The sequence below is a fragment of the uncultured Parasphingorhabdus sp. genome (genome assembly GCF_963975555.1).
GTDB lineage: Bacteria > Pseudomonadota > Alphaproteobacteria > Sphingomonadales > Sphingomonadaceae > Parasphingorhabdus.
Map to the genome: position 1 here is coordinate 287,591 of NZ_CAXBHH010000002.1, position 57,428 is coordinate 345,018.

At 53.6% G+C, this 57,428-nt stretch carries 53 protein-coding genes, 1 tRNA gene and 2 pseudogenes (2 of these 56 running past the window's edge); 27 read left to right on the plus strand and 29 right to left on the minus strand.

Annotation, left to right across the window (positions count from 1 at the left end; genetic code table 11):
* Positions 1–35 carry the 5' portion of an MFS transporter gene (locus tag AAC060_RS06770; protein WP_339824263.1) on the minus strand. The gene continues 1,300 nt to the left of window position 1, outside the view, so the window shows 35 of its 1,335 coding nt (coding positions 1–35); the start codon lies at positions 33–35; its stop codon lies beyond the left edge, outside the window.
* Between the two features lie 188 nt (positions 36–223).
* On the opposite strand from AAC060_RS06770, the gene AAC060_RS06775 reads away from it, so the two are divergent.
* The 5 genes from AAC060_RS06775 (at position 224) to AAC060_RS06795 (ending at position 6,410) form a co-directional block, all read left to right on the plus strand.
* Positions 224–2,407, plus strand: coding sequence for a TonB-dependent receptor (locus AAC060_RS06775; protein WP_339824264.1), 2,184 nt, complete (start codon positions 224–226; stop codon positions 2,405–2,407).
* 60 nt (positions 2,408–2,467) lie between these two features.
* Entirely contained in the window at positions 2,468–2,938 is a 471-nt protein-coding gene (locus AAC060_RS06780) for a DUF3237 domain-containing protein (protein ID WP_339824265.1), read from the plus strand.
* Positions 2,939–3,551: 613 nt separating this feature from the next.
* Entirely contained in the window at positions 3,552–4,184 is a 633-nt protein-coding gene (locus AAC060_RS06785; protein ID WP_339824266.1) for a hypothetical protein, read from the plus strand.
* Positions 4,185–4,290: 106 nt separating this feature from the next.
* Positions 4,291–5,010, plus strand: coding sequence for a response regulator (locus tag AAC060_RS06790; RefSeq protein WP_339824268.1), 720 nt, complete (start codon positions 4,291–4,293; stop codon positions 5,008–5,010).
* Positions 5,007–6,410: a HAMP domain-containing sensor histidine kinase gene (locus tag AAC060_RS06795; RefSeq protein ID WP_339824270.1), complete on the plus strand. Its 1,404-nt coding sequence runs from the start codon at positions 5,007–5,009 to the stop codon at positions 6,408–6,410. Before AAC060_RS06790 ends, AAC060_RS06795 begins: the two co-directional genes overlap by 4 nt.
* 23 nt (positions 6,411–6,433) lie before the next feature.
* Here AAC060_RS06795 and AAC060_RS06800 read toward each other — a convergent pair whose 3' ends face one another.
* Together AAC060_RS06800 and AAC060_RS06805 are read right to left on the minus strand one after the other, a co-directional pair.
* The gene (locus tag AAC060_RS06800; RefSeq protein WP_339824272.1) at positions 6,434–6,682 is read right to left on the minus strand and encodes a hypothetical protein; all 249 of its coding nucleotides are present in this window, start codon (positions 6,680–6,682) and stop codon (positions 6,434–6,436) included.
* Entirely contained in the window at positions 6,679–8,055 is a 1,377-nt protein-coding gene (locus AAC060_RS06805) for a M28 family peptidase (protein WP_339824273.1), read from the minus strand. Before AAC060_RS06805 ends, AAC060_RS06800 begins: the two co-directional genes overlap by 4 nt.
* Positions 8,056–8,242: 187 nt before the next feature.
* On the opposite strand from AAC060_RS06805, the gene ettA reads away from it, so the two are divergent.
* The gene (gene ettA, locus AAC060_RS06810) at positions 8,243–9,922 is read left to right on the plus strand and encodes an energy-dependent translational throttle protein EttA (RefSeq protein ID WP_339690771.1); all 1,680 of its coding nucleotides are present in this window, start codon (positions 8,243–8,245) and stop codon (positions 9,920–9,922) included.
* On the opposite strand, the gene AAC060_RS06815 is transcribed toward ettA, so the two are convergent.
* The 4 genes from AAC060_RS06815 to AAC060_RS06830 all read right to left on the minus strand — a co-directional run bounded on the left by AAC060_RS06815 (position 9,915) and on the right by AAC060_RS06830 (position 14,181).
* Entirely contained in the window at positions 9,915–10,724 is an 810-nt protein-coding gene (locus tag AAC060_RS06815) for a hypothetical protein (protein ID WP_339824275.1), read from the minus strand. The genes ettA and AAC060_RS06815 overlap by 8 nt on opposite strands.
* Before the next feature lie 22 nt (positions 10,725–10,746).
* The gene (gene putP / locus AAC060_RS06820) at positions 10,747–12,213 is read right to left on the minus strand and encodes a sodium/proline symporter PutP (protein ID WP_339824277.1); all 1,467 of its coding nucleotides are present in this window, start codon (positions 12,211–12,213) and stop codon (positions 10,747–10,749) included.
* Between the two features lie 273 nt (positions 12,214–12,486).
* Positions 12,487–13,248 (minus strand): NYN domain-containing protein, encoded by a 762-nt coding sequence (locus tag AAC060_RS06825; protein ID WP_339824279.1) that lies wholly within the window; start codon positions 13,246–13,248, stop codon positions 12,487–12,489.
* A gap of 291 nt (positions 13,249–13,539) precedes the next feature.
* A complete protein-coding gene (locus AAC060_RS06830; RefSeq protein WP_339824281.1) occupies positions 13,540–14,181 on the minus strand; it encodes a carbonic anhydrase in 642 nt (213 codons plus the stop codon).
* A gap of 64 nt (positions 14,182–14,245) precedes the next feature.
* Between AAC060_RS06830 and lipA the strand changes: the two genes are divergently transcribed.
* Both lipA and AAC060_RS06840 read left to right on the plus strand, forming a co-directional pair.
* Positions 14,246–15,199 (plus strand): lipoyl synthase, encoded by a 954-nt coding sequence (lipA, locus tag AAC060_RS06835; protein WP_339824282.1) that lies wholly within the window; start codon positions 14,246–14,248, stop codon positions 15,197–15,199.
* Positions 15,186–15,671, plus strand: a complete 486-nt coding sequence (locus AAC060_RS06840; protein ID WP_339824284.1) for a type II toxin-antitoxin system RatA family toxin — start codon at positions 15,186–15,188, stop codon at positions 15,669–15,671. The genes lipA and AAC060_RS06840 overlap by 14 nt, the downstream gene beginning before the upstream one ends.
* Here the strand turns inward: AAC060_RS06840 and AAC060_RS06845 are convergent.
* Genes AAC060_RS06845 through AAC060_RS06855 form a run of 3 tightly spaced genes read right to left on the minus strand, consistent with a single transcriptional unit; the run spans position 15,620 to position 17,849 of the window.
* Positions 15,620–16,135, minus strand: a complete 516-nt coding sequence (locus AAC060_RS06845; RefSeq protein ID WP_339824286.1) for a CinA family protein — start codon at positions 16,133–16,135, stop codon at positions 15,620–15,622. The genes AAC060_RS06840 and AAC060_RS06845 overlap by 52 nt on opposite strands.
* 20 nt (positions 16,136–16,155) lie before the next feature.
* On the minus strand, positions 16,156–16,674 hold the full coding sequence (locus tag AAC060_RS06850) for a hypothetical protein (RefSeq protein ID WP_339824287.1): 519 nt from the start codon (positions 16,672–16,674) through the stop codon (positions 16,156–16,158).
* On the minus strand, positions 16,674–17,849 hold the full coding sequence (locus AAC060_RS06855) for a bifunctional 2-C-methyl-D-erythritol 4-phosphate cytidylyltransferase/2-C-methyl-D-erythritol 2,4-cyclodiphosphate synthase (protein ID WP_339824289.1): 1,176 nt from the start codon (positions 17,847–17,849) through the stop codon (positions 16,674–16,676). Before AAC060_RS06855 ends, AAC060_RS06850 begins: the two co-directional genes overlap by 1 nt.
* Positions 17,850–17,941: 92 nt before the next feature.
* Here AAC060_RS06855 and dusB point away from each other — a divergent pair, with 92 nt between their 5' ends.
* The 7 genes from dusB (at position 17,942) to hflX (ending at position 27,148) form a co-directional block, all read left to right on the plus strand.
* The gene (gene dusB, locus AAC060_RS06860) at positions 17,942–18,937 is read left to right on the plus strand and encodes a tRNA dihydrouridine synthase DusB (RefSeq protein WP_339824290.1); all 996 of its coding nucleotides are present in this window, start codon (positions 17,942–17,944) and stop codon (positions 18,935–18,937) included.
* Complete coding sequence (locus tag AAC060_RS06865; RefSeq protein WP_339824291.1) at positions 18,937–20,010, plus strand: ATP-binding protein; 1,074 nt, start codon at positions 18,937–18,939, stop codon at positions 20,008–20,010. The genes dusB and AAC060_RS06865 overlap by 1 nt, the downstream gene beginning before the upstream one ends.
* Before the next feature lie 14 nt (positions 20,011–20,024).
* Entirely contained in the window at positions 20,025–21,440 is a 1,416-nt protein-coding gene (locus AAC060_RS06870) for a sigma 54-interacting transcriptional regulator (RefSeq protein WP_339824293.1), read from the plus strand.
* A gap of 180 nt (positions 21,441–21,620) precedes the next feature.
* Complete coding sequence (locus tag AAC060_RS06875; protein ID WP_339824294.1) at positions 21,621–23,834, plus strand: ATP-binding protein; 2,214 nt, start codon at positions 21,621–21,623, stop codon at positions 23,832–23,834.
* Positions 23,835–23,843: 9 nt separating this feature from the next.
* A complete protein-coding gene (locus AAC060_RS06880; protein ID WP_339824295.1) occupies positions 23,844–25,226 on the plus strand; it encodes a sigma-54 dependent transcriptional regulator in 1,383 nt (460 codons plus the stop codon).
* 132 nt (positions 25,227–25,358) lie between these two features.
* Positions 25,359–25,853 carry an RNA chaperone Hfq gene (hfq, locus tag AAC060_RS06885; RefSeq protein ID WP_339824296.1) on the plus strand — a complete coding sequence of 165 codons (495 nt, stop codon included), beginning with the start codon at positions 25,359–25,361 and terminating at the stop codon, positions 25,851–25,853.
* A complete protein-coding gene (hflX, locus tag AAC060_RS06890; RefSeq protein WP_339824298.1) occupies positions 25,850–27,148 on the plus strand; it encodes a GTPase HflX in 1,299 nt (432 codons plus the stop codon). Before hfq ends, hflX begins: the two co-directional genes overlap by 4 nt.
* A gap of 4 nt (positions 27,149–27,152) precedes the next feature.
* Here hflX and mazG read toward each other — a convergent pair whose 3' ends face one another.
* The 11 genes and pseudogenes from mazG to AAC060_RS06945 all read right to left on the minus strand — a co-directional run bounded on the left by mazG (position 27,153) and on the right by AAC060_RS06945 (position 36,535).
* On the minus strand, positions 27,153–27,896 hold the full coding sequence (gene mazG, locus AAC060_RS06895; RefSeq protein ID WP_339824299.1) for a nucleoside triphosphate pyrophosphohydrolase: 744 nt from the start codon (positions 27,894–27,896) through the stop codon (positions 27,153–27,155).
* Between the two features lie 60 nt (positions 27,897–27,956).
* Entirely contained in the window at positions 27,957–28,577 is a 621-nt protein-coding gene (locus AAC060_RS06900) for a TIGR02281 family clan AA aspartic protease (protein ID WP_339824300.1), read from the minus strand.
* A 3-nt stretch (positions 28,578–28,580) separates the two neighbouring features.
* Complete coding sequence (locus tag AAC060_RS06905) at positions 28,581–29,351, minus strand: MBL fold metallo-hydrolase (protein ID WP_339824301.1); 771 nt, start codon at positions 29,349–29,351, stop codon at positions 28,581–28,583.
* A 2-nt stretch (positions 29,352–29,353) separates the two neighbouring features.
* Entirely contained in the window at positions 29,354–30,130 is a 777-nt protein-coding gene (locus AAC060_RS06910) for a TatD family hydrolase (protein WP_339824302.1), read from the minus strand.
* Position 30,131: 1 nt separating this feature from the next.
* A complete protein-coding gene (metG, locus tag AAC060_RS06915; protein WP_339824303.1) occupies positions 30,132–31,685 on the minus strand; it encodes a methionine--tRNA ligase in 1,554 nt (517 codons plus the stop codon).
* A gap of 48 nt (positions 31,686–31,733) precedes the next feature.
* Positions 31,734–32,168, minus strand: coding sequence for a hypothetical protein (locus tag AAC060_RS06920; RefSeq protein ID WP_339824749.1), 435 nt, complete (start codon positions 32,166–32,168; stop codon positions 31,734–31,736).
* A 72-nt stretch (positions 32,169–32,240) separates the two neighbouring features.
* Positions 32,241–32,750 (minus strand): annotated as a pseudogene (locus tag AAC060_RS06925) (DNA polymerase III subunit delta'); the annotation flags it as partial.
* A gap of 4 nt (positions 32,751–32,754) precedes the next feature.
* Positions 32,755–33,390 carry a dTMP kinase gene (gene tmk, locus AAC060_RS06930; protein WP_339824305.1) on the minus strand — a complete coding sequence of 212 codons (636 nt, stop codon included), beginning with the start codon at positions 33,388–33,390 and terminating at the stop codon, positions 32,755–32,757.
* Entirely contained in the window at positions 33,387–34,529 is a 1,143-nt protein-coding gene (locus AAC060_RS06935; protein ID WP_339824307.1) for a D-alanyl-D-alanine carboxypeptidase family protein, read from the minus strand. The genes tmk and AAC060_RS06935 overlap by 4 nt, the downstream gene beginning before the upstream one ends.
* Before the next feature lie 40 nt (positions 34,530–34,569).
* Positions 34,570–35,577: a septal ring lytic transglycosylase RlpA family protein gene (locus AAC060_RS06940; protein ID WP_339824309.1), complete on the minus strand. Its 1,008-nt coding sequence runs from the start codon at positions 35,575–35,577 to the stop codon at positions 34,570–34,572.
* Positions 35,561–36,535: a lytic murein transglycosylase gene (locus AAC060_RS06945; protein ID WP_339824736.1), complete on the minus strand. Its 975-nt coding sequence runs from the start codon at positions 36,533–36,535 to the stop codon at positions 35,561–35,563. Before AAC060_RS06945 ends, AAC060_RS06940 begins: the two co-directional genes overlap by 17 nt.
* A 267-nt stretch (positions 36,536–36,802) precedes the next feature.
* On the opposite strand from AAC060_RS06945, the gene AAC060_RS06950 reads away from it, so the two are divergent.
* From AAC060_RS06950 to AAC060_RS06980, 7 genes are all read left to right on the plus strand, one after another.
* A tRNA-Ser gene (locus AAC060_RS06950) sits at positions 36,803–36,892 on the plus strand.
* A gap of 181 nt (positions 36,893–37,073) precedes the next feature.
* Positions 37,074–38,264: an integrase arm-type DNA-binding domain-containing protein gene (locus AAC060_RS06955; protein ID WP_339824310.1), complete on the plus strand. Its 1,191-nt coding sequence runs from the start codon at positions 37,074–37,076 to the stop codon at positions 38,262–38,264.
* Positions 38,265–38,565: 301 nt separating this feature from the next.
* The gene (locus tag AAC060_RS06960; protein ID WP_339824311.1) at positions 38,566–38,793 is read left to right on the plus strand and encodes an AlpA family phage regulatory protein; all 228 of its coding nucleotides are present in this window, start codon (positions 38,566–38,568) and stop codon (positions 38,791–38,793) included.
* A 4-nt stretch (positions 38,794–38,797) separates the two neighbouring features.
* On the plus strand, positions 38,798–40,258 hold the full coding sequence (locus AAC060_RS06965; protein ID WP_339824313.1) for a hypothetical protein: 1,461 nt from the start codon (positions 38,798–38,800) through the stop codon (positions 40,256–40,258).
* A 277-nt stretch (positions 40,259–40,535) separates the two neighbouring features.
* Entirely contained in the window at positions 40,536–41,294 is a 759-nt protein-coding gene (locus AAC060_RS06970; protein ID WP_339824314.1) for a hypothetical protein, read from the plus strand.
* 61 nt (positions 41,295–41,355) lie between these two features.
* Complete coding sequence (locus AAC060_RS06975; RefSeq protein WP_339824316.1) at positions 41,356–41,658, plus strand: hypothetical protein; 303 nt, start codon at positions 41,356–41,358, stop codon at positions 41,656–41,658.
* Positions 41,651–41,977 (plus strand): hypothetical protein, encoded by a 327-nt coding sequence (locus tag AAC060_RS06980; RefSeq protein WP_339824318.1) that lies wholly within the window; start codon positions 41,651–41,653, stop codon positions 41,975–41,977. Before AAC060_RS06975 ends, AAC060_RS06980 begins: the two co-directional genes overlap by 8 nt.
* 343 nt (positions 41,978–42,320) lie before the next feature.
* On the opposite strand, the gene AAC060_RS06985 is transcribed toward AAC060_RS06980, so the two are convergent.
* Positions 42,321–42,581 (minus strand): hypothetical protein, encoded by a 261-nt coding sequence (locus tag AAC060_RS06985; protein WP_339824319.1) that lies wholly within the window; start codon positions 42,579–42,581, stop codon positions 42,321–42,323.
* A complete protein-coding gene (locus AAC060_RS06990; protein ID WP_339824320.1) occupies positions 42,581–42,772 on the minus strand; it encodes a DUF2158 domain-containing protein in 192 nt (63 codons plus the stop codon). Before AAC060_RS06990 ends, AAC060_RS06985 begins: the two co-directional genes overlap by 1 nt.
* Positions 42,773–43,676: 904 nt before the next feature.
* Between AAC060_RS06990 and AAC060_RS06995 the strand changes: the two genes are divergently transcribed.
* The 3 genes from AAC060_RS06995 (at position 43,677) to AAC060_RS07005 (ending at position 47,822) form a co-directional block, all read left to right on the plus strand.
* Positions 43,677–45,329: a DNA repair ATPase gene (locus AAC060_RS06995; protein WP_339824322.1), complete on the plus strand. Its 1,653-nt coding sequence runs from the start codon at positions 43,677–43,679 to the stop codon at positions 45,327–45,329.
* Between the two features lie 409 nt (positions 45,330–45,738).
* Positions 45,739–46,575 (plus strand): HAD-IIB family hydrolase, encoded by an 837-nt coding sequence (locus AAC060_RS07000; protein ID WP_339824738.1) that lies wholly within the window; start codon positions 45,739–45,741, stop codon positions 46,573–46,575.
* A 32-nt stretch (positions 46,576–46,607) separates the two neighbouring features.
* On the plus strand, positions 46,608–47,822 hold the full coding sequence (locus AAC060_RS07005) for a hypothetical protein (RefSeq protein ID WP_339824324.1): 1,215 nt from the start codon (positions 46,608–46,610) through the stop codon (positions 47,820–47,822).
* On the opposite strand, the gene AAC060_RS07010 is transcribed toward AAC060_RS07005, so the two are convergent.
* A complete protein-coding gene (locus AAC060_RS07010; RefSeq protein WP_339824326.1) occupies positions 47,819–49,597 on the minus strand; it encodes a sugar phosphorylase in 1,779 nt (592 codons plus the stop codon). The genes AAC060_RS07005 and AAC060_RS07010 overlap by 4 nt on opposite strands.
* Between AAC060_RS07010 and AAC060_RS07015 the strand changes: the two genes are divergently transcribed.
* Positions 49,562–50,935 (plus strand): glycerate kinase, encoded by a 1,374-nt coding sequence (locus AAC060_RS07015; protein WP_339824328.1) that lies wholly within the window; start codon positions 49,562–49,564, stop codon positions 50,933–50,935. The two genes, AAC060_RS07010 and AAC060_RS07015, sit on opposite strands and share 36 nt — an antisense overlap.
* A gap of 349 nt (positions 50,936–51,284) precedes the next feature.
* On the opposite strand, the gene AAC060_RS07020 is transcribed toward AAC060_RS07015, so the two are convergent.
* The 5 genes from AAC060_RS07020 to AAC060_RS07040 are packed head-to-tail and all read right to left on the minus strand — an operon-like array spanning position 51,285 to position 56,818.
* On the minus strand, positions 51,285–52,682 hold the full coding sequence (locus AAC060_RS07020; protein WP_339824330.1) for an efflux transporter outer membrane subunit: 1,398 nt from the start codon (positions 52,680–52,682) through the stop codon (positions 51,285–51,287).
* A gap of 4 nt (positions 52,683–52,686) precedes the next feature.
* Entirely contained in the window at positions 52,687–53,838 is a 1,152-nt protein-coding gene (locus AAC060_RS07025) for an HlyD family secretion protein (protein WP_339824332.1), read from the minus strand.
* Positions 53,835–55,520, minus strand: coding sequence for an MFS transporter (locus tag AAC060_RS07030; protein WP_339824334.1), 1,686 nt, complete (start codon positions 55,518–55,520; stop codon positions 53,835–53,837). The genes AAC060_RS07025 and AAC060_RS07030 overlap by 4 nt, the downstream gene beginning before the upstream one ends.
* 4 nt (positions 55,521–55,524) lie before the next feature.
* Positions 55,525–56,121 (minus strand): SDR family oxidoreductase, encoded by a 597-nt coding sequence (locus AAC060_RS07035; protein ID WP_339824336.1) that lies wholly within the window; start codon positions 56,119–56,121, stop codon positions 55,525–55,527.
* A gap of 22 nt (positions 56,122–56,143) precedes the next feature.
* Positions 56,144–56,818 (minus strand): type 1 glutamine amidotransferase domain-containing protein, encoded by a 675-nt coding sequence (locus AAC060_RS07040; RefSeq protein ID WP_339824337.1) that lies wholly within the window; start codon positions 56,816–56,818, stop codon positions 56,144–56,146.
* Between the two features lie 220 nt (positions 56,819–57,038).
* Here AAC060_RS07040 and AAC060_RS07045 point away from each other — a divergent pair.
* Positions 57,039–57,428 (plus strand): annotated as a pseudogene (locus tag AAC060_RS07045) (alpha/beta hydrolase) (its annotated part continues 26 nt past the right edge of the window); the annotation flags it as partial.

Below are 57,428 nucleotides of genomic sequence, written 5' to 3' on the forward strand. Positions count from 1 at the left end.
TATGCTGGTCGCGGCCAAGGCGGATTTGTGTCCATTCCGGAAACATGTTCGCTGTCAGGGTGACTCACCATAATGCTCTCCCAAGCTTCAATTTGTTTTGGCCCCTTGCACAGCGCAAAAAGCTATTCTATAAAAAGCTTCCTTAGAGAACTAAGTATAAACAGTAACATCAGTCAAGCGTGTTCAAGCGCATCGGTTACGAACTTGCATTTGGGAGAGTGAAATGTTGAAGCAGGGATTGAGTCGAGTTGCATCTTTAATGGCCGGGGGAGCATTGCTGGCAGGTCCATATGTTGCGGCGGCACAGGAAATAGACGGGCACTATGGCGAAATCATTGTGACGGCCCAGCGTCAGGAACAAAAACTTCAGGATGTCCCTGTGTCGGTGACCGCATTTAGTAGCGAACAGCTACGTGACGGCAATGTCGAAACGGTGCAGGATATTGCGGCCCGGACACCGGGATTGAGTGTCAGTGCCGTTGATCCGATAAATACCAATTTTGCGATGCGCGGAATAGGTAGCGCCCCGGGAATTAGTCAGAATGCAGGCGGCGATCCTTCTGTCGTGGTATTTGTGGATGGTGTGTATGCAGGACGTGGCGGCACGCCGGATCTGGACGCGCTCGATCTTGAGAGGGTGGAGGTACTGCGGGGTCCCCAGGGGACCTTATTCGGTAAGAACGCTATTGGCGGCCTCGTCCAATTCATTAGCCGAAAACCGTCCGATGACCCGTCGTTCGCTTTTGAAGCGACTTTGGGGAACTATGACAAGTTTGGTGCATCTGCGCGCGGTAATATGCCGATTACGGATAAGATATTTATTTCCACTGGTCTCGCGGTGAAACGCCGCAACGGATATGAATTCAACGAAACAACCGGAAATGATGTCAACAATCAACAGCTCATTACCGGACGGGTCGCGTTGCGCTTGCTGCCCACCGACACGCTCGACATCATTCTGCGTGCCGATGTGTCAGATCAGGACCAGAAGGGCAATCCGCGGCATAATAACTGCGATACCAGCTTCAACGGTGGTGTCCACTGCATTGGCATCAACCCTGATCCGCGCGTGGTGAATGCCTATACTGACGGTAAAATCAAACGAACCGTTCAGTCCTATTCAGCGGAGATAAGCCTAGACCTGCCGTTTGGCACGCTCACCTCGCTGACCGCCCTGCGCAAAGTTGACTTAGAATTCGAAACAGCCTTTTTCAGCAATCCCGTCAATCCACCTAACCAGATTGAATCGACGGATTTTGGACAGGAAGATAACAGTCAGTTCAGCCAAGAGTTGCGTCTCTCTTTCGAAGCGTTCAACGGTCGACTTACCGGTCAGACGGGCCTCTATTATTTGAAGGAGGACAATGAGCGTGTGCAGGGACAGATTCAGCAGTTCCCCAGTCCTGCTATTTCTGGGGTCGGCCGTTATCCACAATCGGTGAATGCGCGCAGCATTGCAGTATTCGGACAGCTTGATTTTGAAGTAGTCCCGTCGCTCACCTTTACTGCCGGCGGACGAATGACTTGGGAACGCAAAAGCGGCCGTTTCGCCGGATTCAAGGTTGATGACGGTCCAGGAATTCCACCACCGCTCGGTTCGGCCGCGGGCTACGATGTGACGGGCAAAGAGGATTGGAAAGCTTTCACACCGCGCGTTGCGCTTAACTGGAAAACCACTGATGATATACTGCTCTACGCATCGGCCGCACGAGGTTATAAGAGTGGCGGTTTCCAAGGACTCTCAGGCACTGCCGCAGGCGCCTCGGCTCCTTATGATCCTGAATTTGCTTGGGGTTATGAGTTGGGGGCGAAAACGGAATGGTTTGACAGAGCATTGCGTTTGAACGTTTCGCTGTTCCAGACCGACTATTCGGATTTGCAGATTTCGCAACTCGTTCCTCTGTGCTGTGTGGTTGTCAGCAACGCTGCCAAAGCCCGGATTCGGGGCGCGGAGGCCGAGTTTGTGATCCGCCCAGTCCGAGGGCTGCAAATCGACGGAAGCTATGCCTACCTCGATGCAAAATTTACAGAATATGCTATTCCGGGCCAGAATTATACCGGCAACGAACTGCCTCGGTCGCCAAAGAACAAATTCAACATTGGCGGTCATTATGAAGTTCCGATTGGAGACTTGTCGGCCAAACTCCGGGTCGATTATAGCTGGGTGGACGACGCATTTTTCGAAGCCTCGAACATCCCACAACAGCTCTGGCCCAGCCATGACAATCTGGATGCACGGCTATCTATTGCCGGTGCGAACAACGAGTGGGAGCTGGCAATATGGGGCAAGAATCTGACCGATGAACTGGTGCCTACATATGTTACCTATTTCGGTCCATTCCGCCAGATACTGACACCATATGCGCCGCCACGCACATACGGCATGACGCTGGCATTCAAAATATAGCGGAAACGCGGCGGGGTCGATTTTCCCGCCGCGTCGTTCTTTTTAAGCGAAGGATTGAAGATGCTTGAACCCGAATTTCGTTATCTATGCTCCTATCGGGCCACTTTTACCGAGCCACAACAGCAGATTGGGAAAGCGCATTTTGGTCGTAGGATGATCGCCGCATTGACCGGGGGAGAAGTCGAAGGCGAGCGAATCCACGGTCGCGTGATGCCCGGCGGCGGTGACTGGGCTACCATAGATGAAAATGATACATTGCGGCTTGATGCCCGGGTGACGATAGAAACGCAGGATGGTGCGTTGATCTATGTTTCTTATCGGGGTGTGCTGCGGCCATTATCGGTTGCCCATAAACATGCACGAAATGGCGGGCCACAAAATGACGTAGAGCAAAGCGAAATCTACTTCCGGACCGCACCTATTTTTGAAACAGGTGATGAACGCTATTCTTGGTTGAATGACATTGTTGCGGTCGGTTTGGGGGCTTCAGTTGGTGGTGCAGTTCAATACAACATATTTGAGCTCCTGTAGGGAGTTTGAGCCGAAAACTACTGAACAGAGACAACAAGGTCTGATGCCAGTTGAAGTGAGCCGCTATCAGCTATGACAAGAATGGACTGCGACAGGTTGGTAAACGCATCATATAAACGCGCACCGATCGCTGTGAGCACCGCAATAGATTGGTGCGGGAGCTTCATTTAAGGGCCTAAATCTCCGTTAAACCCGCGTTTTACCGGGCTTGCAAAATATTGGTTCGCTGAAGTCGAAGCCCGTTATCCGCTCGCGCTTTTGATAGCAAAATATCCAAAAGCAGATCGGCTTTAGACCTCTCCGCATAAGAACCATGCTGTAGCGAGGATTGCGATCCATGGTGGACCTAGATTGATAGCCACAAGCCAGCGATGTGATCTGGCAGTTCTGCGTTCGAAAGCTGAAAAAGGTTGAATGCTGCGCCGGGTTATCAAAGATTTCAGGCACGTTCCTCCGTTAATATTGCACTCGCGTGAACCGCGCGCGCTTTCTGTTACAAATTGCGACAATTTTCTGCCGTTTTGACAAAGTTCCGCGACAACTGGTCGCTAGAACAGCATTCATGGCGGAACGATAAGACCGGGACGCACAACTGGAAGATAAGGAAAATATTATGAAAAAAGCAATTTTGATTTCGAGCGCCACGGCATTGTTGATGGTTGGCGGCATTGCCGTCGCCGCTCCCGGTGAACGGGGAATGCGTGCCGACAGCAATGGCGACGGTGTTATCAGTCGTGCTGAGCTGACCAAATCGCTGGAAGCCCGCTTTACCAAGATGGATGTCAATGGCGACGGTCAGCTTTCGAAAGAAGATCGTGATGCAAAACGTGCAGATCGTTCGGCCAAGCGCGGTGAGCAATTTGCCAAGGCAGATGCCAATGGCGATGGTGAATTGAGCCAGACCGAAATGGAAGCGGCTCGTGCCGAGCGCAAAGCCAGCAAATTTGCTCGCGCCGACAAGGACGGCAATGGCAAGTTGAGCCAGGAAGAGGCTCAGGCAATGAAAGGCAAGCGCGGCGGTAAAGGCATGCGCGGCAAAGGCCACAAGCGCGGCGGTAACGGTATGGCGATGATGCGCGATGCGGACACCAATGGTGATCAGAAGATCAGCAAAGCCGAATTTACGACAGCGGCACTGACCCGCTTTGACAAGGCAGATGCCAATAGTGACGGCAAGCTGACCAAGGAAGAGCGTCAGGCTGCTCACAAGGCCCACAAGGGTGAACGGAATAAAAGAGGCGGTTAATCCCTGAACCACTCTTTTCGCGAACGGATCGTCAGCCATCTCCCCCTCTCCCCCAAATTGGCTGGCGGTCCGTTTCTTTTTATTGATCCTGTGATAGGGCGACTGGATGACGAACAAGACTCACATATTACTGGTCGATGACGAAGCAACGCTACGCGAGCCGTTAGCGGAATATCTCATCAAGCAGGGCTATAAGGTCCAGCAGGCAAGCGACGCCAGCGTCGCCAGATCCCTACTCAACGCCTATGATTTCGACATAATTTTGCTCGACATCATGATGCCCGGCGAAGACGGCCTCAGCCTGTGCCGCTTTGTCACCGACAAGACCAACATCCCCGTCATCTTCATCAGCGCCAAAACCGAGGAAACCGAGCGGATCATCGGGCTCGAACTGGGCGCGGATGATTATATCACCAAGCCGTTCAGCCCGCGGGAACTTGTCGCGCGGATCAAGGTCGTGTTGCGGCGCACTGAAAAAGGTGGTGCCAGGCAGATTGAAACCACGGGTGCGGCCTATCAATTTTCTGGCTGGACCCTCAAATGTGACAAGCGCAGTCTGATCGATGCAGAAGGCGTGAATGTATCCCTGTCTACCGGGGAATATCAGATGTTGCTGGCGCTGGTGTCGCGCGCCGGAAAAGTGCTGAACCGCGACCAGCTGCTCGACATTACGCAGGGCCGCGAGGCCCATGCTTTCGATCGCGCCGTCGACAACCAGATCAGCCGGTTGCGCCGGAAAATCGAGACGGATCCGAAAAACCCCGAAATCATCAAGACTGTCTGGGGCGGCGGCTATATGCTGGCGGGCGAGGTAAAATCACTGTGAAGCGTCTTTGGCCCAGTAGTCTGGTCGGCCAGCTTCTGCTTGTCGTCGCGCTGATGCTTTTTCTGGCGCAGGGCATAAACAGCTTCCTGCTCTATCGAGGCGCGGAAAACCAGAATCTGGTCGAGGCCTCTACCGCTGCAGTGGCCCGCATTGCTTATGGTCTGGATCGCCAGGCCGTGGACCGTTCTGATTTGCGGGATGTCCCGAAACGCAGTCGGCGCTGGGGCCGGCTCAAAACCGGATCTGAGAGCGCCGTCACCGAAGATATGGGCCGCCTGCCGGAACTCGAAACGCGAGCTGGCCAGGCCTTTACCAATATGGGCATCACCTTTTCCGATATCCGGGCGACTTTCACACGTCATCTGACCACAGATATGTCGGGATATCTGATCGGTGCCAATAAGGGCGATTGGCGTAACAGTCCGATCAACCGGTCGATGGGCGGCGATTCACCCCCCTCGGAAACCAGGGGTTTCGTTATAATTTCGTTACAGGATGCAGATGGACAATGGATCAGCATTGCCTCTGCTGTCCGTGAACGCACGCCTCTATTGATCCGGACCTTGTTGCTCCAGACCGTTACCATCTACCTTCTGATGCTGATTCCGCTAATCCTTCTAGGGCGCTATATATCGAGACCGCTGAAGTCGCTCACCGCAAGGGCCCATTCGTTCCAGCCCGGTGAAACCAGCGATCTGGCAGAAGAGGGACCACCCGACATGCGGGAACTGATCCGGGCCTTCAACGACATGAGCGGCCGGGTCTCCAGTATGATCAACGAAAAAGACGTCATGCTCGGCGCCATTGGCCATGATTTGCGCACGCCGCTGGCGGCTCTGCGTGTACGGGTTGAGAGTGTCGAAGATGATGTAGATCGCGAGCGGATGATCGCCGGCATCGAGGATATCGACCATACACTCGATGACATATTGTCGCTCGCCCGTGTCGGTCGCTCGAGCGAGGAATCGGATCCGGTCGACATTCGCTCGCTGATCGAAACCATTGTCGATGAATTCACCGATCTCGGTCACAATGTCCGCTATCAACGCGGCGAAAAGCAGATTGCTGCTGTCCGCGAGACTCTGGTGCGGCGGGCGCTGAGAAATCTGATCGGCAATGCCATTCTCTATGGCAAGACTGCGGATATATCTGTGGAAAAGTCTGGCGATAAGCTGATGATATATGTCGATGACGATGGACCGGGCATTCCCGAGAAAACGATCGATTCGATGTTCGAGCCGTTCTCACGCGGCGATGCGTCGCGAAACCGGGCAACCGGCGGCTCCGGCCTAGGGCTGACGCTTGCCCGCGCTATTGCCCGGGACCATGGCGGTGATATCATCTTGAAGAATCGTGAAAACGGCGGATTACGGGCTACTTTGATGCTGCCGATCGGTTGACCGCAACACCCGGATATCAGGCGCTAGTTTTTTGTCACTTCCGCCTTTGGCGCTGTTGCCGGACCGGCAATGCCGTCGGCAGCCAGTTCGGCATCAATATCCTCTGCCATTGCCTTGACGGCTTCGTCGGCTGCTTCTTCCAGAGATTGGGCGTCCTGCTCGATCTGCTTTTCCATTTCGGCGATCGCGTCGTCACCTTTTTCCTCAACCGGTGTCTCGGCACAGGCAGAAAGCAATAGCGCGGACGCCGTCAGAAGAGCGCGGATTCTCATTGTTTTGCCGGCAGGGTCAAGTCCGCGTCGCTATTGGCGATGATCGAAAGCACCGTACTCCACGCCGCGACATTCTGGCGCAATTGTTCCGGATCGATCTTGTCGAGCGTATCATCCGGCGTGTGGTGCAGATCGAAATAGCGTGTGCCGTCCTGCTGCAGATCGATGACCGCGAGATTATTATTGGCGATGATTGACTGCACATCCGCTCCGCCACTGGCTTTTTGCTGTCCGCGTCCGATGCCGAGCGGTTGCAGCGCTGTTGCCACCTTGTCAGCCAGCGCAGAAGCGCCTTCCGGCAGGTTGAATTCCACTCGCCAGATCCGGTCGGCGCCAAAGTCCGATTCCATCGCCAGCGCATGATTGTCGCCTTTATGCGCCTCACCATAAGCTTTGCCGCCCCAGAGGCCGACTTCCTCGGCTCCGGCCCAAAGTAGCCGGATCGTGCGCTTGGCCTGGCCCGCTGCCATGATCTGTTTCGCGGCGGCGGTGGTAATGGCGCAGCCCGAAGCATCGTCAATCGCGCCGGTGCCGAGGTCCCAGCTGTCGAGATGACAGGCGATAACGATCATGCCGAGCGACGGATCGCTGCCGGGGAGTTCTGCAATCACATTGCCGGACTCCTGCTGCCCGATATTCTGCGGGGTCAGCACCAGCTTCAGTTTCACCGCTTTGCCGCGAGCGAACATTCTTTCGAGATTTTCCGCATCGGGAATGGACAGCGCACCTGCGGGTATCGGCGTGACGCCCGCTTCGAAATTGGTGTTACCCGTGTGCGGGTTGCGATGATGATCGGTTCCGGCCGAGCGGATGACGATCGCTGCTGCACCCTTCTTGGCGGCGATATTGGGACCGACAAAGCGCGCTGGGCCGAAAGCACCATAGCTGGACCCGTCCTGGGTCGGCTTCATCTTGTGGCTGACAAAGGCGATCTTGCCCTTCAGGCTGCCATCCGGCGCGGCGATCAGATCTGCCAGAGTCGGAAAATAAACAACCTCTGCAGTCAGTCCCTTGTCGCCGGTACTGCCGCTATTGCCGAGCGCGGTGATCGCGAGTGCCTGCGGGAACGGGCTGACGACCGCCGCGGTTTCCTTGCCCCTTATCCAGGTCGGCATCATATAGGATTCGCTGCGAACATTGCTGAACCCCAAGGCTTTCAGCTTGGCGACCGCCCAAATGCGCGCTCTTGCTTCGGCTTCTGTGCCAGCCTGTCGTGGCCCGATTTCGGTGGTCAGACCCTCGACTATGTCCCAGGCGACATCATCCTGCAGAGCCTTGGCCTGCAGCGCGACCGGATCGTGATTATCGGCCAGAGCGGTGGTGGACAAAAAAAGCGCGGACGCGCCAGCGAGCAGGGTGGTTATTTTTCTCATGGACGCTGATTAACCCGCCTTTTATGCTTTGCCAATGGTCTCTTGCGGGGGAGGGGCGGAATAGCTACATAAGCCCTGAAAATAACCTGTCATCCGGGCGAAAGCCGGGATCTCCAACAACCGAGCGCCAAGCCGCCTGAGATTTCAGCATCTGCTGGGATGACGCGCAACTTTGAAAGCGAATATAATGGCCGTCCAATATAGCTATGTCATGAAAGGTCTGACCAAGACTTTCCCGGGAGCCCCCAAGCCGGTGCTCGACAATATCCATCTGCAATTCCTGCCCGGCACGAAAATCGCCATCATCGGTAAGAATGGCGCGGGTAAGTCGACGCTGATGAAGATCATGGCTGGCCAGGATGACGAGTTTCAGGGTGAAGCCTGGGCAGGCGAGGGCATCCGCGTCGGCTATCTGGCGCAGGAACCGCAACTGGACGACAGCAAGACGGTCAAGGAAAATGTCATGGACGGCGTCCGCGAAGTTGCGGATCTGGTCGCGCGCTTCAACGAAATTTCCAACATCATGGGCGATCCGCCGGAAGACGTCGATTTTGATGCGCTGATGGAAGAAATGGGCGAGCTTCAGGAAAAAATCGACGCGGTTGATGGCTGGACCCTCGACAACCAGCTGGAAATCGCGATGGAAGCGCTTCGTTGCCCTCCCGGCGACAGCCCGGTAACCGATCTATCCGGCGGTGAGAAACGCCGCGTCGCGCTTTGCCGCCTGCTGCTCGACAAGCCGGAAATCCTGATGCTCGATGAGCCTACCAACCATCTCGATGCCGAAAGCGTCGCCTGGCTTGAAAAGCATCTGATCGACTATGCCGGCAACGTCATTCTCGTAACCCATGACCGCTATTTCCTCGACAATGTCGTGAACTGGGTGCTGGAAATCGACCGCGGCAAGGGCCTTCCGTTCGAAGGCAATTATTCCAACTGGCTCGAAGCGAAATCCAAACGGATGGCGCAGGAAGACCGCGAGGACAAGAGCCGCCAGAAAGCGATCGACAACGAACTGCAATGGATGCGGCAGAGCCCCAAGGCGCGCCAGACCAAGTCCAAGGCCCGTATCAAGTCGTTCGACGATCTGGTCGCTTCGCAGGAAAACCGCGTAGTCGGCAAGGCACAGATCCTCATCCAGACGCCCGAGCGTCTCGGTTCCAAGGTGATCGAAGCCAAGGGCCTGACCAAGGCTTATGGCGACAAGCTGCTCTTCGAAAATCTTGAATTCTCGCTGCCACCAGGCGGCATTGTCGGCATCATCGGCGCCAACGGCGCGGGTAAGACGACCCTGTTCCGGATCATCACCGGTCAGGAAACACCCGACAGCGGTACGCTCGAACTCGGCGAAACGGTGAAGCTCGGCTATGTCGACCAGAGCCGCGACACGCTCGATGCGTCGAAAAATATCTGGGAAGAAATTTCCGGCGGCCACGACTTTTTCACCTTCGGCAAGAATGAAGTCCAGACCCGTGCCTATGTCGGCGCGTTCAACTTCAAGGGCGTCGACCAGCAGAAGAAAGTCGGCCAGCTATCCGGCGGTGAACGCAACCGTGTCCATCTTGCCAAGATGCTGAAAGAAGGCGGCAACGTGCTGCTGCTCGATGAGCCAACCAACGATCTCGACGTCGAAACGTTGCGCGCCCTCGAAGACGCGCTGGAAACCTTCGCCGGCTGCGCCGTGGTCATCTCGCATGACCGCTTCTTCCTCGATCGCCTCGCGACCCATATCCTGGCGTTCGAAGGTGACAGCCATGTGGAATGGTTTGAAGGGAATTTCGAGAGCTATGAAGAAGACAAGCGGCGTCGTCTGGGTGATGCTGCGGATCGGCCGACACGGGTGGCTTATAAGAAATTGACTAGGTGATGAGTTTGCTGAACGGCAAAGCTTCAATTATTGCGTCTTTAAGAACTTTGGTAGCTATCAGAGCAGAAGGAAGTCGATGGAGTTTTTCCGGTGATAGCGAGAAATGTAAGTATGGATCCGTTTTTTCGTTACCGTGAGCAAACATCGCTAGTTCTGGTTTTAGCGTAAAAGCAGAAGAATATACTTTTTCCGCGATATCCTTATACGTCACCATTGAATTTAAAGCTGGAAACTCCTCAAGGCTTTGTACTTTAGGTATCATCGAATGGGCGCAATAAGAAGCATACAAAGACAAATATGCAGATGGAAGCTCCAAGGATTTCTCGCGTAAACCTTCAGAATTTGAAAGAATATAATCAAGGTTACGGTTCTTCTGGTTTGTCCAGATATGAGAGGCATTGCCTCCATTTTTTGAGTTGAAATGAACGCTACCGGTTTCGTTTTCAACATAGCCTTCTGCTAGTGCTTTTTGAGCCGCAGAATTTACCAAGGTTACAGCTTTCTGGATATCAAAATCCCATTCAATTGCTACTTCTTTCGCCGCTCCCAGGCCTATGTTGATGAACGTAATTCTGGCAAAATTCTCTCTTTTCGATTCACTGCTTAATGACGAACATTTCCAATGGATGTTGTTTTGGGCTGACCAAGCTTCGTAGACGGCTGTCGCGAAGACCAATTCTGGTCGATATGAGGCCTCCCTTTGTTTAGCAATCTGTCGGACCGTCAGAAATGTAGCCATCGCCACCAGCAAGCTAAGGAGACAGGCCAAAAGTGCTATTATTTGATCAGTAGGTAGTGCCATCAGGAAATACCTATCACCTAACTCAACTAAATCTAGCCTTCTTGATCAAACTAACCCCGACAATAGCCGCCATCGCAGCAGCAAACCCCGGAATGATCTCGTAAACCCCGGGACCGCCCAGGAATTCCTTGTTCCAGCCCATCGCGATCCACAGGATCACCACGCCGGCACCAATCACCAGTCCGGACACCGCCCCAGCGCCGGTCATCCGCTTCCAGGTCAGCGACAGCAGGATCAACGGTCCGAACGCGGCGCCAAAACCGGCCCAGGCGTTGCTGACCAGTCCCAGTACCTTGCTGTCCGGGTCACGCGCGATATAGATCGCGACCAGCGCGACCAAGGCCACGGCAAGCCGTCCGACATTGACGGTTTCCCGTTCGCTGGCGTTCTTCCGCAGGAACAGGCGGTAGAAATCCTCGGTCAGCGAACTGGACGACACCAGCAATTGCGAGCTGATCGTGCTCATGATCGCGGCGAGCAGAGCGGCGAGCAGGAAGCCGGTGATCAACGGGTGGAATAATGTGTTGGCCAGCAAGATGAAGATGGTTTCGGGATCATCGAGCACCAGCCCGTTCATCTCGACATAGGCGCGTCCGGTGATGCCGACGCCGATGGCGCCGAGCAATGCCACGCCCATCCAGCTCATGCCGATGGTGCGCGCCTTGGCGACGTCGGCGACCGAACGGATGGCCATGAAGCGGACGATGATATGCGGCTGCCCGAAATAGCCGAGGCCCCAGGTTACGGCGGAGAGAAATCCGATGAAGGACAAGCCGGCCGTCAGGCTGAGAAAATCGGGATCAATCGTGTAGAGCTGCGCCGTAACCGCGCTGATCCCGCCATCATTGGTCAGGACCACTATCGGCATCAGCACCAGTGCAACGACCATGATACAGCCCTGAACGAAATCGGTCAGGCTGACAGCCAGAAAACCGCCGATCATCGTATAGGCGAGCACGACGCCGGCGGTCAGCCAGATGCCGGTCATATAGTCGCTCATGCCAGTGTTGCCGAACAGGCCAGCAAAGCTGGTTTCGAACAATTTGCCGCCACCGACGAGGCCGGCTGCGGTATAGACGGCGAAGAACAGTACGATGATGATTGCCGAGATTACCCGCAAAGCCAGTGCTTTGTCGGGGAAACGGTTGGCTAAAAATTCGGGGATGGTGAGGGCGTTGCCGAGTCTTTCGGTCTGTTCGCGTAGCCGTGGCGCGACAACGATCCAGTTGAACAGAGCGCCGGCGAACAGCCCAATGCCGATCCACACCTCGACCAGACCCGCTGCATAAAGCGCGCCGGGCAGGCCCAGCAGGAGCCAGCCCGACATATCGGAAGCTCCGGCGGACAGCGCTGCCACTGCAGGACTGAGCTGTCGGCCGCCGAGAAGATAGCCTTCGCTGCTATCGGTGGATTTGCGCCAAGCGTAAAATCCGATGGCCAACATACCAACGAAATATAGGGCGAGTGAAACTAAGGCTCCTGTTTGCATCCGACGGTCATAACGATTTTAGCCTCGATGTCACCATCTGCCTTTTGCGGAGGGGAGAACTGCAATGCGCGTCTCAGGATTGCCAGGTGATTAGACTTGTCAGCTTCCCTTTCCTCCCTGCTTGCGGGGAGGGGGACCGCGCGAAGCGTGGTGGAGGGGGCGCGCGTCTGAACGCAGCGCCTCGGCCAACCGCCCCTCCGTCAGCCGTTCCGGCTGCCACCTCCCCGCAAGCGGGGAGGAAATGCTAATTCTCCCTCACGGGAGAACGCGCACTTACCGCAACCGTTTCACAAATAAATTGCCATGTTCATCGCGCTTGGTCTGGAAATTCGGTACCGCGTCGAAAATCTCGTGTAGTCTTGAAAAACCGTAATTACGCGCATCGAAACTCGACCGGTTGCCGGCAATCTTGCCGACTTCACTCAGGCTGGCAAAGCCTTCGCCGTCGCGTTTAGTCGCCTGATAGGCGTCGATCAGCAGGTTGAGCAGTTCTTCGTCCACCTTGCCGCTGCTTTCGCTTGCTCCCGACGGGCTTTCCGCTTTGGCTGACGACATGACGTCAGGCTTGCCTCCACCGCTGCGGTTGCGCTTGTCGACCTGTATGAGCGCGTCGACGTCGATAAACCGGCTGCACGCCTGTTTGAACGCTTCCGGCGTCTTGGCGCTGCCAAAGCCATAGACCGGCAGGCCTTCCTGGCGAATCCGCATCGCCAGCGGCATGAAGTCGCTGTCGCTGCTCATGATCCCGAAGCCGGTGATATTGCCGCGGAACAGCAGGTCCATGGCGTCAATCGTCATCTTCATGTCGGTGGCATTCTTGCCCTTGGTCATGTCGAACTGCTGCTGCGGCTCGATGCCATATTTGTGAAGTATCTTCTCCCAGCCCTTCAGCGCGCTCTTGGTCCAGTTGCCGTAGGCACGGCGGATATTGACGGTGCCTAGCTCGGCCAGAGCCGTCAGGACCGGATCGATCCCGTTGTGGCTGGCATTGTCCGCGTCGATCAGCAGGGCGATATTGTTGATATGTTGGTTCATAGTGCCAAGATGGACCGCAAGGGCAGGGCGTTCAAGCGGAAAAATGCTGTCCTACAAAGGGTTCTATCGATTATGCTATGTTCGGCTCTTTGACATATCCGGTCGCAGGATCGCGTGAATCATGTTCGCGCGCACGCTATTCTTTTGCAAAATGGGGGCCGTCGGAGTTTTCATTTATAACAGTGTAAAGTGTGTAAAGTTCATCGGCCAGCAGAGCAAAATTTCACACGCAATAATATTTCGATTGTTCTGAAGAGATTTTGTTAATCAACTGGTATGTCTCGAAATTTATTACTCCACAGCCAAAAATTCATCGCTCTCGTCATCCAGTACGTGCAATTTGCCCTCGGCAATCGCGAACCAGGCACCGATCAGGCGAATCGATCCGTCCGCTTCTTTCTCCTGAATGCAGGGGAAAGTCCGCAAATTGGCCAGGCTGGTGCGGACGCCTTCATGCTCCATCGCCAGTTGCGCCTCTTTGCTGTACAGGTCGCCATGGTCGTGCACGACTTTTGCCCGGGCATCATCGAGCAAGGTGATCCAGTCGGCGATAAAACCGCCTTTGCCGTGCGGCATGTCCTTCATCTGTTCGGACAGCGCCGCTGCACAGCCGCCGCAACTGCCGTGGCCCATGACCACCACTTCTTCGACCTTGAGAAACTGCACGGCGAATTCCAGAGCCGAGGAAACACCATGATGACCGGGGGTTGTTTCAAACGGGGGGACCAGGGCTGCCACATTGCGGACAACGAAGGTCTCGCCCGGATTGGTATCAAAAATCTGCGTAGGATCGACCCGGCTGTCGCTGCAGGCGATGATCATGACCTTCGGACTCTGGCCTTCCTTGAGGTCATTCCAGCGTTCGCGCTGCATTTTCCATTGTTCGGAACGGAAGCGGCGGTAGCCATCGAGCAGGTCTGAAAATTTTCTCATGTTTCAATCCATATCACCGGTTTTGGGGGTGGCAAGAGTGGTTTTCCATCGCTATCTGATAGAAATGAATGAAATCACCAAAATCACTTCGCCCGACAGCCCGCCGGAACGCCAACGCAAGCCCGACTGGATCCGCGTAAAAGCGCCGATGGGTGTCGAGTTTGAAAAAACCCGCGCGTTGATGCGGGAGCATAAACTTAACACGGTATGTGAAGAGGCTGCTTGCCCGAATATCGGCGAATGCTGGACCAAGAAACATGCCACGGTGATGATCCTCGGTGATGTCTGCACCCGCGCCTGCGCCTTTTGCAACGTTAAGACCGGCATGCCGATGGCGGTGGACGCGCTGGAGCCCCAGCATACGGCCGATGCCGCTGCGAAACTCGGACTTGAGCATATCGTGATAACGTCGGTCGATCGCGATGATCTGGCCGATGGCGGCGCGAGCCAGTTCGTCAAGGTGATCGAGGCCTTGCGCCGGACGACTCCGAACACCACGATTGAAATATTGACGCCGGACTTCCGCAACAAATCGGAGGCCGCGGTCGAAGCGATCGTCGCGGCGCGGCCCGACGTCTATAACCATAATCTGGAAACGGTGCCCCGACTCTATCCGACGATCCGGCCCGGCGCACGCTATTATGCCTCGCTCCGTTTGCTCGAGCAGGTCAAGCGACTCGATCCGTCCATCTTCACCAAGTCCGGTGTCATGCTGGGCTTGAGCGAACAGCGTCTCGAAGTGCATCAGGTGATGGACGACATGCGAAGCGCCGATGTCGACTTCCTGACTATGGGCCAATATCTCCAGCCAACCACCAAGCACGTCAAAGTGAGCGAATTTGTCACGCCTCAGGCCTTTGATGCTTATGCCTCGGTTGCTCGCGCAAAAGGATTCCTTCTGGTCGCCTCGAGTCCGCTGACCCGGTCCAGCTATCACGCCGGCGAGGATTTTGCCAAGATGCGTCAGGCGCGCGAGGAAAAGCTGGCGCGTTCGGGTGCATCGAATGCCCGTCCATAGGGAAACGCGCGATCTGCCTTACAGTAGCGCACAAATGTACGCGCTGGTGGCCGATGTCGGGCGTTATCAGGAATTTCTGCCCTGGGTCGTAGGAACAAGAATCCGAGCCGACAGTGAGACCGAAATGCTCGCCGATGTGCTGGTCGGCTTCAAAGGCCTGCGGGAGCAATTTTCATCGCGGGTGATCAAGGCGCATAACCTGTCGATCGATGTCGATTATCTGGACGGTCCTCTGAAGCAACTGCATAATGAATGGCGGTTCAGGGCGCGTGAAGGCGGCGGTTGTCACGTCGATTTCTATGTCGAGTTTACGTTTAAAAATCGTGTATTCGAGAAACTGGCCGGGCAAATGTTTGCCAAGGCGTTGCACAAGATGACCAGCGCCTTCGTCGACCGCGCTGGTGAAATATACGGAACCAGCTACTCGCTGTCCTCTGGCAATAGCAGTTCCAGCGCGACAAGTACGGCCTGAAATCTGATATCGGCGCGGCTTTTGTCCTCGCCAAACATTTTCCGGTCGGCAACCACGTCATCGACGCTTTTGCCTTTTTCGGCTTTCGCGAAAACCACAGTGCCTACTGGCTTCTTCTCGGTACCGCCGCCTGGTCCTGCCACGCCAGTAATCGCCACCGCTACATCGCAACCCGATTGATCGAGCGCGCCCTGTGCCATCTCCCAGGCCACCGCGATCGAAACCGCGCCGAATGTTTCCAGCACATCACTGCTGACACCCAGCATCTTCTGCTTGGCACCGTTGGAATAGGTATTGAAGCCGCTATCGAAAACGTCGCTACTCCCCGGAACCTCGGTTAGCGCCGCGGCAACCAGTCCACCGGTACAGCTTTCCGCGACTGTTATCCGTCGACCGGCAGCGCGATTTTTCTCGATAACCGTTGTCGCCAAGGCAACAAGTTCGGGAGGGAGGAGATTTTTCATAGACCGGGGCCGTTAGCGCATCATGCCGGTGCTTTGCAAATGGGAATATCCTGCTTCTTGTCATCCTTGGTCGCGGCCTGCATGATTGTGATAGCGAGGCTGGCAAGATTTGAAGACGGCATTGGTTCGAGATCGCTGTATATCTTGTCGATCAAACTGCAATCTTTGGGCTTTATTTCGTCACTTATGAGTTTGCTGAACATGGCATCAGCTATTGGTCGCAAGAGCGTATCGTCAATCTCCGGCGGTAGTTTTTCGCCAGCCAGCACCGATACCGCACCTTTGGCTTTTGGCCACGCGTCGTTCGATGCCGCTCGATATTTCGCGAGTTGTTCGGAATTTTCCTTTAGCAAAGATGCCGTCGCCGGCAGGCTGGTGGAGCATTTGTTGCGACTGGTCTGTACTAACGTTGGCAACACATAGGTCACCAGCGCTTCGGCTTGTGCAACGCTCAGACATTGTTCGGCCTGAGTCGCTTGCGCTGCCATCGAATGTGTAAGAGCAAATAATGCCAATCCGGCCATGCAATTTTTGTTCATCAATTTTCCTCCAATGAAATCGTTGCAATGGCCTGAGCGGCCATGCCTTCTTTCCTCCCGGTAAACCCCAGACCTTCGGTGGTTGTTGCTTTCAAGCTGACCTGATCCATTCCAATCGACAATATTTCCGCGATATTGCGTCTTATGGACTCCCGGTGGGGCTTGATCTTGGGGGCTTCGCAAATGACGGTCATGTCGACATTATGGATTATGCCACCTTTCTCGGCGATGAGCGAAGCTGCATATTCTAGAAACTGGGCGGAAGCCGCGCCGCGCCACTGCGGGTCCGATGGCGGGAAATGGTCGCCAATGTCCCCGGCTGCGATGGTGCCCAGCAAGGCATCGGTCAGGGCATGCATTAGAACATCCGCATCGCTATGCCCGGCAAGACCCTTGTCATGCTCGATTTTTAAGCCGCCGAGCCACAATTCCTCACCAGCGGCGAGCCGATGGACATCATAGCCCATCCCCGTGCGTATCTGACGCATATTCAGTGTCCTTTCCCCCCCAAAGTCACCGGGTAATGTGTATTTTTTGAGGGCCTCGTCACCATCGACAACTGCTACAGCACGTCCCGCTGCCCTGAAAATCTGGGCATCATCACTGGCATTTTCATCTGCGGGAAACCGTTCATGCGCCACCAGCAGTTTTGCAAAGTCAAAGGCCTGCGGGGTTTGCACACGCCACAGGCTGTCGCGGTCTACGGTCTGGTCGAGTTGGTTGTCGTTGATTTGAACCATAGTATCGACACAGGGCAAAACCGGTATGGCTGCCGCTGCCGACCCCAACCGCTCAATCAGCCGGTCGATAACCGGATGAGAGACAAATGGCCGTGCGGCGTCATGGACGAGAATGTTTTTCGCGCCGCCACCGTTGCGGATCGCGGTCAGGCCGTTGAAAACCGACTGCTGGCGCGTAGCACCACCGATTACAACTTGGTGTGGAGAATCGGGGCCAAGAGCCTTGCCGAGTTGCTCTTCCTGTCCCTCTGCGATCACAATCCAGATCCGGTCAATGGCGGCGTGGGATGAAAAGCTTTCCACGCTATGACGAACCATCGGCTTGCCACGGATCAGCTCGAACTGTTTGGGAAGGTCCAATCCCGCCCGTGCACCGGTACCTGCAGCTACAATCAACGCATGGGTTTTGTCGGAGGGATCACTAGCTTGTACCATGGATCGCGATCTACGCCGAGAATAGGAATGAAGCAATTCTTGCCTCGAAATTGATTTGTCGATAAGGGGTGCTTAAATTTTAGGCAGTATCAATGAAACTCAACCCAATCTCCATTGGCGATATTGAAATCGAAAGCCCGGTATTGCTGGCACCGATGACCGGTGTCACCGATTTGCCCTTTCGCAAGCTGGTCCGGCGATTTGGCTCTGGCCTCAATGTCACGGAAATGATCGCCAGTCAGGCGATGATCCGGGAAACTCGCCAATCTTTGCAGAAATGCGCCTGGGACCCGACCGAGGAGCCGGTATCGATGCAGCTTGCCGGCTGTGATCCCGCTGTAATGGCCGACGCAGCCAGGCTTAATGAAGATCGTGGTGCGCAGATCATTGACATCAACATGGGTTGTCCGGTGAAAAAGGTCGTGAACGGTGATGCCGGTTCGGCTTTGATGCGTGACCTTCCTTTGGCGGCTGCGTTGATCAAGGCAACGGTTGAGGCGGTAAATGTACCGGTAACGGTAAAGATGCGGATGGGCTGGGATCACCAAAGCCTGAACGCTCCGGAGCTCGCGCATATCGCAGAAGATCTCGGCGCAAAAATGATTGTCGTGCACGGCAGAACCCGTTGCCAGATGTACCGGGACAGCGCCGACTGGACTTTTGTCAGCAAGGTCAAGCAAGCGGTTTCGCTGCCGGTTATCGTGAACGGTGACATTTGCACTATCGAAGACGGGCAAGCGGCGCTGGAGCAAAGCGGCGCGGATGGTGTGATGATCGGCCGCGGTGCTTACGGCAAGCCGTGGCTATTGGGCCAGTTCATGCACTGGTTCAAGACCGGAGAACGGCTGCCGGATCCCGATATCACGACCCAATATGCCGTTCTTGATGAACATTATCGCGACATGATGAAACTCTATGGCGAAGATGTCGGCGTCAAGGTCGCCCGCAAACATGTCGGCTGGTATACCAAGGGGCTCACCGGTTCGGCAGAATTTCGCAATCGGGCGAATAGCGAGGCGGACCCTCATGTCGTGCTGAAAATGCTGGAGGAGTTTTATACGCCCTGGCTGAACAAAGCCGCAGCCTGATGGACGGAAACCCGTCGGGAGAGCTAATTCTGGCGGGTATCAGTCATGCGTTGATCGTCCTGGATTCCCAGCATCTGGTTGCACGGATCAACCCTGCAGGTGAAGCCTTGTTTGGCACCAGTGCCAAACATCTCCTTGGGCGCAAGATCACAGATGTCCTGCAATTTGCAGACCTCAGGCTGAATGAGGCTCTGGTCGAGCAAGATATTAGCCTGACCGCTCGCGGGGTTATGATTTACAGCGACGAGCGCAAACTGGGCTTTGCCGATTTTGATATTCATCCGCTGGCATCGGGTCCAGAATGGCGGTTGATCTCCCTGTCGTTAATGGCGCAAGACGGCCCAATTCTCGAGAGCGAAAATAGCGATCCATCCAATCTGGCGATCCGGGCTCCGGATATTCTCAGTCATGAAATCAAGAATCCGCTCGCGGCGATCAGAGGGGCAGCGCAACTTCTGGAACGGCAGCTGGATGATTCGCAAAAAACACTGACCCAGATGATTACGGCGGAAGTAGAGCGGGTGGTCAACTTGCTCAATCGAATGCAAACCCTGTCCTCCAACCAGCCAGCCCGGACCCAGGCCGTCAACATTCACACTTTAATCGATCGGGCACGGCGATCGATAGAGGCGGCCACCGGCCAGGCCGTCAAAATTACGGACAAATTCGATCCATCGCTACCGGACGCGCTGGTTGACCCTGATGCCATGATGCAGGTTTTGACCAACTTGTTATCCAACGCCGTGGATGCCACCAGACATCTCGCAAATCCCGAAATCCGCATCGTCACCCGCTATAGTTTCGGTGCCTCTTTGTCGGCGCAAGGTGGAACAGAGGCAATAAGACTGCCGATCCAGATAATGGTCTGCGACAATGGCCCCGGTGTTCCGGCTGAGCTGGAGCAAGAAATATTTACAGCCTTCGTCTCGACCAAGAAAGAAGGGCAGGGGCTGGGCCTTGCTCTGGTAAAGAAGCTGATGCGCGATATGAACGGACGCATCCGCTATGATCGCGGAAACCAGGATGAAATGAGCAGGTTCACGCTATTTCTCCCCGTTGCACCGAAAAACTGACGTCAGGACAAAACATGGCCAAAGCAAAAATCATATTAGTCGAAGACGATTTGTCGGTCAGTCACGTCATTATCACTGCGCTGCGCGCTGACGGATATGAAGTCGAAAGCTGTAAGTCGATAACCGAGCGTGACGCGCTCATGGCGAGCAGCAGCTATGACTTGCTGCTCACCGATGTCGGACTGGGGGAGGGCGACGGGATTTCTTCGCTGGACACGGTGAAAACCACCCATCCGGACATCCCGATCATCATCATTTCTGCTCAAAATACCCTCAATACCGCCGTCCGGGCTTCGGAAACCGGGGCTTTCGAATATTTGCCCAAGCCCTTTGATCTTGATGAACTGGTCGAGGTGGTCGGGCAGGCGCTGAAGCCGAAAAATATTCAGCCGATCGAGCCATCGATGGACGAGGAAAGTCTTCCGCTGGTCGGGCGAAGTCCGGCGATGCAGGAAGTCTATCGCATGATCGCGCGCCTCCTGAAAAATGATCTCTCGGTTCTGGTTCTAGGAGAATCCGGGACCGGCAAGGAACTGGTCGCCGAGGCCATACACGGGCTGGGGCATCGGAAATCCGGTCCGTTCATCGCGGTCAATATGGCTGCTATTCCGTCTGAACTGATCGAGGCGGAACTGTTCGGCCATGAAAAGGGCGCCTTCACCGGTGCCGTGGCCAGCGCCTCGGGAAAATTTGAACAGGCGCAGGGCGGGACACTGTTTCTCGACGAGATTGGCGATATGCCGATGCACGCCCAAACGCGACTGTTGCGGGCGCTTCAGTCGGGTGAAATCAATCGCGTAGGTGGCAAAGGACTGGTCAAACTCGACGTCAGGATCATCGCCGCCACCAATCACAACTTTCTGGAATTGATCGAGCAGGGAAAATTCCGGGAAGATCTATATTATCGTATCAACGTCGTCCCGATTGAATTGCCGCCTCTGCGGGAGCGGGCCAGCGATATTCCCGCGCTGGCCACGCATTTCCTCAAGCTCGCAATGACCGAAGGACTGCCCCACAAGCAGATTTCCGAGGAGGGGATGAGTCTGCTGTGTCATCACTATTGGCGCGGGAATGTTCGCGAACTCAAGAACGTCATCTATCGCCTGGTCGTGACCGGCAGGGAAGACACGCTTTCCGAGGACGCAATCCGTCAGATCCTGACGGCTGAACGCGGTGAGGATCGGGTTGAATCAGAAAACCTGGAGTTCGAAGCCCATATCAAGTCTATCGTACTCGGGCTGATGGCCGATCCGGAAAAAGAAAATCTATATGCCAAGGCGCTGGAAAAATTCGAGAAGCCCTTGCTGATAGAGATGATGCATCACGCCCATGGCAACCAGATAAAAGCAGCAAAAATTCTCGGAATAAATCGCAATACCCTGCGTAAAAAACTCAACGAATATCAGATCGATCCAACCGAATCCAAATAGCTATCTACGACGAAATGACGGATTGCTTCGCTGAACCGTGATATTTTTGCAATATTAGTGCTTTTCTTGCAACGAAACCGTTGTATTGAAAGCACAATGAAGTTTTTCAGTCACCATCTGACACGGCCAGTTCCCAATTGGCTGCGGCGTCTTTCCCTCATGTCCGAGCGGGACGCTGTGATGAGACGGATCGAATGGATTACGCTCCTGCTTTTTGGCGTAATAATGGTTGGCACTTATTTTCTGCTGAGCAGACAATCAGACCAGACCGATTTTATATCCCCTCCATTGACGGCCGCGCTGCTCGTTGCAAATCTTGTTCCCGCCATGGCATTGCTCGTCCTCTCCGGTCGACGAATTGCAAAGGGCAGGGCCGCGAAATCCTCGATCGGCAGTAAAGGGCGACTGCACGTTCGTCTCGTTGCGTTATTCTCTCTGGTCGCAAGCATTCCGATGCTGCTCGTGGTCATATTTGCTTCACTGCTTTTTCAATATGGCGTAGAATTCTGGTTTTCCGATCGCGCCCGGGGCATGCTCGAAAATGCCAATGATCTGGCGCGGGGCTATTATGAGCAGAATCAGCAGGAAATTGGTGCTGAGACCACCACCATGGCCATTGATCTCCGCAATTATTTGCAGCAGGCCGATCTCGAAAGTCCCGAGTTTGCCGAGGGTTATGTATTTCAAGTGCTTTCCCGAAAGCTGAACGAGTCCGCAATTATTGAATATGGCCCCGATGGCGTCGCTCGGACGGCAGCGGCGGTCGATCCCGATGAGGCAGACCAGAATCCGAAGATAACCGATGCGGTGCTGAAGCAGCTCGAGCAAGGCAAGGCCTATGTCGTGACTGCCAGGCCGGACAAGATTGAAGCGGTGACGGCGCTAGATCTTAAATCACGCATCTTCCTCTATGCCGCCCGGGATTCCGACATGCTTGCGCTGAGTCAGTGGGAAAGGGCTCAGTCAGTTCTCGCGGATTATGAAGATCTCTTTTCCCGGTCCAGAAGCCTGCAACTGCAATTCAATATTGCCTTGTTCGTTATATCTCTCCTGATTGTCGGTCTGGTTTTGTGGATCGCGTTGCTGGTTGCGGACCGGATGGTGAAACCGGTGAGTGATCTGGTCCATGCGGCGAAGCGGGTCACGGAAGGCGACCTTGCGACGCGGGTCCCAGGAACATTTGAAAATGACGAGATTGGCACGTTGGGGCGTGCGTTCAATCGTATGACCGAACGTCTGGAAACGCAAACAACGGCCCTGATTACTGCTAACGAGCAATTGGGAAGCCGGCGGGCCTTTATCGAAGCGGTGCTGGAATCTGTCACTGCCGGCATCATCAGTCTCGACGAGAAGGGCGAGATAAAGCTTGTCAATTCGCAGGCTCTGTCGCTGCTTTCCAAATCCATCGACGAACTGCTGGATGTCGATATCGTCAAGGCTGCACCGCAATTTGCGGACCTTGTGCATGAAGGTGTAGAGAATAGTATCATCGAATTCGCGTCGGATTCCGACATGCGTACTTTGGCGGTCAAAATTGTCGGCGGCCCGACCGGACATGTGATCACATTCGAAGATATTACCCAGCAACTGCTGGATCAGAGACGCGCTGCCTGGTCCGATGTTGCGAGACGCATAGCCCATGAGATCAAAAATCCTCTGACGCCGATCCAGTTGGCCGCGGAACGATTGCAGCGGAGATTTGGCACGCGGATCAAAGATGATACCACTGTGTTTGAAAATCTCACCAATACGATAGTCCGGCAGGTCGGCGATCTGAGAAATATTGTCGATGAATTTTCGTCCTTCGCGCGGATGCCAAAGCCGGTCTTTCGTGAGGAAAATCTCGACGATATCCTGAAGCAGGCCCTGTTCATGCAAGATGTGGCATGGCCGTCTATCGCGTTTAAATTTATCGCTGATGATGAACCTCTTTCGCTGGTTTGTGATCGGCGGCAGCTGGGACAGGCACTTACGAATATCATTAAAAATGCTGCCGAAGCTATCGAGCAAAAAGCCGAACGCAGCCCTGACTTTCACGTCTCAGACGGGGATATAATATTGTCCGTTCGTGCAGAAAACCAGATTGTCGTCATCGAACTGACCGATAATGGAATAGGTTTGCCGATCGAGCGGGAGCGTATTGTCGAACCCTATATGACGACGAGAGCCAGTGGCACAGGATTGGGCCTCGCGATTGTGAAGAAGATTGTCGAGGAACATTTTGGCGAGATGAAGTTCTGCGATGCGCCTGATGGTGGCACCCGCGTCACCATTCGGTTCAGTCCATCCAAATTGGCCAGATTGTCGCACGATGGTGAAGAGATTTCTGGTGGTACAGCTAGCGGTCCTGCCGCGAGTGGCGACAACGGACAGACTTTGAGAAATGAGGATTAGAGGTTCAGCATGGCGTTAGATATTTTAGTTGTCGACGACGAGCCCGATATTCGTGATCTGATATCCGGTGTCCTGGAAGATGAAGGGTATAGCACCCGCGTGGCTGCTGATAGCGACGCCGCGCTTGCCGCGGTAAACGAGCGCCGCCCTTCTCTGGTCCTGCTCGACGTATGGCTGCGGGGGTCGCGACTGGATGGCCTGGAACTGCTGACCGAATTAAAGCAACTAGACGCTAAACTGCCCATCATCATGATTTCCGGCCATGGTAATATCGACACTGCAGTTGCCGCAATTTCGCAGGGGGCGGTTGATTTCATCGAGAAACCTTTTGAAGCGGAAACGCTGCTTCATCTGGTCTCCAGAGCGACTGAAACCGAACGCCTCCGCAGGGAGAACGAGATACTCAAGGCGCGGGTGGGTTTCGCCGACGAATTGACTGGAAACTCGGCCGCGGTAAACAATGTGAGGGCGACACTGAAGCGGGTGGCCGGAACGGGCAGCCGCCTACTGATCTCCGGGCCGGCAGGGGTTGGCAAAGAAGTTGCCGCGCGCTTGATGCACAATTGGAGCTCTCGGGCCAATGCCTCCTTCGTTACAATTAGCGCAGCGAGATTATCCCCGGAAAGCGTTGAAGAGGAACTGTTCGGCACTGAACGGAACGGCAAAATCGAAAAGACCGGATTGATGGAAGAAGCCCATGGAGGAACTTTGTTCATCGATGAAGTCGCCGACATGCCGCTCGATACCCAGGGAAAAATACTCCGGGTTCTGACAGAACAAAGCTTCAACCGGCTTGGCGGTTCGCAAAAAGTGAATGTCGATGTCCGGGTCGTGTCCGCAACGTCACGTGATCTGGAAGTAGAGATACGGGAAAAGAGATTCAGGGAAGATCTCTTCTACCGCCTCAATGTCGTGCCGGTGATATTACCGCCATTGAATGAGAGACGCGAAGATATCCCGGTTCTCGTGGAACATTATGCTGCACGCTTTGCCGCCGATCAACGCTTGCATCCGCCGGAAATTTCCGATGAAGCAATGGCTGCACTGCAGGCATGCGACTGGCCGGGCAATGTCAGGCAATTGCGCAATGTTATCGAGCGAACGATAATTTTGGCTCCCAAAGAAAAATTCACAAAAATAGAAGTCGAAATGTTGCCACCCGAAATTCTCGGCAATGATGATGAACTTGACCAGGGCGTCGCGTCGTTAATGGGATCACCCCTGAGAGAAGCGAGGGAGAGTTTCGAACGAGAATATTTGAAGGTCCAGATCAGACGCTTTTCTGGCAACATATCGAAAACCGCGAATTTTATCGGTATGGAACGGTCCGCTCTCCATCGAAAATTGAAAATATTGGGCTTGGCGGCCCGCAAGAAACCCGACGGGGAATGATCTTTAGGGTTAACCGGTTGTCGTGACGCTGCTAATCCCATATATGACAATTTGCGATCCTTTGGACACACTGCCTTGGTCGCGTTAATTATAAAATGCCGTCATAAAGGTGGCCAATAATTGGAGTCAAAAATGACCGATAGATCAAATAACTTGCAGGATTTATTCCTGAACTCCCTACGGAAATCAAAAACCCCGGTGACAATGTTCCTCGTCAAGGGTGTTAAACTTCAGGGCATTGTGACCTGGTTCGACAATTTTTCAGTATTGCTGCGTCGCGATGGTCAGTCTCAACTGGTATATAAGCACGCAATATCAACGATAATGCCCTCCGAGGCGCTCGACACCAAGCCGTTCGCCGAGATGATGGAGAACGCAAAGGTAAGGGCCGGGGTTCTTCAGGAAGTCTTCCTCTCGGCAGTCCGGGACAGCAATGATCCAGTGACGATGTTTCTCGTCAACGGCGTGATGTTGCAAGGCGCAGTATCCGCTTATGACCTATTCTGCATCTTGCTCGAGCGGGAAGGATTGTCGCAACTCGTCTACAAGCACGCTATATCAACCGTGCAACCGGGCGGGCCGCTCAATTTGGCAGATTATAACCAAGCAGATGATGGTGCGCATTGATACCATTTGAGAAGGAAAGTCTCGATAGCAAGAGCCGGCGGGTGCTTATCGTCCATCCCGACATGGTTTCACTGAGCCAGTCGGCGCTCGAGCATCGACTGGAAGAGGCTGTTGGTCTGGCCTTGGCAATCGGATTGGTGGCGACGGATTCGCACTATTTTTCCGTCCGCAAAGCCAAGCCCGCCACCTTGTTCGGATCGGGGCAGGTCGACCAAATCGGTAAGATGATGGCGGAACAAGAGGCCACAATATTGATTGTTGACGGTAGCTTGAGTGCCATTCAGCAGAGAAATCTTGAAGAGAAACTCGACGTCAAGGTCATTGACCGGACCGGCCTCATCCTCGAAATATTCGGTGCTCGGGCCGCTACGGCCGAAGGCCGTTTGCAGGTGGAGCTTGCCCATCTCGACTATCAGGCCGGTCGCCTTGTCCGTAGCTGGACCCATCTTGAACGGCAACGGGGCGGCTTCGGCTTTCTCGGCGGTCCGGGTGAAACCCAGATCGAGTCGGATCGCCGGATGATCCGCGACCGCATGGCCAAGCTACGCAAGGATCTGGCTCATTTGCGCAAGACCCGCGCCTTGCACCGCGACCGGCGTCAGCGCGCTCCCTGGCCGGTCATCGCGCTGGTAGGCTATACAAATGCCGGAAAATCGACATTGTTCAACCGGTTGACCGGCGCCGATGTCTTCGCCGAAGATCTGTTATTTGCAACCCTCGACCCGACAATGCGGGAATTTCCGCTCCCCGGCTATGACAAGGCGATATTGTCCGACACGGTTGGATTTGTTTCGGACCTTCCAACCCAATTGGTGGCGGCTTTCCGGGCCACGCTTGAAGAAGTCAGTGCGGCCGATATTGTCGTCCATGTCCGCGATATTTCGCATGAGGCAAGCGACGCACAGGCCGGCGATGTCAGGCAAATATTGGCAGACCTTGGTGTTTCCGAAGAAGCGGGAGAGGGGCCTCCCGTTATCGAAGCGTGGAACAAGATTGACAAGATCTCGCCCGTTGATCCGCAATATGCGCGTATTTCGTCACCGCTGCCGGAAAATGTCTGCACGATCTCTGCCGAGACCGGTGCCGGCGTCGAGACGCTGGTCAAGCTGATCGCGAAAACCCTGTCCGAAGGTTATAAGTCCGAACAGATCACGATTGCGGCGTCCGATGGCAAAAGAATGGCCTGGTTGCACGAGAATGGCCGGGTGCTGAAAAGCGAACAACAGGCGGATAATCTGATCCTGTCGGTCGAAATGTCACCGCGAAACTGGGGGCGCTATCAAGCGCTGGACTGATCGATCAGCTCGCGGCTAGCTTTGCCTTGGCTTTCTGCCATTCTACTTCCAGTTCTTCGATCGACATATCCTGCATATCTTTGGTAAGACTGGATTCTACCTCGTTGAATCTTTTCGTGAATTTCGTTGTGGCATCGGCGAGGGCACGTTCCGCATCGACCTTGTAGTGACGGGCAAGATTGACCGCGGAAAACAGCAGATCGCCGATTTCCTCGTGCACTTCTTCTTCGTTAGTGGCGGCCGTGACCTCGTCCAGCTCTTCGAGCAACTTGTCCTTCACCGGTGCCTTGTCGGGCCAGTCAAACCCGACACGGGCTGCCCGTTTCTGGATTTTCTGGGCCCGTAACAAAGCGGGCAGGGCAAGGGCGACACCATCCAGCGCGCTGGACTGTCCGTTTCGTTCCCGTTCGCCGGCCTTGATCTGTTCCCATCCCGGGCTTTCATCGGCTGCGCCAAAGATATGCGGATGGCGGCGGATCATCTTGTCGCAGATTGTCTCGACCACATCATTGAAATCAAACTGGTCCGCATCGGAAGCAATCTGGCTGTGGAAAACAACCTGTAACAGAAGATCGCCTAATTCATCTTTCAGCGCCAACATATCATCGCGTTCGATGGCATCGGCAACTTCATATGCTTCCTCGATCGTGTAAGGCGCGATCGTCTTGAAGGTCTGCACCTTGTCCCATTCACAACCGCTGTCCGGATCGCGCAAACGCCGCATGATTTCTAGCAGGGGATCGATCAATTGTGCATCCGTTCTAATCTATCAATAAGGTTGATAATATATATTATGTTAAATTAATGATCATCCGGCAGTGCGACTATCCTGCGGTTCCAACACCATTTCCGTCCCTTCTACGCGCCAACTTCGCAACTTTGACAGAAAGTTCATACCAATAACATTGGAATCACCGAATTCTTCAGCAACAACAACCGGCAATTCCCGTGCGACCATCGAACCAATTTGAAGCGCCTGAATTGTTCCTCTTTGTGCGCTGACCGTTCCATTCGCTGTCGTCAGCACGACCGGAAAAGGGCTTTCACTTATTTCAATCCCCGCATCTCTGGCAGTTTGCAATGTCATTGCCGTTGTGGTTGCTCCGCTGTCGATCAAGAACCGTACCGGTAGTTCGTTGACCGTGGCATTTACCCAGAAATGACCGTCGGCTGACTGACGGATACGCAACATATCACCATCGACAAATTGCTCATTTGCGCGAGTAACTTCGCCGGATACCCGATTCCAGACCGCAAATATTTCATTCTGGTAAGAAAACCCAATGATGAAGACCGCAAATATGGCGACCCAGGCCAAGGCCGTCCGAACGATCTCTCCGAAACCCATTCGCCGCGAAAATAATGCACTTGCTACCAACACCAGCGCGCCTATCGCAAACACAAGATTGATATTTTGATCTTCGGTCAACGGTCAGATTTCTTTCGTATAGCCATCATAAGCGGGCCGGATATGATCCGGCAATATGGTAACAAGATGGTTATAGTCCATGGAATTGTCCATATGTGTCAGCAAACTCAATTCGGGGCGCAGTTCCTCAATGAGATCCAAAGACATCTCCAAATGTGCGTGCGTCGGATGTGGCTTGTCTCGCAAGGCGTCTACGACAAGCAGATCGCAATCCCGATATAAATCGCGCATTTCAGCCGTCACCTCGCCAAAATCCGTGGCGTAGCAGATAGATTTCCCTTTATGCTCGAAGCGAAGCCCCGCCGAGGTAATTCCGCCGTGAGGCTGGTCAACATAACGAAGCGAAATATCACCGATCTCGACGGCGCCCTCTAGAGCAATACCGTCACAAATGGACGGATAATATTTGTGTCCCTCAAATGCATAGGCGAAACGATGTTTCAAACTTTCAAGCGCATATGGTCGTGCATAGGCGGGGATCGGTTCACGCGTGTTCTGGAAAACTGCCCGTAAATCATCAATTCCGTGACAATGATCGGCATGATCATGTGTCCAGATAACCGCTTCTATCCGGTCGATACCATTATCGAGAAACTGGTTGCGCAAATCGGGCGATGTATCGACCAATATCCGGGTAGTCGGACTTTCCACCAAAATCGATACGCGGCTTCGCCGGTTTTTCGGTTCATCAGGGTCACAATCACCCCAATCGCTACCGATACGCGGTACCCCTGAAGATGTTCCGCATCCTAATATCGTGAGCTTTAAAGCCACATTCAGGGTCGCGCCTTGGAGAATAGCTTATAGAAATTCTGGCCGGTGGTCTCGCAAAGCTCACCATATTCCTCGTCTCGCAGTTCCGCCAGATACCGAGCCGTATCGGCGACAAAAGCAGGCTCCCCTGTTTTTCCTCGATGCGGGACCGGAGCAAGGAAGGGCGCATCGGTTTCGACCAGCAAGCGATCAGCAGGCAACTTGGCTGCCGTTTCCTTCAGATCTTTGGCATTTTTGAAGGTCACGATACCAGAAATCGAAATATATAGCCCAAGCGCCAAGGCCTTTTGCGCAAAATCGTCGCTTGCAGTGAAACAATGGATGACACCCGAATAGGCACCCTGCTCCATTTCTTCGGCCATTATTTCAGCCGTGTCGGCCTCAGCATCGCGGGTATGGACGATGATCGGCAATCCGGTTTCGCGCGCCGCGTGAATATGGGTGCGGAAGCTTTGTTTCTGGCGCTCGCGGTCGCTGTGCTCGTAATAATAGTCGAGACCCGTCTCTCCTATGGCAACGACCCTAGGGTGTGTCGCTTCTTCGACCAGTTTGGCAAGATCGACATCGGGATGACCATCGGCTTCGTGCGGATGGATGCCGATGCTTGCCCAGACGTCTTTTTCTCGCTCGGCTGTCGCGACTATGTCGCGCCATTCGCTTTCGCGGGTAGATATATTGAGCATGGCGGTGACTCCGCTTTGGCGCGCGCGTTCAAGAACCGCACCTTGCTCCTCGATCAAACCTTTGTAGTTCAGATGGCAGTGGCTATCGACCAACATCTCAAGCCTCCGTTTCCGATACGGGCAGGTCTAGGCGCGGAAAAATTCCTTGGGGTGCGGGCAAAGCTACCCCCGGCACAATAGCTGTAGTGAGATGCTCAAAATCCCTTGCGTCAGCGGGCTGCGCCAGCAAATCGAGCATCCGGTCACAGCTTTCCGGTATCGCCCAGCGGAGCATGATCGCCAATTGCCGGATTGCTTCAGCGGTATAATAAAGCACTGTATCGGCTCTTGCAGGATCGGTCTTCCGCAAGGCCCACGGTGCTTGATCGGCAAAATAGGTGTTGGTCGCGCTCAACCGTTCGCGGATAGTATCAAGCGCTGTGTCGATCTTGAACAGACCGCCGGTCATTGCTGCATTGATGTCGATAAAACACTGATCCAATTGGGCGAGCAGCTCTTCCTCGGCTGCTGTCGGTTCTCCCGGCGCAGGAACCTTGCCATCACAATTTTTGCCAATCATCGACAAGCTGCGCTGGGCCAGATTACCGAAATTATTCGCCAGATCGGCGTTGGTCTTAGTGACAATCGCATCCGCCGAATAGGTCCCGTCCTTGCCGAACACCACATCGGAGAGAAGGAAATAGCGCAGCTGATCAACACCGAACTGTTCCGCCAATTGCATTGGATCAACAACATTGCCGACCGATTTCGACATTTTCTCACCACGATTGAGCAGAAAACCATGTCCGAAGACCTGTTTTGGCAGCGGCAAACCGGCACTCATGAGGAAGGCGGGCCAGTAAACGGCGTGAAAGCGGACAATATCTTTTCCGATAAGGTGCAGGTCCGCCGGCCAATATTTGGCAAACATCCCCTCGGTGTCCGGATAGCCGACGCCCGTCATATAGGTCGTCAGCGCATCGACCCAGACATACATGATATGCCCCGGCGACCCAGGCACAGGGACTCCCCAGTCAAAACTGGTCCGCGAAACACTGAGATCCCTTAGTCCGCCTTCAACAAAGCGCATGACTTCATTACGGCGGCTTTCAGGTTCGATGAATTCTGGATGCTCAGCATAAAGCGTCTGTAATTTATCCTGATATTTGGACAGTTTGAAGAACCATGTTTCTTCGGCCGTCCATACGACAGGTGTTCCCTGTGGCGAAAGTTTTTCACCGCCCTCGCCTGTCTCCAGTTCGTCCTCTGCATAAAAAGCTTCGTCCCGTACCGAGTACCACCCCTCATAGCGGTCGAGATAGAGATCGCCGTTGGCTTCCATTGCTTTCCACAAGGCCTTGCTGGCTTCATGATGGGCGGGTTCACTGGTGCGACGAAATCCGTCATGACCGATATTAAGTTTGCTGCACATCTCTATGAAGTAGGAGGACATTTCGTCCGCAAGCTTTATAGTATCGACACCTGCTTCCCGGGCAGTCTGGACCATTTTCAGGCCATGCTCGTCGGTTCCGGTGATCAAGCGGACATCGCGACCACTCAAGCGATAAAATCTGGCGATGGCATCGGCGGCAATCGCCTCATAGGCGTGGCCAATGTGCGGACGACCATTGGGATAGCTGATCGCGGTGGTAATATAAAATGGTTTGGACATAACCATCTCTCTTGATGGATTGGCGGCCGTTGTAAACAGCCAAAATCTCTATTTTACGCGGCCGGCGGGAGCAAGTTCTCCCATCAGACTGCCAAGGCGGAATATGACAGCCTGATTATCCAGCGCTTTCGGCAACGCAGCACTGGCCAAATCGTCGGCTTCCCGCCATTTTTCGATAGTCTGTATCGAACAGGATCCTTCCACCGATTTTATCTGCTCGGCGATCAGGCTGGGAACCCGTTCGAGAAAGGCGCGATAGCGGGGAGTTGCAGCCTTCAACGACAATTTCCGAGCAAGTTCGCTCTTCAATTTATTGTCGCGATCACCGGTCCTGATGATTTGACGGGCAATACCTTCAAGTTCCGCCAGCCCAACCTCGATATATTGCAAAGCGCGGCCCGGCGAGCCTTCTCCGGCGACGACAAGGGCCTCGATATCGGTTTCGGTTAATGTCGGCCCGGCATCCTTCAAAATAATACGCATATCCGCGTCGCTGAGTGGATCGAATCGCAGCATCTGGCAACGCGAACGGATGGTCGGCAGTAGCCGGTCAGGCATATGGCTGATCAGGAAGAATATCGTATTTTTTGGTGGTTCTTCAAGGTTTTTCAGAATCGCATTGGCTCCAGCTCGTTCCAGATCATCGGCGGCGTCGATAACCACGACGCGATATTCGGATATCGACGCCTGATTTTGAAACAATGGCTGCAAGGCGCGTATCTGGTCGACCTTTATATTGCGTGCCAGTTCGTGTTCTTCCAGCGAATCAAGCCCGTTGTCCCTCGCCTTCTTCTCTTCTTTGTCGCCCTTTGCACCACGGCGAAGCAACCGAAAATCCGGATGGGATCCCGCAGCAAGAAGGTGCCCTGCCTCATCATCCTGAGAATGGGAGAAATCGCTGGGCTCGTTGCGGGAATTAAGAAGAAAATGTGCGGCTTGCTGCGCAAAACCAGCCTTGCCAAGACCTTTATCTCCGGCCAAAATCCAAGCATGGTGAAGCTTGCCCTTGGCAAGGGACTGACAGAATGTCTGCCGAAGTTTATCGTGACCCAGAAATGACGTCATGTCATCATAGCATCAAATCACTCATATTGGCGATGAGGGTATCTGTGACGATGTTCGGCGCCTGCGCAGCATCAATCAGTTTTATCCGCTCACGAGAATTTGCTGCCATTTTGCGGAAGCTTGTCATCACGGCCCGGTGATATTCGCTGTTTCTGCGTCCGATACGGTCGCTGCCGCCCCGATCTCTTGCCGCCGCTCTTTTGGCCGACACTGCTTCGGGAACATCAAGAATGAACGTCCTGTCGGGCATAAGGTCACCGCTTCCGATACGGTGCAAATCGAGAATGTCGTCGTCGGTAAGTTCGCCGCTCACCGTCTGATAGGCGCGGTTACTGTCAACAAAGCGGTCGCTAATCACCCACTCTCCCCGGGCGAGTGCGGGCCGGATCAGCTTTGCGCAATGCTCTGCGCGTGATGCGGCAAACAGCAGGGCCTCTGTGCGAATATGCCATTTTTCCTCAGCACCGCTCAAAAGCAGGTCGCGAATAATTTCCGCGCTTACAGTACCGCCTGGCTCCCGTGTCAGCGTAACCGCATATCCCTTTGCCTCCAAGGCAAAGGCGAGTGCTTTGGCCTGAGTGGACTTCCCAGCCCCCTCCCCACCTTCCAAGCTTATAAACCGGCCAATTTTCTTATTCATGCCACTCCTACCAAAGATTTAAACCCGGCCCAGACCCGGTTGAAAAAACCGGCCTCGCCAACATCTTCGCCTGCGACGAGAGGCACTGACTGCCGGCCAGCATCTGCTGTGGTGACAATCAATGTTGCGATAGGTTGACCTTTGACGATTGGCGCCTTGATCGGTCCGTTATAGGCTACCTTCATCGAGATTTTTCCATCCGAAGCTTTCGGTATCGTTGCAAAGAGATCTTTGGCTGCGACAAGGGATACGGTGGAACTGCTACCCAATTGCACTTCGGCATTCTGGATTGTGGTACCCTTGGCGAATAGCTTCTTGGGTTCCCAAGCGTTGAATCCCCAATTCATAAATTTTACAGATTCCTCAATCCGCCCGCCAAAACTGTCAAGCCCGGCGAGTACCGACACCAAGCGTCGGCCTTTCTGTTCGGCCGAACCGGTAAAGCCATAGCCTGCTTCTTCCGTATGACCGGTTTTCAGCCCGTCGGATCCGGCCACTTTCCCCATTAGGGGATTGCGGTTCGATTGCGTGATACCATTCCAGGCAAATTCGTCCTGGCCATAGAAATCATCATATAGTTTCGGAAAATTGGTTACAGTCGCCGAACCCAAATTGGCCAAGTCCCGGGCAGTAACCATGGTCTGGCCTTCATCTGGCCAGCCGTTACTATTGCCGAAGCGGCTTTTTGACATGCCGAGTTCCTTGGCGTGCTTGTTCATCAGTCCGACAAAGGCCTGTTCCGTACCCGCAATGCCTTCGGCAAGAACGACGCAAGCGTCATTGCCGGACAGGGTCACGATGCCATGTAGCAAATCGCTTACGCTGACCTGATCGCCAACGCCTAGGAACATCGTAGAACCTCGATTGTTCCACTTCTTCCAGGTTTCCTCATTGACGCGAAACTTGTCATCTAGCTTGAGCTTGCCCTTGTTGATCAGATCGAATGCAACATATACGGTCATCATCTTCGCCATTGAAGCGGGAGGAATCTGTTTATCTGCATTTTTCTCGAACAGCACGGCTCCCGAGGACAAATCGGTCATATACGCAATGGGTGCATCGGTATCAAAACTGGGTGCCGCTAAAACAACGGACGAAAGGGCGACGAAAGGCAACGATGCCAAAAGATATTTTTTCATTTATGCTAGCAATCCCGATCATTGTTTAGCGGTAAAACAGCTATTTGTCCGCCCGCAAGATTCGAGCTCCACTATACCCGCGCTGTTGAGCCTGTGCCAGTCCTGCTTGTGCATCTTTTTCACTCATATAGGGACCATATCGCACTCGCCAAATGGATCTGCTTCCATCAGCCATAACCTTGGCCCCGATCTTTTTGGCCAGAGTATCTGCCCGTGATCTTTCGCTGAAAGCGGCGACTTGGACAACATAGGAACCAGGCAAGCCGCCGACATAATTTTTTCCGACATTATTGTCGACCGCAACTGGACGTCCGCCGCCTTCAATTATGAAACGGCCGTCGCGTTTCTCCGCACCTTGCGACGTTGAAGGCGGGCGATCTGGTGAAGTGTAGGCTGGCGCAGCGATCTGCCGAATCGGAGCCACAGGCTGCGGAAGCTTGGCCAGATTTTTCCGCAATATTGAAAGGAGTGAATCCGGCGTGCCGATCCGTTCGGTCGCAGGTGCGCCCGCGCGCAATACTGCACGCTCCTGTTCGTTGGGGTTAACTTTGCGCACGCGGACACCTGCGGTGCCACGCTGATCTATACCTAACTGTTTTGCAGCCCCGTGGGAAAGGTCGATCAGTCGATCATTTGCAAATGGGCCCCTATCGTTGACCCTGACCAAGATCGTCCGCCCTGTGTCCAAAGAGGTGACCTCTACATAGGAAGGAAGGGGCAGAGTCTTGTGCGCCGCCGAGATGCCTTGGGGATTGAACGTTTCGCCATTGGCTGTCTGATTGCCAGACAGTTCTTCGCCGTACCAACTCGCATAGCCGACTTCGTCGTAGCTAGGCACATCCTCCGGCGTGTAGGTTTTTCCACTGACCTGATAGGGCTCACCAATTTTTTGCGGATAGTCGGAAACGACCGTTGCACCGGTCGGCACACCTACGCCGACAGGAGGGGGTGAGCCATCCGGAAAATTGCCAAAATCACGAGATCCGCTACAACCCGCAACGGCCAGAGTTGCCGTCGAGAGAATTCCAAGTTTAACTGCGTATTTCATCCGCTAATAACCCCACTGCTAGTCCGTAAAAATTTGAACAATTATAGTCCAGAATGACGCGATAATTGCCAGTCAATAAATACGCCCTGCTGGCCGGTCCATCGGGTTCCAGCAAAGTTGCCATCACGCTTTCGTCGAGACGGTTTCCGGTTGCAGGGACAACACCAAGTCTCTGCCATTCCGACACGGTTTTCCATTGACTATGGCGATTAAACACGCGCGGACAACGGGTCGGGACAATCTTGCTTTCTATCGAAGCGCGATCGAGCGAAGAAGGAACGTTGACGGCGATGCCCCAAGGCTCACCCCGCCGCCAACCCGAGTTGACAAAATAATTGGCAATCGAAGCGACTGCATCATATTCGCTGGTCCAGATATCGGCATATCCATCACCACTGCCATCTTTCGCCAATCGCAAATAAACCGAGGGCAGAAATTGCGGCATGCCCATGGCCCCTGCCCAGCTTCCCTTGAGAGCAGATTGAGGCACACCGCCGTCAATCAACTTCAAAACCGCGAGCAGCTCAGGTTCAAAAAGGCTGCGTCGCCTTCCTTCATAGGCGAGAGTTGCCAGGGAGCGCGGGATATCGAAATCACCCATATAGGAGCCGTAGTTTGTCTCTTTACCATAAATAGCCATGATAATCGGACCCGGCACGCCGGTTTCACGTTCAACATCGACAAGCTTGCCCATCAGACGGCGATAGGCCGCCTTCCCGTTCGCAATCCGCTGGCTAGTGATGTGGCGCTTTTGATAGGGAGCGAAAGGCGGTATCGCGCTGTCCGTGCTGCCACCAGGCTGGGACTGGTCCAACTGGATAACTCTAGGATTATAGGTCAGTCCCGGGAGAACCTGATCCAAGGTCTGCGCACGCACACCTTCCTGAAGTGCCTTTTGACGTACTTGCTGGAGATAGGATTCAAAACTGGAGTTACTTTGTGCTTCGGCAGAGTCCATCGGTGTTGCAACGCTGGCACTAAAAAGTGCAATAGCGCCGCAAGCTATAGCGGTCGTTATACGCATGAAAAACTTCCCTTTCGTCGTCGCGTTGTCGCACAAAGCTAGTCCTAGGGGAATCCCTAAATAACCCGCAGAGGCAACCGCTCGCCGCGAAAGCCGCCAGAGGCCGGAAATTCACTTCAAAGTTCTAGTCACTTACAAAATGTTTTGCGCTTTTAAATCCGGAGCGCTAGGACGCGTGCGACCAGGCCTTGATGGCTATGCGGACAGGTGGCAGAGTGGTCGAATGCAGCGGTCTTGAAAACCGCCGAGGGTGCAAGCTCTCCGTGGGTTCGAATCCCACCCTGTCCGCCAACTACCCACCTATTTCCGCCGTTATCCATTCCATAAAGTATGCTTTTCTGCGGCTTACGGCTAGCTTTGCGTTCGCATGGGTTCGCATGGGATTGCATTGATTTACGCACCGTTATAAGATTGAAAGTAAGAACGGAGCGGCGGCTATTTGCTGGCGCATTTATGGCGGGAAAGCTTGGCTATGGCGGGTAAAAAAGTAACTACAGCACGGCAAATAGATACGGTTTTAGCTGGTTCTTATTCTGCGGCTCCTAATCTTATTTTACGGGTAAAGCCCACAGGGGCTAGAAGTTGGGTTTTTCGCTATCAATCTGAAGGCAAAGTTGCTGAGATTGGCTTAGGAAAAGCTGGCACTAGAGAACGCGGATTAGCTGAAGCTCGCGAATATGCGGACAATATGCGGGCTGCAATTCGCAATGGCGATGACCCGCGTTCAATCTTAAAGCCAAGGCATGACCCCGGCGCTCTTACTTTTAAAGCTTCGGCTGAACATTATATTGGTTTGCTTCGCACAACTAAGCGCAAAGGAAAGCCGCGCAATCAAAAGGCTGTTAATCAGTGGCCTTCAACACTGGCTAAATGGGTTTATCCCAAACTTGGCGACAAGCGGCCCGCTGATATAACCTACCGCGACATTCAAAGCGTTCTTACTCAAACCGCACTGGCTGAATTGCCGGAAACTCAAAAGCGAGTTCGCCAAAGGGTTAAGGTAATTCTTGATGAAGCGGCTAAAGAAGAAAACGAGCCGCACCGCTATAATCCAGCGGCTTCATTCAAATTAGAACCACGCGACCCTGACAGCATAAAGCATCATGCAGCCGCCCCTTGGGCAGAAGTGCCAGCCATTTACGCGCAGTTATGCGAGCGGGACAGCACTAGCGCCCTGCTATTGCGCTGGTCGATATTGACAGCCGCAAGGTCTGGCGAGGCGCGGGGTTGCGTATGGGATGAAATTGATCGGGACGCGGCAATATGGACAGTGCCAGCGGAGCGGATGAAAGCCCGCAAAGAACATAGCATTCCCTTGTCGGCTGAAGCTCTGGCGGTATTGAATATTATGGCCGGGCGCAAACATCCTTCAACAAACCGGGTGTTTCCCGGTGCTAGCGGCGGCCTATTAAGTGACGTTGCGGTCAACAAAACCCTTCATTCAATTCGCGATGGCGTCACAGCGCATGGCTTTCGGTCAAGCTTTAGAATGTGGGGAGCTGACAATACCAACTTTGCGCCTGAAGCTTTAGAGCTATGCTTGGCCCACGCTAATCCAAACAAAGTCGAAGCGGCTTATCAACAATCTAACCTGTTTGAAATCCGAACATCTATCATAAAATCATGGTCTGAATTTTTAGTTGGCAATAAAGCTGGCAATTAAACTGGCTTATTAAATAAAGTATTTCTTATAACCAGATTATAAGTACACTAGTAAATCTGCCATTCCGTATTTTTATTTGCATATTTCGACATTTATAGTTGCATATGGGATTCTATGCACCTAAAAAAGGTCCAGCAGCATTTCTGCGCGAGGCTCATCACTGGTAATGCCAGTTCCGCAAGGCCGTTAGATGGCGGGTGAGTGACGGCAAGGAAGGAGAAGCCCTGATGGGGCGGCGGGCGTTCACAAGCTCGTTGCACGTTTAAAGTTCGTAGCGAGCGCAACCGCGAGGACACGTGCCATGATCATTGAGATTGATAACAACATTCAGCCGCCGCGCTGTTTAGATATGCCAGAAATAGAAAGGCGGACTTCGTTAAAAAGAAGCTCAATTTACGCTCTTTTTAAATCTGGCGTTCTCACGCCAATCAAGCTTTTCCCTAAAAAAACAGTCGTTTTAGAACGTGAATTGAACGAATTTATTGAAGCCAAATTCGTTGAAGCTCGCCAGAATATCGAAGCGAATTAAGATTATGGAAAACATAAGCTTCCGTCCCGGCATGATGCAGGGTGCGGAGCATGAGCAAGGAGCGGATCAAGAGCAAAATCAAAAACTAAATAGCATTAACTGCCCTGTGGATCACAAAGAGACTGCCTTCGGAACCGGATTACTAAGCGATATCGGTAACTTCATTTACAATTCTGCGCCAATAGGTGAAATAAATGTTGCGTTAGCTGGCGCTGTTGCTTTCATGGCTGGCTTAACTGGCGGCGCTTACAATGTTTCTGGCACAGGATTAAACCAGTACGTCCTTATTATTGGCCAAACTGGTATTGGCAAAGAGGGCGCTCCGGGCGGCATAACAAAGCTGGTGCAAGCGGTCTCTGCCAGTGTCCCGGCTGTTTATGACTTTCTAGGCGGCAATCCCGTATCAATTGAGGCATTACTAAAGCGGCTCGCCGTCAACCCATGCGGGCTGCTGTTTTTCGGTGAAGCTGGATATAAGATTAAGGCCATGACGGCTCGCAATGCCAATCCGGCTAAGGTTGCCATGATGGCGGGACTTCTCGACATTTACGGCAAAAGTGGCGCTGGCAGCATATTACAGGGGCAAGAGCATAGCGACCGAGACAAGAATACGATTGCAGCCAAATCCCCTGCCCTGTCGATTCTTGGCGATACGACGCCCGAAACGCTATTTGAAAACCTTGGCGAAAGCGACATTGCCAACGGATTTTTGCCGCGCTGGTTAATGTTTCATGCTGGCAGCAAACGCGGCGAGCTTAATGAAAATGCATTAAAGGAGCCGTGGCCTAAGCTGCAACAGGCGGTCGCTGATTTAGCTACGCAGTGCCTTCAGTCTGCCCACATTGGGCGCGTGACTGATGTTAAACTTGATGGCCCCGCGCAAGAGCTATCGCGGGGAATGTCATCATTTGCCACCCGAAACATTAACGACGCAACGGCTGAAGTTAATCGGCATTTATGGAACCGCGCCCATTTGAAAACACTGAAGCTTGCTGCTCTTCGGGCAGTTGGAAACAACTATCTAAATCCCATCATAAACGAAGCTGACTTTGTGTGGGCAATGAATATGGTGATGGCTCAAACTGAAGGCGTCCTAGCCAAGTTTGAACGCGGAGAAGTTGGCGAGCTAGGCGGCAATCAAAATAAGCAACAGGCTGAAGTCGTCCGGGTTATCCGCGATTATATGTCAAGGTCTTGGCTGGATTGCTCTAAATATCATGGCGATGAAATTATGCACCGGGGCGGCGTCATTAGCTTTGCTCACATTCAACAGCGGCTTTCGCCAACGGCAGCATTCAAGAATGATAGAATAGGGCCGCGTGATGCGGTTATTCGCACCATTAAATCGCTACTCGAAAGCGATATAATTCGCGAAGTCTCGCAAAAACAAATGGTTGAAATGTTTGGCAAGCATCCCCGCGCATTTGTTGTTTCGGACCCTAAAGCAATTCTGGCGGGACCCTGACTAAGTTTTAGCGAGGTTTTAGTGCAGATTTTAACGCTAGAATCCTCGTTTTCCGACAGTTTTAACGGATTTAACGTTTTAACGCTGAAATAGGAAAAAGGAGAAAATATCAAATCTGATTAGCGAATTTAAACCGACATTATGCTTATCATTAAAACGTTAAAACGTTAAAAATGTAGTATTTAAGTCAGTTTTTCTACGGGTTATAGGTTTTAATCTTACCATTAAAGCCATTAAAACCCAATCAAACAAAGTAATAGATAAAGGAATTAGTACAATGTCATTTGAAACTGATAATAACTTACAATCTCAAGTTGTCCGGGCTGGCTATCCAACGCCGTTGCCGGACCCGATATCAAAACCTGCAATTGAAGTTGCCGATGCGTTTAACGAGCTTTGGATCAACGAAGACGAAGCTAAAACTGATACCGGCCTTGGCAGCGTGCGCCAGTTCCTCGGCGACGCCCGGATTATGTTTGGCGACATTAACAATATTCGCGTTAATCCCGATGTTAGGCGGACGCAATCCGATAACGATGCTCGCATTGTTGAACTTGCCGACAAAGTGGAAAAGAGGCTTTTGAAGCAACTAGAGGATGCTCGCAATTCAATTGGCAATAGCCGTAACGCGGCTTTGCGCGAATTGGAAAAGGCACGCGGACTAGAGCAAGATGGAATGTGGGCAACGTCAATCTCTGCAGCTTTTGCAAAACAAACCGATGGCGATCGGATAACTGAAGCGGAAGCGGCTTTGCAGCGCGGTGATAAGCGGACAATGGCGGCTTTGTTGAACGGCCCGCATTATGTGAGCGGCCTTACTATTGAGCAACAGGCTGGCTTGCAGGTCCGTTATGATGCCAAATATGCTGAAGACCAGGTTGCCAACCTAAAATCTATTAAGCTGGCTGAAACCCGCCTTGATGCGGCTGCAAAGCAATTGCTCCCCGCTTTCAAAGCTTCTTACCAAGGCACTAAGGTGCACGATGAAAAAGCCAAAATGTGGGACAGCATTATTGAATCATATGCTCTCTCTTAAATTCCAATGCTGCGTCAGCGAGTAACCTTGGCGCGGCAGCCATTTTGCGAAAGATATTAAAATGACAAACGATTATTCAAACTTTGCTGAAGGCGACAGCGGCATTCCTATCCCCGGACAAAGTGTCAAATTGTGGAATGAACTTCAGGCAAAACAAAAAGCTGAAGCCAACAAGCCGGTTGAATTGGTAAGTGTTAGCCCGGCTGAAATACTGGCTGAAATAACTGGCAGGGCTTTGGCGATAGGCCGTAAAAAGAGCAATTCAGCAAGTGACCGCGTTGCAGGATTAGAGCTCGCACGGCGGGCCGTGATGGACCAGATTGCAATTCAACCGGGCCAAGATATGGAAACAGATAATGTCTAACCTTTGGCCTATTGCTACCCCGGAAAACACGAATAATGGCGGTTGGAGTACGTCGGAAACCCCGGCTCTCCCTGCTGTTGTGAAGACGACCCCTACCCCTACAGCTAAGAAACCCGCTTCTATGAGGCTTAGGCTGGAAACCGTTCGCGATTGTCGGCGGGAATTAAAGCGGCTGTTTATCGCGGCTCGCAATGAAGAAATAACAACACAGACCGCTACCCGGCTTGCATATATTTTGGATTTAAGTTCGCGCATGATTGAGCGCAGCGAGCTAGAGCAACGGATTGAGGCGTTAGAAGCGCAGGGCGGCGGCAAGTGAGCCGGTCTATGCTTTTAACGCGCCTGAAGCGACTAGAGCGCACGCAGCGGCGCAAAAGGCCGCGCCGGGCTGTCTTGGTGAGTCTTTACGATAGTGAAGGTGCTGGCGAGCTTCTAGGCGCGTCCTGCAATGTGGGCAATATCGAGCGCCGATGTGGTGAAACGTTAGTTGGTTTTATAAATCGTGCCAGCCGGGAGCTTGGCTCCAGCGTTTTGATGGCCAATTATGCCAACGGGCTTTCCGATAATAACGAAAGTAAGAGCGGAGCAACGTCTGTTTAGATTATGCTATTTCTAACAATGCTTTGCGTTAGAATCATGGCGGACTATAGAGCCGCCGCACTTTAGCTTTGCATTCGCCCCGGTTTGTCATGTTTCTCACGGAAACGCCAATGACGGGAGCTTCTTGACCAAACCACGTTGTCCGGCATTAACTTTCTAAATTCCGTTAACACCCGCTTATCAATTGCGGGATTGCCGTTATCATTCATGTAACTAAGCTCTTTAGCGTGTTTGAGAAAATGCCAAGCTGCCGTCTCCTGATCTATGAATTTTCGCTTCTGCAAATGCGCCAGCATCCACTGGGCAGCGTCTTGCGGCGTCATTAGTCTAGGTCAGCGGCTTTGAGAGCAGCTTCAGCAAATACCTTGCGATTGTCTTTTGCTCCAGCAAACCAAGAGCATGTGTAGCTAACTTCGCGCTCACCATGCACGGAAACATTGACCTTCTCGATTGTCATGTAAGGTCCGCCTGATTTAAGTTCGACAATATCACCGGCATTGAATGTAGTGGGCATATCCATTTCCCTGATTGATGAGTTCTCTATTTAGGTACTACTGGTGATTTGAACAAGAGTATGATTCTGCGTTAGTCGCCTCCTTTTCAAAGCGGTTTGCCGAAGACCATATTAACCGCGCTTAATTCCGCATTGTCTTTTTCTTATTCCGATTCATAGCCGCCACCTTCCTAGAAATAGATGCGACAAGATATTACGGATTTTTGCTGGCGTGGCGCAGGCGTTTGTCACCGGACTAATATTTTTTGTTTTGACCCGTGCGCCCTTTAACATGTTCGGATTAGGCACAAGTGACCCTTAACTTCTGAGGAAAAGGCGCTTTATCGAAAAGCCACTTTCCTTCACGTTCTTTTTATGTTCTCTAAGTGCCGATGGGAAAAATGCGAAACAGGCCGATTCTGCCCAAGAGCTACACGACGATCGGAAACATGCTTGACGCGATGGTGAATATCAAAGCTAGCTGCCGACAATGTGGGCAAACTTTTAAAGTCAATCTGCCTAATATTATCGCCACCAAGGGGCGAGATTATTCATTGCTAGGCCGCCACCCGATTTGCCGAATTTATGCTTGCCAAGGCAAATGTCATTTTTTGGTGTCGGAGGGCAAAAACACGCCAATGATTACCTTAGATCGTTGGCTAAATGACTAAAGCGACCGCAAGGAACAACCGCTACGCTAACATTGGTCATGCCTCATCTCATGCTGTGCGTTTGGCGATTGTTACGCTCACCGAATTAAGTGCCTAGATCGTGAATTCCGCAAGAAAGGTCAAATAACATGCACTCTATTTGGCACTAAATTTCAATTTGTTGTTGGTCTCAATCATCTGACTAATATAGCATAAAATTTTCATTAGGTTATAGTGAGCGTAATATTGACAAGAATCCACCGGGGGCGGGTAGTATGAACAAAAACAAGGCTAACAAGGTTGATCTAAATCCAGTGGTTCTCAAAAGGGGGATGTCGATAGGTTCCGGTAATGCTGAAAGCGATGATGATTTCCTATTTAAATGCTTTGTTGAAAATGCTGCGCTTGTCGAGGCAAAGGATATCAATTCATCAGGAATGATAATTGCTGGGCGCACCGGAGCGGGCAAGACGGCAATACTTCGAAGCATAGCGCAAGAAAATGACTACCATATTGAAATAGATCCATCGTTAATGGCTATGGATTATGTCGCCAATTCAGATGCGCTCCGCTTTGTGTATATGATCGGCGGCGATCTGAATTTGCTTTTTCAAACTCTGTGGAAGCACGTCTTATGCATAGAATTTATTAGACTGCGATACGACGTCAAAACAGCTCAAAAATCGAAAACAATCTTCAACAGTCTCGTTGAAAAATATTTCACAGATGAACGAAAGAAACGGTCGGTAGAATATCTTCGCAAGTGGGAAGGCGAATTTTGGATAACTATGGACGTTAACATTAAAGAAATCACAGAATCAGTCGAAGAGCAATTGTTGGCTGAATTCGGGTCTGAAATATCAAAATTCAAAGCGGGGGGGCAATACGAGCAGCGTTTGAGCAATGGCCAAAAAACGGAACTTGTTGCGAGAACCAAGAAGATAATTAACTCACAACAGCTAGCCGATTTGCACGGTGTTATCGAAATGCTTTCTGAAGAGGTAGGGTCGGTTACGAATTACTACATACTTTTAGACAAACTCGACGAAAATTGGGTTGATGTGGCTGTAAGGTTTAGGATGATCCGCGCCTTAGTCGAAACATTGCGCTCTTTTAGAAAAATACGCAGTTTAAAAGTTTTAGTCGCATTGAGGACTGACGTGTTGGAGCGGGTAGTGCTCGAAACGGCAGAAGTCTCTTTTCAGCGCGAAAAATTTGAAGATTATTTTATAAATATTTTCTGGGACAAAGCTGAGCTTATGTCACTCGTCGAAAAGCGATTAATCGAGCTTTTTAAGCGGCAATACACCAACGAAAGCATCGGCTTTGCCGAAGTTTTTCCTGAAACTGTGTCGCAGCGGAAAACTTTTGATTGGATGTTGGAGCGGACATTGATGCGACCTAGAGATATTATCGCATTTGTTAATGAATGTATTAATGCGGCAAATGGACGGTCGAAGATATTGGTTAGCGATATACATAAAGCCGAAGTTGAATTTGCTAGAAAGCGTAAAGCTGCAATGGAGCAAGAATGGCTAAGTTGTTTTCCAACTCTAAAACATCTTTTGGATTTTATTGGACGGCAACGGAAAATTGCATTCTCTTTAAAAGAGCTTTGTGACGGTGGTCTAGACGATCTTGCTTTAAGCATTTACTCTGAAGGAAAGGTTAGCTTCGACCCCCTCTATAAATCTGCCAAAAATTATGTTGATTCAGGTGAAAACGATAATGGTATGTTCGCTCGTCACTTAGCAACCATCTTATATCGGGTCGGTGCCGTTGGCATCAAAGTGGGAGTTGGAGATAGGCTAATTTATTCTCACATAGATGAGCCGTTAATCTCGCCTGATATACTCGAAAATGAGAGCAAGTTAAGGATTCACTCAATGCTACACGCTGCTTTTAGAATACAAGATAATGGCAAATGAGTGATGTTCGATTGGCAAACTCAACCACTCACGTGAAAGCATTCCAGTTTATAGAATAAGAGCATAAGTAAGAGCGACTGAGTGATAATTTAATATTATCATTATATAACAATAATTTAACCATATGTCATGGAGGACACCCTGTCCGCCAGCCGATGAACATCTTATTTCTATCTGCCCGCCATTTTTCGAAGCCAGTATAGGCTGGTCCAACCGCTCAATGGCATTTGCTGATTTTACAACCAGATTGACCGATCTCGATGGCCGAACCGGAACATCCGGAATAGAGCGTCCGCGGGCATCTTCACCATTCCGCCTGCGCCATTTGCTCGCACCCTCACTGCAACAACGGACTATAACCACATTCCCGTTTTCCATCTACGGTCAAGATGCTATGTCGCTGGCAATCATGCCACAACCATCTATCCATCCTGTTATATTTACCGATCTGGATGGTACCTTGCTGGATCACAAGAGCTATTCAGCACGACCGGCTGATCAGCTTGTCCAGCTGCTATGCGACCGGGATATTGCGGAAGTTGTTCCGATAACCAGCAAGACAATTTGGGAATTGCTCTGGTTGAAGCAAGAAGTTCCCATTCCATTTTCGATTGGCGTGACGGAAAATGGATCGGTCATTCATGGCCCAGAAGACTATTTCCAGAAGGATGGCAAGAGATCGCAGATCCTTACGTTAGGAGTAGAATATCAGGAGATTCTGAGCCAAATTCAAAAGTTGCCCCTACCTATTCGCCGGCACTTAAGCGGGTTTTCGGATATGTCTGTGGCAGAAGTTGGTGAGGCTACCGGACTATCCCTTGACGATGCAAAACGGGCCAAAGATCGCCAGGCAACGGAACCTTTTCTATGGTCCGGTTCAGATCAGGAACTGGCTGCCTTGGAATCTATAGTCGGACAGGCCAATATCCAGCTTCAGCGCGGTGGACGATTTTATCATCTGACCGGCCGCGCCACCAAAGAACAGGCGATGGACTATATCGTCAAGGCGATAGCCAAACGGAAACCCGATTTCGAGATAGTCTCGATCGCTCTCGGGGACGGTCCCAATGATCTTGCTATGATCGAGGCGGCGGACTTTGGCGTGATCATGCCTAATCCCGAGGGCATGACCATAATATCTGCGAAACCTCACGTTCGCACGGCTCCCTTGCCAGGGCCTCAGGGGTGGGTGATCGCTGTGACAGAAATTTTGGCAGAATTGGGTTTAAACCTGCGCCAAAGCTGATTAGGCTCGCCGCTTCATACTGAAGGACATATATGGCTGATTTTCATCAAAACGGTAGCATTTCGACACTTCATAATCTGTCCGGCCGGTCGGTGGAATCGCTGGAAGCCGACTTGATGGGGTTCCGCAAGGCCAATCCCATGGCCCTGGTCTTGCCCAGCCTCTTTTCGGAACTCGAAGGTCCCGCGCTCGAAAATATCGTCGATGAACTGTGCGAAGTGCCTTATCTGGATGATATCATCATCGGACTGGACCGCGCCGACAAGGAGCAGTTCGAATATGCGAAGCAATATTTCTCGCGCCTGCCGCAACGCCATCATATCCTGTGGAACAGCGGCCCCCGGCTGACTGCGCTCGACGCAGAACTGAAGGAGCGCGGCCTGTCACCGGCAGAACCGGGCAAGGGCCGCAACGTCTGGTTCTGCTTCGGCTATTTTCTCTCCGCCACCAACGCCCAGGTGGTGGGGCTGCATGACTGCGACATCTTGACCTACAACCGGGAACTCCTGGCGCGCCTGATGTATCCGGTGGCCAATCCGACATTCCCCTATGTCTTCTCCAAAGGCTATTATGCGCGGACGACGGAGGAAAAGTTCAACGGTCGTGTGGTGCGTCTACTGATCGGGCCCTTGCTGGCGGCGCTGAAAAAAGTCTGCGATCCCAATGACTATATCACCTACCTTAACAGTTTCCGTTACGCGCTTGCCGGAGAGTTTGCGATGGGACGACAAGTCGTCAAGAATATCCGCATTCCCTCGGACTGGGGTCTGGAAGTGGGCGTATTGTCCGAAGTCTGGCGCAACCAGTCGACCCAGTCGATATGCCAGGTCGAAATTGCCGACAATTATGATCACAAGCACCAATCGGTTTCGCATGACAATCCCGAAGGCGGTTTGTCGAAAATGAGCATCGACATCACCAAGTCGCTGTTCCGCAAGCTCGCCACCGACGGGCAGGTCTTTTCCGCCGGCACCTTCCGCACGCTGAAAGCGACCTATTTCCGGATCGCGCTGGATAGGATCGAGACTTTCTACAATGATGCGGTGATGAATGGCCTGACTCTTGATCGGCACGAGGAAGAAACGACGGTCGAACTGTTTGCGCAAAATATCATGACGGCGGGCGAAGTCTTTCTGGAATCACCGAACGAGACGCCCTTCATGGCGAACTGGAACCGGATCAACAGCGCCATTCCGGATTTCACCGACCGGTTCAAGGAAGCGGTCCGGCTGGATAACGAAGACTAGCTCTGGGAAGACTCGGCCGGGTCGGGCGCGACGTTGCTGAACCAGACGGTCCGATAGGGCGACAGGCTGAAATCACCCTCGATATCGGTGATGATATGGCCGGAGATCAGGTCCCACCATTGGTCACCGGCGATCAGATTGATGTCCGCCAGCGACAGCATTTTCTCGTCCTTCGTCACATTGGTAATGGCGAAAATGCTCTGCTTCCGCTCCCGGCTCTGGCGCCAGATGCCGAATAGGCCTTCGGGCAGCGCCAGGGTGAATTGCACCGCATTGGGGTGAAAGGCCTGCTGCTGCTTGCGGGTTTCGACCAGCGAGAGAAAACGGCTAAATACCTGGGCCTCGACGGTTTCCGGATCGGCCAGTTTCGCGGAAATTTCATCATAATCCAGCTGGCGCCGGTTAATCGACCGGTTGTGGCCGGTCCGGTTGACCTCTTCATAGCCGTTTGGCGTTGCCAGCAGGCTGTGAATATAAATCGCCGGGATGCCCTCCAGCGCCAGCATGATCGCCATGGCTGCCATGAAACGATCGATCTGATGCTCGTCCGGCCCGTCCAGCGTTCCCTGCATCGCTTCGAAAAACGAGATGTTCATCTCATAGGGCTTTTCGGTTCCGCCCGGCCCGCGCCGCATCGAAACCCTTCCACCAAAGCCTTGAATGGCGGTCAGCATCTGGTCGACCTCGCCCTGCGGCAAGGCGCCTTCGGTCGGACGCAGCCCGATCCCGTCATGGCTGGCGGTGAAATTGAGATAGGTGCAGCCGGTCAGCGCCGGGGGATTGCTGCGGGTCAACCGTTTCAGATAGAGCGCGTTGCCGGTCAGCAGCGCATGGACCAGCAGCGGCGGCAGCGAGAAATTATAGATGACATGCGCTTCGTTCTGGTTGCCAAAATAGGTCAGATTCTCGTGATTTGGGATATTGGTTTCGGTGATGATGACCAGCGTTTCGGCATGATGGTCCATCAAGGTACGGAGCAGGCGGATAATCTCGTGGGTTTCGTCGAGATTGATCGAGGGCGTGCCGATTTTCTTCCACAGGAAGGCGACCGCATCGAGCCGGAAAATCCGCACGCCATGGTCGATATAGGCGGCGATAATCTTGACAAATTCGATCAGCACTTCGGGATTGGTGAAATCGAAATCGAGCTGGTCCGTGCTGAATGTGCTCCAGACGTAACGTTCTCCCGAAGCTGTGCGGAACGGCGTCAGCAGGGGATGCGCGCGGGGACGCACCACTTGCCCAAGATCGGCTGCGGGATCAGCGGTATAATAATAATCCTTGCCAGGCGCCTCGTCGGACAGAAATTGCTGGAACCAGACAGATTTGCTTGACCCGTGATTGATCACCAGATCGCCCATCAGGCGATAGTCGCCGGCGATCGCTTCGATATCGGACCAGTCGCCCAGATCCTCATCGACCGTGAGATAGTCGATCACCCCGAAACCGTCATCACAGCTATAGGGAAAGAACGGCAGAATATGCACAGCGCCGATCGTCTGGCCGATATGCTGTTTCAAAAAGCGGTGCAATGTCCGCAGCGGGCGCTCGCCCTCTGACCGGATCGTGCCACCGTAAGTGATCATCGCGATATCACTCTCGTCCCACAAATGCTTGTCGGCGATTTGTGATCGCGGGATCATCTTGCTCTTGTCGGGCCAGAACAGATCGACGATGCGCTCCGTCAATATGTCGCAATCATGGTCGGGATAAACTACACCCAGCTGGGCCGTCAGGCGATGCAGAAGATGGTCGATAGTGGCGGAATCATTCATGGCTGCTCTGTCACTCCGAAAATCTTCTTGACCCCGGCGGAACAATCGGGCCCTTATTGTGCAGTGCATCAAACAACAAATCCCGATTCAATAAAAGCTTTTTTAAAGAATCTCTATCTGCAGGCGCTGCAACCCGCGCTGCCCGCCAACGCCATGCGCGATGTCCAATGGCCTGAGGTTTCGGGACGGACCTATCTGCTTTCCATCGGCAAGGCGGCTACGCAGATGGCTACCGCTATTCTGGATCGTCTGCCGGAGAATGTCGATGGCCTGATCGTTACGCGGCATGGCTATGTTCAGCCAGGATTTGCGCCTGACAATTTGCAGATAGTCGAGGCGTCGCATCCGGTCCCCGATTCCGTCGGTGTGGAAGCGGCGCAAACCGCATTGCAGGCGGCAGACGCGCTAGGCGAAGATGATTTATTGTTGGTGCTGATGTCGGGCGGTGCCAGCGCGCTGCTCCCTGCTCCGGCTGCGGGCATATCGCTGGCGGAAAAGCAGGCGGTCACGCGATCTCTGTTGCACAGTGGCGCACCGATTGGCGAAATGAATATGGTTCGCAAACATCTCTCGGCGATCAAGGGCGGACGTCTAGCGGCGAGAGCCTGGCCCGCAGCAACCCATATGATCGCCATTTCCGATATTCCCGGCGACGATATCGCCATGATCGGATCGGGACCAACGGTGGCGGACCGCTCGACCTGTGCCGACACGCTGGCCATTGCGGCAAAATATGACATCGCCCTCCCGCCAGCGATCAAAAGCCAACTATCATCGGGAGCGCTGGAAACACCGAAAGCCGACGATCCCAAGATGCAGCGCGCAACCGCCGGACTCTGCGCGAGGCCGGCCGACATGTGCGCGGCGGCGGCCGAAGCCGTCAGAGTGATGGGCTATGAGCCGATCATGCTTGGCGACGCGCTGGAGGGGGACGCACTGGAACTCGGACGGGATCATGCTGCACAAGCGCTAGCCATCAAGGCGAGCGGCCGCAAGGCAGCCCTGATATCGGGTGGTGAAGCGACCGTGACCTTGCGCAACCGCAATGGTCGCGGTGGCCGATGCACCGCCTATCTGCTCGCCTGTGCTTTGGCGCTTGCAGGCGAGCCGGATATTTGCGGCTTCGCAGCCGATAGCGATGGTATCGACGGGTCGGAAGACAATGCCGGCGCGTTCCTGTGGCCGGACATCATGACAAATATGGGTGGCGCCGATCAGGCCCGCCAGTTTCTGGAAAACGATGACAGCTATCGCGCCTTTGAAAAGGCCGATGCCTTGTTGATGACCGGACCATCCGGCACCAACGTCAATGATCTAAGGCTGTTACTGGTTCACTAACCTTGGCATCCGCTTTCGAAGGGTTGCAGACCGCTCAATTGAAGGTTTATTCGTCAACTGTATTCTCAATTGGAATATTACTTTCACGTCCGAATAAGGCTTGTTACCAACGCGAGGCTGAACTGAAGAGAAACTGGCCTTCCACTGATGCAATTTCTTCTTTGCTTGAATCTGGCTCGCCAAACGTATCTTCACACCATGTCAGTCACTTCGCCCTCAAAATTATGAACTTGGTCTTGCTCGCACCTAACCCCGACCGGATATTTCCAAAATACGTCCGCGCTGCTAATCCACTAGATAGTTGTCTAGAATAGCATGACTTTTTTTAACCAAACCCAACCGCAAGAAGTTAGTTTACAATCGCATCGGTATCCGGTGCGCCACCGACAGCCTGATACAGACCTATCATCGCAGTGATCTGGTCGGCCTCCAGCTGAACCAGAGACAGCTCGACACCGAGCAGGCTACGCTGCGCGTCCACTTGCTCGATATAGGGCGTATAGCCGGCTCGGTAGCGGTTCCGCGCGTGCCGTAATGCATCGGCAACAGCTGCGCGCTGTGCCTCCAGAGCGCGTTGCTGGTCATCGAGGCGAGCTACGACTGCCAAGCGGTCCTCGACCTCCCGAAAGGCGTTTAAAACGGTCGAGCGATAGGCGAAGACGGCCTGATCGCGCCGCGCGGTAGCGGCGTCAAACTGCCCCTGGATCCGACCGGCATTGAAGATCGGTGCGAGCAAGCTGCCGCCGACCGACCATATCGAGATCGGATCCGCCAATAGATCGGAAATGGCTGCACCAGCCGAAGCGCTCAGGCCTAGGGTCGGCATGAAGCGTGCCCGTGCGGCCCGCATTTGCGCGTCGGATGCCGCAAGTTGATATTCTGCCACCGCAATATCGGGGCGCAGGCGCAATAGCTGGGACGGAATAACATCGGGAGCTGCTGGCTGCTGCAAGTCTGCGAGCGCGCCACCGCGGATGATGTCGCCCGGCATCTCGCCGGTCAGCACCGACAGAGCATTTTCCTGCCGCGCGATTTGCGCTTCGATCTGCGGCACGAGTTGCGCGGTCGCCTGATATTCCGCCTGTGCCTGGCGCCATTCGAGCTGGGATGTATAACCCACTTCCGCTCTGTCGCGGGCAAACTTTAGTGCCTGGCCGCGCAGTTTGAGCGTATCGCTCAGGACCTTGCGCCGGGTGTCAAGCGCCAGCAAACTGACATAACTGCTCGCCGTCGCGGCACTAACCGACAGCAACGTGGCTTCCTGGGCAGCTTCACTAGCCGCGACACCCGCTTGCGCTGCATCGATATTTGCGCGATTTTTGCCGAAAAGATCCACTTCATAGGATGCACGGAATGCGGGCTCAGCGACGAATGAATTCTGCCCCTGACCAAATGCCGACACTTCACGTTGCGCACCTCCAACCAGTCCGGCTTCGAGTGTCGGCAATAGCAGAGAGCGTGACACGGCTTCCGTCGCCCGGGCTTCCTCGACCCGTGCAGCGGCCAGACGAATATCAGGATTATTCTCGCGCGCACGCTCGACCAGCGCCACCATCCGGGCGTCACCAAATCTCTGCCACCAACTATGCTCCAGAGCAGCGGTACCCAGTATCTCAGTTCGCCATTCGAGCGCCGGTTGCACGGCGGTCGACGCGGGCAAAGGACTCAGGGTGGGCGCACATCCACCGAGCGCGAGTGCACCAGCCAGCGTAGATGCAAGCAAGGCGAGACGGGATGACAGGATCATCGGATCACTTCCCTTTTTGCGTATGCACTGTGGCGATGACCGACATGCCCGGCCCCAAGCGCTTGACTTGTTCCTGGTCAGGATCGAATTTTATTCGGACTGCAATCCGTTGCGGGACTTTAACGAAATTGCCAGCACCGGTGTCTGGCTTGACCAGACTGAACTCGCTGCCTGCGGCTGGCGCGATGCTTTGCACTGTGCCGGTCAGTTCCGCTCCGCCTAGCGCATCGACCGTCAATGTGGCCCGTTGACCAACAGCCATTTTGGCGGTTTGGGTTTCCTTGAAATTGGCGGTGACCCAAAGATCATCCGGCACGAGATACATCAGCTGGGTGCCACCGGTCACCAACTGGCCCAGACGGGCCGAAATTTCGCTCAGCCGACCGTCGCGGGGTGCCCGGATATTGGTGCGGGACAATTCGATTTCTGCCAGCTCAACCGAGGCGTTTGCCCCCTGCACTTGCGCTTCAAGAGCGCCTCGCCCGACCTGGACCGATCGCACCTGCTCGGCCGCGATGGCGCGTTGCGCTTTCGCCTGCAGGACGCCAGCCTCTGCCTGCTTCAGCGCCGCACGTGCTTGATCCCGCTCGCGGAGAGACACCGAGCCTTCGCCAACCAGTTCTTCAATCCGTCGCATGTCGGCCTGTGCCTTCTGTAAGCCAGCCTGGGCGCTGGCGACCGTGGCGTCTTGCAAGCGCATCTGTGCCTGGCTTGAGCGCAAGCTTTGTTGACTGTTGGCAAAATTGGCGCGCTGGGCCGCGGTATTCGCTTCGCCCTGCTGGAGGCGTTGGCGATAGGGAGCGGGATCGATCCGGGCGAGCAATTGCCCTTTCTTGACGCGCTGAAAATCCTTCACCGGAACTTCGGTTAGATAGCCGGAGACCTGCGGACTGATCACCGTTGTCATGCCACGGACATAGGCGTTGTTGGTCGTTTGATTGCCGCTGTTGAAAGGAGTCAATCCCCAGGCAAAAAGCGCTACCAGAACACCCGCGAATATCACGAATATACCCAACACAAGCTTCTTGCGAGAAATGTTGGGCTTCCAGCCACCTTCGTCATCGGCGCCTGCCTCGGGCACCTCTTCAGGATTGGAAACGTTGTCCATCTCCGTGGTCTCCGCGTCTGGCTTGTCGTTATTCTTCTGCTGATTCAACGCTTGCTCCTGGCGATCATGTTTTCGAGAAAGACGAGTTCTTTACTGAGTGGATTGCGTCCCCGGACGCGATTGATCACCCAAGGCACTAGCACCGCGACAAAGGCGATGGAAGCGAGCGATCCGATCAGGAAGAAGACATCGTTAAACGCCAATACCGCCGCTTCACGGCCGACTTCCTGAGAGATGCGTGCAGCCGCGGCCTGCTGCTGTAGCACCGGATCAGAGATAGTGGCCGCAAAACCTGTCGAAATTTGTCCTATCTCGCTGGCAAGCTGCTGGTTGGTCGCGGTGAGCGTGGCACCGGCGTCGATCAGATGCGTTTTGAGTCTGATTGTGTGGAAGGCCGAGAGCGCAGACACGCCCGCCAAGCCACCGAGGGTTTGGGAAAGGGAAAAGACCGCGATGAAGCTGATCACATAGGCTGGGCCCGCTGCAAGGGCGCGTAACATACCTTCCATCATCACCGGCCCCATGGCGAAAACGGCAGCGAAGCCTATGGCGGCTTGGGTCCAGTAAAGGTCACTGGGACGCGACATGATGCCGGTACGCGTGTCCGCAAAAGCGGCGATCGCGATGACCAATATGGCAAACAGAATAGGGCGGGTCAGATCCCTTGGGTCCAGACGCACGAGCGACAGGATGCTGCCAGCCACGGTTGCTCCGGCCAGCACGAAATAATAGCCGGTCAGTTGTTCGTTACCATAGCCGAGCGCGGAGAACAGGCCGCTCGCGCCAAAGCTTTGTTCGGCGACAAGAACCCGTACTCCAGCACCGGTAATTGCCAGAGACAAGATCGCCCGGCTCGATAGCCAGCTCGTGTTGAGCATGGGGCTTTTCCGGTTCATCTCAATCAGCAGGCAGCCCCCCAGACACAGGATAGCTAGCGCCAGCGCCCATCCAAGCCAGCTGGCATCCCACCACTGAATCCGCCCTTGAATCAGAAAAGCCAACAGTGCCGCAACGCCAACCAGGAACAATGTGATACTCGGCAGATCGAGTTTCTCGAATGTCTTCTTCCTGAACCCGATGGGAAGTCGCAAAAGATAGACCGCACCCAGCGAAATTATTGACAGGCCAAATTGCAGCTGGAAAGCGCGGCTAATATTCCCGTCGACGAGCAAATATGGGGATATGGCCCGGGCTAACGGGAAAGCCGTCTGGACAAGCCCGATACCGAGGATGAGTGCGCCGATCCGTGCCGATGCCGGAAGCCCCTGCATCAGATAATAGATCGACAGCGCGGACAGGCCACCGGCGGCGATCCCGGCCATCGCTCGTGCGGCAATTTCAGGATAATAGCCGAGCTCAAGCACCTGGATGAAATTCGCAGCAACAAGGCCGATCATGGCATATTTGACAAATGGCTGGATGCCGAATTCCTGTCGGACGCGGAATAGCAACATGCTCATGCAGGCATAGGTCGAATAAAAGGCGACGCTGATCCAACCGGCTTGAACCGGGGTTAGCGCCATTTCGCCCTGCAGCGCGGCGGTATTGGCCAGCAGAAAGCCGTTCTGCGCTCCACCGACGAGTCCTAGAAATAGCCCTATTACCAGATAGGCAAGTTTGCGGCGTGCCGGATGATCAGGGTTAGCTGGCGATCCCGGCAAGATCGGCAATTCGTGCTGCTTGAACCTATAGCCTGCACTATCGTCTGTCAGGCCGGGTTGGTCAGGCACCGGCCTAGACAGACTGCATCAACAGGGCCTTGCCGGTCCATTCCCTGTTGTCCACCGCATTTGCCAGCACGGCGGCAACATCGCCTCGCGCCGCCTTCCCCTCGGGGTCGACATCATTGCCGAAACGCATATCGCGGCTGCCGTCGTCGTCAGTGAGGGCGACGGGCCGAACAATGGCATAGCTGAGACCCGAGGCCTTCAGATGCTCGTCTGCTTCGTGCTTCGCTTGCAGATAATGGGCAAGATCGCTTTCCGGATCGGGTTTGTCCGCGCCAGCGCTACTCAGCATGACAAAGCGCGAAACGCCGGCCTCTGCAGCCAAGTCGATCAGCCGTTTGGCACCGTCCCGGTCAACCTTGTCGGTCATTTCAGGGCCAGTGGAACCGCCAGAGCCCGCAGCAAAGATTACGGCGTCACAACCATCGCAGACACCGTCTTGAAGATCGGTCAGGTCGCCCTGTCGTTGCTTCACGTCCGCCGGCAGAGAGCTGGTGTCGGAGGATTCACGGACTAGCGCGATTGGGGAATGGCCGTTGGATTTCAATTGATCGACGAGCCGCAGCCCGGCGTTGCCGGTCGCACCGGCGATAAGAATTTGCATAGGTCGCTCCGTATATTTGGGGTTAAAGAAGGTCAAGCAGCTTGCGTGCAGCTTCTGCCGACGAGGCAGGGTTCTGTCCGGTCACCAGCTTGCCATCGACAACGACGAAAGAATCCCAATCGTCACCCTTGCGATAGTCACCGCCATTTTCTTTCAGCATGTCCTCAACCAGAAAAGGCACGACATCGGTCAATCCAACCCCTTCTTCCTCGGTATTCGTGAATCCGGTCACCTTCTTTCCGGACACCAGCGGCTTACCGTCCGCATTCTTGGTATGCTTGAATATCGCAGGCGCATGGCAGACTGCACCAAAGGGACGGTCGCTGTCGGCAAATGCTTCGATCAACGCCTTGCTGTCATCATCTTCTGCCAGGTCCCAGAGCGGACCGTGCCCACCGGGATAGAATATTGCGTCAAATCCGTCAGCCGAAACGGCAGACAGAACAGCCGTGTTTGCGAGATCGTGTTGCGCTGCTTCGTCAGACTTGAAACGCTTTGTATCGTCAGTTTGTGCATCGTCTGTATCGCTCGACGGATCGAGCGGCGGTTGTCCGCCCTTGGGTGAGGCAAGCGTTACATCTGCGCCGCCATCCTTGAACACATAATATGGGGCGGCAAACTCCTCTAGCCAGAAACCGGTCTTCTTGCCGGTGTCGCCAAGCTGGTCGTGCGATGTGAGGACCATTAGAATTTTCATAAATCTGCCTTATATTTTTTGATTGCTCTTCTGGCAAACAACGCACTTCCTAAGGTTTGGTTGCGTGGTCGAGATCCTATTGATCTGCTCCAGACCCGATGCCGCCGTTTAATCAAACCGGTCGATTCAGAATAGGCCCGTCCGAAAAGGTAAGTTCTTAGCTACGTTGTAATATTTGGAATATGATACCGAACAGATCCTCCGCATAGCACATGCATCCGGCGGTTTGCCAATGGATGTGTTTGATGGTTTCCGCTCGGCGCGGGTGGCCAATCGCGCGCAATTTTATCGCAAGGTGGCCGAAGGGCCCTTCTATGGCTTCAATAGGGACTGCGTGGATTTATAGAGGGCACCGCGGCAAACTGGTGGCGTCAGGTCATGATGGGGGGAGCAAAGGCCCATTATGATTGCATCAAGGCCTTTTCCGAAACCGATTTTACCGAAGACCTGAAGGCGATTTCCGTGCCGAGGCTGGTGATGCACAGCAGGGATGACCAGATCATGTCCTATGATGATAGCGCGCCGCTGGCCGTCGCGCTTCTCCGTCACGGTACGCTCAAAACATATGAAGGTCTGCCGCACGGCATGTGCACGAGGCATCCCGAGATCA

Bases quoted from the DNA above. Each gene is read 5' to 3' on its own strand.
- AAC060_RS06775 (WP_339824264.1), top strand. From the start codon at position 224: ATGTTGAAGCAGGGATTGAGTCGAGTTGCATCTTTAATGGCCGGGGGA.
- AAC060_RS06780 (WP_339824265.1), top strand. From the start codon at position 2,468: ATGCTTGAACCCGAATTTCGTTATCTATGCTCCTATCGGGCCACTTTT.
- AAC060_RS06785 (WP_339824266.1), top strand. From the start codon at position 3,552: ATGAAAAAAGCAATTTTGATTTCGAGCGCCACGGCATTGTTGATGGTT.
- AAC060_RS06790 (WP_339824268.1), top strand. From the start codon at position 4,291: ATGACGAACAAGACTCACATATTACTGGTCGATGACGAAGCAACGCTA.
- AAC060_RS06800 (WP_339824272.1), bottom strand. From the start codon at position 6,682: ATGAGAATCCGCGCTCTTCTGACGGCGTCCGCGCTATTGCTTTCTGCC.
- AAC060_RS06805 (WP_339824273.1), bottom strand. From the start codon at position 8,055: ATGAGAAAAATAACCACCCTGCTCGCTGGCGCGTCCGCGCTTTTTTTG.
- ettA (WP_339690771.1), top strand. From the start codon at position 8,243: ATGGCCGTCCAATATAGCTATGTCATGAAAGGTCTGACCAAGACTTTC.
- AAC060_RS06815 (WP_339824275.1), bottom strand. From the start codon at position 10,724: ATGGCACTACCTACTGATCAAATAATAGCACTTTTGGCCTGTCTCCTT.
- putP (WP_339824277.1), bottom strand. From the start codon at position 12,213: ATGCAAACAGGAGCCTTAGTTTCACTCGCCCTATATTTCGTTGGTATG.
- AAC060_RS06825 (WP_339824279.1), bottom strand. From the start codon at position 13,248: ATGAACCAACATATCAACAATATCGCCCTGCTGATCGACGCGGACAAT.
- AAC060_RS06830 (WP_339824281.1), bottom strand. From the start codon at position 14,181: ATGAGAAAATTTTCAGACCTGCTCGATGGCTACCGCCGCTTCCGTTCC.
- lipA (WP_339824282.1), top strand. From the start codon at position 14,246: ATGAATGAAATCACCAAAATCACTTCGCCCGACAGCCCGCCGGAACGC.
- AAC060_RS06840 (WP_339824284.1), top strand. From the start codon at position 15,186: ATGCCCGTCCATAGGGAAACGCGCGATCTGCCTTACAGTAGCGCACAA.
- AAC060_RS06845 (WP_339824286.1), bottom strand. From the start codon at position 16,135: ATGAAAAATCTCCTCCCTCCCGAACTTGTTGCCTTGGCGACAACGGTT.
- AAC060_RS06850 (WP_339824287.1), bottom strand. From the start codon at position 16,674: ATGAACAAAAATTGCATGGCCGGATTGGCATTATTTGCTCTTACACAT.
- AAC060_RS06855 (WP_339824289.1), bottom strand. From the start codon at position 17,849: ATGGTACAAGCTAGTGATCCCTCCGACAAAACCCATGCGTTGATTGTA.
- dusB (WP_339824290.1), top strand. From the start codon at position 17,942: ATGAAACTCAACCCAATCTCCATTGGCGATATTGAAATCGAAAGCCCG.
- AAC060_RS06865 (WP_339824291.1), top strand. From the start codon at position 18,937: ATGGACGGAAACCCGTCGGGAGAGCTAATTCTGGCGGGTATCAGTCAT.
- AAC060_RS06870 (WP_339824293.1), top strand. From the start codon at position 20,025: ATGGCCAAAGCAAAAATCATATTAGTCGAAGACGATTTGTCGGTCAGT.
- AAC060_RS06875 (WP_339824294.1), top strand. From the start codon at position 21,621: ATGAGACGGATCGAATGGATTACGCTCCTGCTTTTTGGCGTAATAATG.
- AAC060_RS06880 (WP_339824295.1), top strand. From the start codon at position 23,844: ATGGCGTTAGATATTTTAGTTGTCGACGACGAGCCCGATATTCGTGAT.
- hfq (WP_339824296.1), top strand. From the start codon at position 25,359: ATGACCGATAGATCAAATAACTTGCAGGATTTATTCCTGAACTCCCTA.
- AAC060_RS06910 (WP_339824302.1), bottom strand. From the start codon at position 30,130: ATGTTGGTCGATAGCCACTGCCATCTGAACTACAAAGGTTTGATCGAG.
- metG (WP_339824303.1), bottom strand. From the start codon at position 31,685: ATGTCCAAACCATTTTATATTACCACCGCGATCAGCTATCCCAATGGT.
- AAC060_RS06920 (WP_339824749.1), bottom strand. From the start codon at position 32,168: ATGCGTATTATTTTGAAGGATGCCGGGCCGACATTAACCGAAACCGAT.
- tmk (WP_339824305.1), bottom strand. From the start codon at position 33,390: ATGAATAAGAAAATTGGCCGGTTTATAAGCTTGGAAGGTGGGGAGGGG.
- AAC060_RS06935 (WP_339824307.1), bottom strand. From the start codon at position 34,529: ATGAAAAAATATCTTTTGGCATCGTTGCCTTTCGTCGCCCTTTCGTCC.
- AAC060_RS06940 (WP_339824309.1), bottom strand. From the start codon at position 35,577: ATGAAATACGCAGTTAAACTTGGAATTCTCTCGACGGCAACTCTGGCC.
- AAC060_RS06945 (WP_339824736.1), bottom strand. From the start codon at position 36,535: ATGGACTCTGCCGAAGCACAAAGTAACTCCAGTTTTGAATCCTATCTC.
- AAC060_RS06955 (WP_339824310.1), top strand. From the start codon at position 37,074: ATGGCGGGTAAAAAAGTAACTACAGCACGGCAAATAGATACGGTTTTA.
- AAC060_RS06960 (WP_339824311.1), top strand. From the start codon at position 38,566: ATGATCATTGAGATTGATAACAACATTCAGCCGCCGCGCTGTTTAGAT.
- AAC060_RS06965 (WP_339824313.1), top strand. From the start codon at position 38,798: ATGGAAAACATAAGCTTCCGTCCCGGCATGATGCAGGGTGCGGAGCAT.
- AAC060_RS06970 (WP_339824314.1), top strand. From the start codon at position 40,536: ATGTCATTTGAAACTGATAATAACTTACAATCTCAAGTTGTCCGGGCT.
- AAC060_RS06975 (WP_339824316.1), top strand. From the start codon at position 41,356: ATGACAAACGATTATTCAAACTTTGCTGAAGGCGACAGCGGCATTCCT.
- AAC060_RS06980 (WP_339824318.1), top strand. From the start codon at position 41,651: ATGTCTAACCTTTGGCCTATTGCTACCCCGGAAAACACGAATAATGGC.
- AAC060_RS06985 (WP_339824319.1), bottom strand. From the start codon at position 42,581: ATGACGCCGCAAGACGCTGCCCAGTGGATGCTGGCGCATTTGCAGAAG.
- AAC060_RS06990 (WP_339824320.1), bottom strand. From the start codon at position 42,772: ATGCCCACTACATTCAATGCCGGTGATATTGTCGAACTTAAATCAGGC.
- AAC060_RS06995 (WP_339824322.1), top strand. From the start codon at position 43,677: ATGAACAAAAACAAGGCTAACAAGGTTGATCTAAATCCAGTGGTTCTC.
- AAC060_RS07000 (WP_339824738.1), top strand. From the start codon at position 45,739: ATGCCACAACCATCTATCCATCCTGTTATATTTACCGATCTGGATGGT.
- AAC060_RS07005 (WP_339824324.1), top strand. From the start codon at position 46,608: ATGGCTGATTTTCATCAAAACGGTAGCATTTCGACACTTCATAATCTG.
- AAC060_RS07015 (WP_339824328.1), top strand. From the start codon at position 49,562: ATGCAGAAGATGGTCGATAGTGGCGGAATCATTCATGGCTGCTCTGTC.
- AAC060_RS07010 (WP_339824326.1), bottom strand. From the start codon at position 49,597: ATGAATGATTCCGCCACTATCGACCATCTTCTGCATCGCCTGACGGCC.
- AAC060_RS07020 (WP_339824330.1), bottom strand. From the start codon at position 52,682: ATGATCCTGTCATCCCGTCTCGCCTTGCTTGCATCTACGCTGGCTGGT.
- AAC060_RS07035 (WP_339824336.1), bottom strand. From the start codon at position 56,121: ATGCAAATTCTTATCGCCGGTGCGACCGGCAACGCCGGGCTGCGGCTC.
- AAC060_RS07040 (WP_339824337.1), bottom strand. From the start codon at position 56,818: ATGAAAATTCTAATGGTCCTCACATCGCACGACCAGCTTGGCGACACC.